Annotated in this window: 50 protein-coding genes (1 of these 50 running past the window's edge); 30 read left to right on the top strand and 20 right to left on the bottom strand. The window is 56.7% G+C overall.

Annotation, left to right across the window (positions count from 1 at the left end; all coding sequences use genetic code 11):
• Together iolB and AC1RKG_RS21980 are read right to left on the bottom strand one after the other, a co-directional pair.
• Nucleotides 1-593: the 5' portion of a 5-deoxy-glucuronate isomerase gene (gene iolB / locus AC1RKG_RS21985; RefSeq protein ID WP_187962032.1), read on the bottom strand. It extends 229 nt beyond the left edge of the window; 593 of the gene's 822 nt are visible here — the first part of the coding sequence; its start codon is at nucleotides 591-593; its stop codon lies off the left edge, out of view.
• A gap of 177 nt (nucleotides 594-770) precedes the next feature.
• Entirely contained in the window at nucleotides 771-2,276 is a 1,506-nt protein-coding gene (locus tag AC1RKG_RS21980) for a CoA-acylating methylmalonate-semialdehyde dehydrogenase (RefSeq protein WP_409325368.1), read from the bottom strand.
• Between the two features lie 553 nt (nucleotides 2,277-2,829).
• Between AC1RKG_RS21980 and AC1RKG_RS21975 the strand changes: the two genes are divergently transcribed.
• Nucleotides 2,830-4,257: a sugar porter family MFS transporter gene (locus AC1RKG_RS21975; RefSeq protein ID WP_261159400.1), complete on the top strand. Its 1,428-nt coding sequence runs from the start codon at nucleotides 2,830-2,832 to the stop codon at nucleotides 4,255-4,257.
• A 46-nt stretch (nucleotides 4,258-4,303) separates the two neighbouring features.
• Complete coding sequence (locus tag AC1RKG_RS21970) at nucleotides 4,304-5,140, top strand: TIM barrel protein (RefSeq protein ID WP_020837406.1); 837 nt, start codon at nucleotides 4,304-4,306, stop codon at nucleotides 5,138-5,140.
• A gap of 68 nt (nucleotides 5,141-5,208) precedes the next feature.
• On the opposite strand, the gene fetB is transcribed toward AC1RKG_RS21970, so the two are convergent.
• The 5 genes from fetB to AC1RKG_RS21945 form a co-directional block, all read right to left on the bottom strand.
• On the bottom strand, nucleotides 5,209-5,982 hold the full coding sequence (gene fetB / locus AC1RKG_RS21965; RefSeq protein WP_020837408.1) for an iron efflux ABC transporter permease subunit FetB: 774 nt from the start codon (nucleotides 5,980-5,982) through the stop codon (nucleotides 5,209-5,211).
• On the bottom strand, nucleotides 5,969-6,646 hold the full coding sequence (gene fetA, locus AC1RKG_RS21960; protein WP_020837409.1) for an iron efflux ABC transporter ATP-binding subunit FetA: 678 nt from the start codon (nucleotides 6,644-6,646) through the stop codon (nucleotides 5,969-5,971). Before fetA ends, fetB begins: the two co-directional genes overlap by 14 nt.
• 184 nt (nucleotides 6,647-6,830) lie before the next feature.
• Nucleotides 6,831-7,112 carry a FaeA/PapI family transcriptional regulator gene (locus AC1RKG_RS21955; RefSeq protein ID WP_041415077.1) on the bottom strand — a complete coding sequence of 94 codons (282 nt, stop codon included), beginning with the start codon at nucleotides 7,110-7,112 and terminating at the stop codon, nucleotides 6,831-6,833.
• 15 nt (nucleotides 7,113-7,127) lie between these two features.
• Complete coding sequence (locus AC1RKG_RS21950; RefSeq protein ID WP_493183718.1) at nucleotides 7,128-8,294, bottom strand: FKBP-type peptidyl-prolyl cis-trans isomerase N-terminal domain-containing protein; 1,167 nt, start codon at nucleotides 8,292-8,294, stop codon at nucleotides 7,128-7,130.
• Between the two features lie 2 nt (nucleotides 8,295-8,296).
• Nucleotides 8,297-8,710, bottom strand: a complete 414-nt coding sequence (locus AC1RKG_RS21945; protein ID WP_020837412.1) for a YuaE family lipoprotein — start codon at nucleotides 8,708-8,710, stop codon at nucleotides 8,297-8,299.
• 763 nt (nucleotides 8,711-9,473) lie between these two features.
• Here AC1RKG_RS21945 and AC1RKG_RS21940 point away from each other — a divergent pair.
• The 9 genes from AC1RKG_RS21940 (at nucleotide 9,474) to AC1RKG_RS21900 (ending at nucleotide 18,497) form a co-directional block, all read left to right on the top strand.
• Nucleotides 9,474-10,004, top strand: a complete 531-nt coding sequence (locus AC1RKG_RS21940; RefSeq protein WP_020837413.1) for a fimbrial protein — start codon at nucleotides 9,474-9,476, stop codon at nucleotides 10,002-10,004.
• Between the two features lie 88 nt (nucleotides 10,005-10,092).
• The gene (locus AC1RKG_RS21935; protein ID WP_048760457.1) at nucleotides 10,093-10,644 is read left to right on the top strand and encodes a fimbrial protein; all 552 of its coding nucleotides are present in this window, start codon (nucleotides 10,093-10,095) and stop codon (nucleotides 10,642-10,644) included.
• Between the two features lie 102 nt (nucleotides 10,645-10,746).
• Nucleotides 10,747-13,248 carry a fimbria/pilus outer membrane usher protein gene (locus AC1RKG_RS21930; RefSeq protein WP_493183717.1) on the top strand — a complete coding sequence of 834 codons (2,502 nt, stop codon included), beginning with the start codon at nucleotides 10,747-10,749 and terminating at the stop codon, nucleotides 13,246-13,248.
• Between the two features lie 19 nt (nucleotides 13,249-13,267).
• On the top strand, nucleotides 13,268-14,023 hold the full coding sequence (locus tag AC1RKG_RS21925; RefSeq protein ID WP_020837416.1) for a fimbrial biogenesis chaperone: 756 nt from the start codon (nucleotides 13,268-13,270) through the stop codon (nucleotides 14,021-14,023).
• An 11-nt stretch (nucleotides 14,024-14,034) separates the two neighbouring features.
• Nucleotides 14,035-14,649 (top strand): fimbrial protein, encoded by a 615-nt coding sequence (locus AC1RKG_RS21920; protein ID WP_116691625.1) that lies wholly within the window; start codon nucleotides 14,035-14,037, stop codon nucleotides 14,647-14,649.
• Nucleotides 14,650-14,663: 14 nt separating this feature from the next.
• Nucleotides 14,664-15,668 (top strand): fimbrial protein, encoded by a 1,005-nt coding sequence (locus tag AC1RKG_RS21915; RefSeq protein ID WP_493183726.1) that lies wholly within the window; start codon nucleotides 14,664-14,666, stop codon nucleotides 15,666-15,668.
• Nucleotides 15,669-15,686: 18 nt separating this feature from the next.
• Nucleotides 15,687-16,226: a fimbrial protein gene (locus AC1RKG_RS21910; RefSeq protein WP_122080416.1), complete on the top strand. Its 540-nt coding sequence runs from the start codon at nucleotides 15,687-15,689 to the stop codon at nucleotides 16,224-16,226.
• Between the two features lie 22 nt (nucleotides 16,227-16,248).
• Nucleotides 16,249-17,883: a PglL family O-oligosaccharyltransferase gene (locus AC1RKG_RS21905; protein ID WP_493183716.1), complete on the top strand. Its 1,635-nt coding sequence runs from the start codon at nucleotides 16,249-16,251 to the stop codon at nucleotides 17,881-17,883.
• Between the two features lie 2 nt (nucleotides 17,884-17,885).
• Nucleotides 17,886-18,497, top strand: coding sequence for a helix-turn-helix transcriptional regulator (locus AC1RKG_RS21900; RefSeq protein WP_122080418.1), 612 nt, complete (start codon nucleotides 17,886-17,888; stop codon nucleotides 18,495-18,497).
• A 13-nt stretch (nucleotides 18,498-18,510) separates the two neighbouring features.
• On the opposite strand, the gene ctlX is transcribed toward AC1RKG_RS21900, so the two are convergent.
• Nucleotides 18,511-19,437 (bottom strand): citrulline utilization hydrolase CtlX, encoded by a 927-nt coding sequence (gene ctlX / locus AC1RKG_RS21895; RefSeq protein ID WP_261287309.1) that lies wholly within the window; start codon nucleotides 19,435-19,437, stop codon nucleotides 18,511-18,513.
• A gap of 41 nt (nucleotides 19,438-19,478) precedes the next feature.
• Between ctlX and AC1RKG_RS21890 the strand changes: the two genes are divergently transcribed.
• Complete coding sequence (locus AC1RKG_RS21890) at nucleotides 19,479-19,994, top strand: Lrp/AsnC family transcriptional regulator (RefSeq protein ID WP_232103496.1); 516 nt, start codon at nucleotides 19,479-19,481, stop codon at nucleotides 19,992-19,994.
• Between the two features lies 1 nt (nucleotide 19,995).
• Here AC1RKG_RS21890 and AC1RKG_RS21885 read toward each other — a convergent pair whose 3' ends face one another.
• The gene (locus AC1RKG_RS21885) at nucleotides 19,996-20,907 is read right to left on the bottom strand and encodes an arginase family protein (protein WP_493183715.1); all 912 of its coding nucleotides are present in this window, start codon (nucleotides 20,905-20,907) and stop codon (nucleotides 19,996-19,998) included.
• Between the two features lie 240 nt (nucleotides 20,908-21,147).
• Between AC1RKG_RS21885 and AC1RKG_RS21880 the strand changes: the two genes are divergently transcribed.
• The 4 genes from AC1RKG_RS21880 (at nucleotide 21,148) to AC1RKG_RS21865 (ending at nucleotide 27,999) form a co-directional block, all read left to right on the top strand.
• Entirely contained in the window at nucleotides 21,148-22,362 is a 1,215-nt protein-coding gene (locus tag AC1RKG_RS21880) for an SrfA family protein (RefSeq protein ID WP_493183714.1), read from the top strand.
• Nucleotides 22,362-25,286 carry a virulence factor SrfB gene (locus AC1RKG_RS21875; protein ID WP_493183725.1) on the top strand — a complete coding sequence of 975 codons (2,925 nt, stop codon included), beginning with the start codon at nucleotides 22,362-22,364 and terminating at the stop codon, nucleotides 25,284-25,286. Before AC1RKG_RS21880 ends, AC1RKG_RS21875 begins: the two co-directional genes overlap by 1 nt.
• Nucleotides 25,283-27,481 carry a virulence factor SrfC family protein gene (locus tag AC1RKG_RS21870; protein ID WP_493183713.1) on the top strand — a complete coding sequence of 733 codons (2,199 nt, stop codon included), beginning with the start codon at nucleotides 25,283-25,285 and terminating at the stop codon, nucleotides 27,479-27,481. Before AC1RKG_RS21875 ends, AC1RKG_RS21870 begins: the two co-directional genes overlap by 4 nt.
• 107 nt (nucleotides 27,482-27,588) lie before the next feature.
• On the top strand, nucleotides 27,589-27,999 hold the full coding sequence (locus tag AC1RKG_RS21865; RefSeq protein ID WP_493183712.1) for a VOC family protein: 411 nt from the start codon (nucleotides 27,589-27,591) through the stop codon (nucleotides 27,997-27,999).
• 55 nt (nucleotides 28,000-28,054) lie between these two features.
• On the opposite strand, the gene AC1RKG_RS21860 is transcribed toward AC1RKG_RS21865, so the two are convergent.
• Complete coding sequence (locus tag AC1RKG_RS21860; protein WP_187962041.1) at nucleotides 28,055-28,894, bottom strand: putative oxygenase MesX; 840 nt, start codon at nucleotides 28,892-28,894, stop codon at nucleotides 28,055-28,057.
• A 313-nt stretch (nucleotides 28,895-29,207) separates the two neighbouring features.
• Nucleotides 29,208-30,407, bottom strand: coding sequence for a BaiN/RdsA family NAD(P)/FAD-dependent oxidoreductase (locus AC1RKG_RS21855; RefSeq protein WP_234529254.1), 1,200 nt, complete (start codon nucleotides 30,405-30,407; stop codon nucleotides 29,208-29,210).
• Nucleotides 30,408-30,708: 301 nt separating this feature from the next.
• On the opposite strand from AC1RKG_RS21855, the gene pitA reads away from it, so the two are divergent.
• Nucleotides 30,709-32,211 carry an inorganic phosphate transporter PitA gene (gene pitA, locus AC1RKG_RS21850; protein WP_020837436.1) on the top strand — a complete coding sequence of 501 codons (1,503 nt, stop codon included), beginning with the start codon at nucleotides 30,709-30,711 and terminating at the stop codon, nucleotides 32,209-32,211.
• Between the two features lie 74 nt (nucleotides 32,212-32,285).
• Here pitA and uspB read toward each other — a convergent pair whose 3' ends face one another.
• Nucleotides 32,286-32,621, bottom strand: coding sequence for a universal stress protein UspB (gene uspB, locus AC1RKG_RS21845; RefSeq protein WP_020837437.1), 336 nt, complete (start codon nucleotides 32,619-32,621; stop codon nucleotides 32,286-32,288).
• Nucleotides 32,622-33,234: 613 nt separating this feature from the next.
• On the opposite strand from uspB, the gene uspA reads away from it, so the two are divergent.
• The 8 genes from uspA (at nucleotide 33,235) to AC1RKG_RS21805 (ending at nucleotide 42,407) form a co-directional block, all read left to right on the top strand.
• A complete protein-coding gene (uspA, locus tag AC1RKG_RS21840; protein ID WP_012147365.1) occupies nucleotides 33,235-33,681 on the top strand; it encodes a universal stress protein UspA in 447 nt (148 codons plus the stop codon).
• 258 nt (nucleotides 33,682-33,939) lie between these two features.
• On the top strand, nucleotides 33,940-35,283 hold the full coding sequence (gene gdhA / locus AC1RKG_RS21835; protein ID WP_020837438.1) for an NADP-specific glutamate dehydrogenase: 1,344 nt from the start codon (nucleotides 33,940-33,942) through the stop codon (nucleotides 35,281-35,283).
• A gap of 338 nt (nucleotides 35,284-35,621) precedes the next feature.
• On the top strand, nucleotides 35,622-36,608 hold the full coding sequence (locus tag AC1RKG_RS21830) for an autoinducer 2 ABC transporter substrate-binding protein (protein ID WP_020837439.1): 987 nt from the start codon (nucleotides 35,622-35,624) through the stop codon (nucleotides 36,606-36,608).
• A 112-nt stretch (nucleotides 36,609-36,720) separates the two neighbouring features.
• Nucleotides 36,721-38,220 (top strand): sugar ABC transporter ATP-binding protein, encoded by a 1,500-nt coding sequence (locus AC1RKG_RS21825; RefSeq protein ID WP_493183711.1) that lies wholly within the window; start codon nucleotides 36,721-36,723, stop codon nucleotides 38,218-38,220.
• Nucleotides 38,213-39,202 (top strand): ABC transporter permease, encoded by a 990-nt coding sequence (locus AC1RKG_RS21820; RefSeq protein ID WP_046374939.1) that lies wholly within the window; start codon nucleotides 38,213-38,215, stop codon nucleotides 39,200-39,202. Before AC1RKG_RS21825 ends, AC1RKG_RS21820 begins: the two co-directional genes overlap by 8 nt.
• Before the next feature lies 1 nt (nucleotide 39,203).
• On the top strand, nucleotides 39,204-40,157 hold the full coding sequence (locus AC1RKG_RS21815; protein ID WP_020837442.1) for an ABC transporter permease: 954 nt from the start codon (nucleotides 39,204-39,206) through the stop codon (nucleotides 40,155-40,157).
• A 13-nt stretch (nucleotides 40,158-40,170) separates the two neighbouring features.
• Nucleotides 40,171-41,808, top strand: coding sequence for an FGGY-family carbohydrate kinase (locus AC1RKG_RS21810; RefSeq protein ID WP_020837444.1), 1,638 nt, complete (start codon nucleotides 40,171-40,173; stop codon nucleotides 41,806-41,808).
• Nucleotides 41,808-42,407: a KpsF/GutQ family sugar-phosphate isomerase gene (locus AC1RKG_RS21805; protein WP_020837445.1), complete on the top strand. Its 600-nt coding sequence runs from the start codon at nucleotides 41,808-41,810 to the stop codon at nucleotides 42,405-42,407. The genes AC1RKG_RS21810 and AC1RKG_RS21805 overlap by 1 nt, the downstream gene beginning before the upstream one ends.
• 55 nt (nucleotides 42,408-42,462) lie before the next feature.
• Here AC1RKG_RS21805 and AC1RKG_RS21800 read toward each other — a convergent pair whose 3' ends face one another.
• The 5 genes from AC1RKG_RS21800 to AC1RKG_RS21780 form a co-directional block, all read right to left on the bottom strand.
• Nucleotides 42,463-44,361, bottom strand: a complete 1,899-nt coding sequence (locus AC1RKG_RS21800) for a bifunctional metallophosphatase/5'-nucleotidase (protein ID WP_262259545.1) — start codon at nucleotides 44,359-44,361, stop codon at nucleotides 42,463-42,465.
• A gap of 315 nt (nucleotides 44,362-44,676) precedes the next feature.
• Nucleotides 44,677-45,435 carry a 16S rRNA (guanine(1516)-N(2))-methyltransferase RsmJ gene (gene rsmJ / locus AC1RKG_RS21795; protein ID WP_046374937.1) on the bottom strand — a complete coding sequence of 253 codons (759 nt, stop codon included), beginning with the start codon at nucleotides 45,433-45,435 and terminating at the stop codon, nucleotides 44,677-44,679.
• Between the two features lie 8 nt (nucleotides 45,436-45,443).
• The gene (gene prlC, locus AC1RKG_RS21790; protein WP_046374936.1) at nucleotides 45,444-47,486 is read right to left on the bottom strand and encodes an oligopeptidase A; all 2,043 of its coding nucleotides are present in this window, start codon (nucleotides 47,484-47,486) and stop codon (nucleotides 45,444-45,446) included.
• Nucleotides 47,487-47,606: 120 nt separating this feature from the next.
• Nucleotides 47,607-48,068, bottom strand: a complete 462-nt coding sequence (locus AC1RKG_RS21785) for an HIT family protein (RefSeq protein WP_046374935.1) — start codon at nucleotides 48,066-48,068, stop codon at nucleotides 47,607-47,609.
• Between the two features lie 85 nt (nucleotides 48,069-48,153).
• Entirely contained in the window at nucleotides 48,154-49,596 is a 1,443-nt protein-coding gene (locus AC1RKG_RS21780) for an amidase (protein WP_493183710.1), read from the bottom strand.
• 109 nt (nucleotides 49,597-49,705) lie between these two features.
• Here AC1RKG_RS21780 and AC1RKG_RS21775 point away from each other — a divergent pair, with 109 nt between their 5' ends.
• Nucleotides 49,706-50,623 carry a LysR family transcriptional regulator gene (locus tag AC1RKG_RS21775; RefSeq protein ID WP_165366311.1) on the top strand — a complete coding sequence of 306 codons (918 nt, stop codon included), beginning with the start codon at nucleotides 49,706-49,708 and terminating at the stop codon, nucleotides 50,621-50,623.
• Here the strand turns inward: AC1RKG_RS21775 and AC1RKG_RS21770 are convergent.
• Entirely contained in the window at nucleotides 50,615-51,022 is a 408-nt protein-coding gene (locus AC1RKG_RS21770) for an ASCH domain-containing protein (RefSeq protein WP_130016914.1), read from the bottom strand. The genes AC1RKG_RS21775 and AC1RKG_RS21770 overlap by 9 nt on opposite strands.
• A 135-nt stretch (nucleotides 51,023-51,157) precedes the next feature.
• Here AC1RKG_RS21770 and AC1RKG_RS21765 point away from each other — a divergent pair, with 135 nt between their 5' ends.
• The 4 genes from AC1RKG_RS21765 (at nucleotide 51,158) to AC1RKG_RS21750 (ending at nucleotide 55,917) form a co-directional block, all read left to right on the top strand.
• On the top strand, nucleotides 51,158-52,000 hold the full coding sequence (locus tag AC1RKG_RS21765) for a 23S rRNA (adenine(2030)-N(6))-methyltransferase RlmJ (protein WP_020837454.1): 843 nt from the start codon (nucleotides 51,158-51,160) through the stop codon (nucleotides 51,998-52,000).
• A gap of 129 nt (nucleotides 52,001-52,129) precedes the next feature.
• Nucleotides 52,130-53,482 carry a glutathione-disulfide reductase gene (gene gorA / locus AC1RKG_RS21760; protein WP_493183709.1) on the top strand — a complete coding sequence of 451 codons (1,353 nt, stop codon included), beginning with the start codon at nucleotides 52,130-52,132 and terminating at the stop codon, nucleotides 53,480-53,482.
• Between the two features lie 159 nt (nucleotides 53,483-53,641).
• On the top strand, nucleotides 53,642-54,136 hold the full coding sequence (locus tag AC1RKG_RS21755) for a putative pterin-binding protein (protein WP_020837458.1): 495 nt from the start codon (nucleotides 53,642-53,644) through the stop codon (nucleotides 54,134-54,136).
• Complete coding sequence (locus AC1RKG_RS21750) at nucleotides 54,133-55,917, top strand: ATP-binding response regulator (protein ID WP_020837459.1); 1,785 nt, start codon at nucleotides 54,133-54,135, stop codon at nucleotides 55,915-55,917. The genes AC1RKG_RS21755 and AC1RKG_RS21750 overlap by 4 nt, the downstream gene beginning before the upstream one ends.
• Here the strand turns inward: AC1RKG_RS21750 and AC1RKG_RS21745 are convergent.
• A complete protein-coding gene (locus AC1RKG_RS21745; RefSeq protein ID WP_044554851.1) occupies nucleotides 55,907-56,758 on the bottom strand; it encodes a helix-turn-helix domain-containing protein in 852 nt (283 codons plus the stop codon). The two genes, AC1RKG_RS21750 and AC1RKG_RS21745, sit on opposite strands and share 11 nt — an antisense overlap.
• 463 nt (nucleotides 56,759-57,221) lie before the next feature.
• Nucleotides 57,222-57,671 (bottom strand): autotransporter outer membrane beta-barrel domain-containing protein (locus AC1RKG_RS21740; RefSeq protein WP_493183708.1); only part of this gene is annotated, 450 nt, incomplete at its 5' end.

The raw sequence follows: 57,671 nt of genomic DNA, 5'->3' as shown, positions 1-57,671 counted from the left end.
CCCTGTTCAGGCTGGATCCGGTGATAGTAAGTCTCTTCCAGATAGGTTTCATCCGGCGAATCTTCCCGATCGTGTTTGTGGCTAGGGTAAGAGCTGGTATTGCCCTCATCCGTGTACACTTCCACCACCAACAGGCTGTCGGCCGGCGCGCTGTCCGGCAAGATATTGTGTACCAGACGCTGATTGCGCCCTTTACCGCGCCGCTCTACGCCCACGTCTGCCGGAGTGATCAGCCGCGATGGCAGGTGCCCGTGGCCCGGCGCGCTGCAAACCGCCAACTCCAACGCACTTTCCGCGCGCACTTCAATTCGATCGTGATGCGGCACATACACCGCATAAGGCGGGGTGCGCTCAAACGGGCTCATCCGTTTACCGATGCTCGGGTATTCCGCTCGCAGGGTAGCGACAGAAGCGATACCGGCGACCAGCACCAGGCACAGTTCTTTGTCGCCGCTTTCCAACTGCAGCGACTGACCGGCTTCGAGACGATAGACGTCAAACCCGACAAAGCGCCAGTCGGCATTCTCCGGGGTGACGTGCTGGATGCGCCCCTCGGCATTTGGCTGCTGACATTTGGCGAGCAATGAAGACATGGTAATTCTCCCAATTAAGTATGAATAGACCCCAAATAATTGGCGTTGCATCATCGTAGGGGCGCTGCATGCCGCGCCTGCATAATCGGGGCGAATTTATTCGCCCCCTACCGGGTGACTGGGCCAAATACACGCAGCCAACACAGATGCGGCTTGAAAGACGACGGGTATAGTGCCTTAACCCAGCGTCGGCATACTGTATTCAGACACCGTTTGCTGCCCGGTTGGCCAGCGGGCGGTGGCGGTTTTCATCCGGGTGTAGAAACGCACGCCGTCGGTACCGTGAACGTTTAATGCACCGAATACCGAGCGCTTCCAGCCACCAAAGCTGTGGAACGCCATCGGGACAGGCACCGGGACGTTGACTCCCACCATGCCGGCCTGCACTTCCTGCACGAACTGGCGCGCATAGTGACCGTTACTGGTAAAGATAGCGCTGCCGTTACCAAATTCATGCCCATTCACCGTATCGATGGCGGTCTGGTAGTCCGGCACGCGGACAATGCCCAACACCGGCCCGAAGATCTCTTCACGATAGATACGCATTTCCGGCGTAACGTGGTCAAACAGGGTACCGCCAACGTAGTAGCCGTCCGGGTAACCCGCCACCTGATAGTTGCGGCCATCGGCCACCAGGGTAGCGCCCTCTTGCACGCCCAGATCGATATAACCCAGGACTTTCTTCTGGTGCGCCGAGGATACCAGCGGCCCCATCTCGTTTTCTTCGCCACCCTGTTTAAGCCCTGGACCAACGCGCAGCTGAGCGATCAGCGGCTTCAGTCTGGCAATCAGTTTATCGGCCGTGTCGTCGCCGACGACCACCGCCACCGGCAACGCCATGCAACGCTCGCCAGCCGAGCCGAATGCGCCGCCCATCAGGGCATTGACCGTCGCGTCCAGATCGGCGTCAGGCATGATGATGGCCTGGTTTTTCGCCGCGCCGAAGGCTTGCACCCGCTTGCCGTGGGCACTGGCGGTAGTATAGATATGTTCCGCCACCGCAGAGGAGCCGACAAAGCTCACCGCCTGAATGTGGGGATCGGTGCACAGCTGCGCGGCTTCTTCGTTTGCGCAATGCACCACGTTGAATACGCCGTCCGGCAGCCCGGCTTCTTTCAGCAGTTCGGCCATGCGAACCGAGGCCGAAGGCACCAGCGCCGGGGGCTTGAGCACAAAGGTATTGCCGCAGGCCAGCGCGATAGGGAACATCCACATCGGCACCATCGCCGGGAAGTTGAAGGGGGTGATACCCGCGACCACGCCCAATGGCTGCATCAGCGAGAAGCTGTCAACGCCGCTGCCGACGTCCGCAGAATATTCGCCCTTGATCAGATGTGGAATGCCGCAGGCAAATTCCACCACTTCGATGCCGCGGGTCAGTTCGCCCAGCGCATCGGAATACACCTTGCCATGCTCGCTGACAATCAGCGCCGCCAGCTCGTCGCGATGCTGTTCCAGCAGCGCCTTAAAATTGAACATGATGCGCGCACGGCGCAGCGGTGTGGTGCGCGACCAGTCGGCAAATGCCTGGTGAGCCACGTCAATGGCCTGCTTCACCTCGGCGGCAGTGCTCTGCGTCACGCGGCGTTCAACCTGCCCGGAAGCCGGATTATGCACGTCGACGGTTTGATTGCTGCTGCTCAGGCACACCTGCCCGCCAATAAAGTTACCCACGGTTTTCATGTCTCACCCTCTTTTAAGTCCGCTGTCGCCTGACCGTCTGCGGCCGTAGCGTTTTCATCACACCGCTTGCCGGAGACTGCCCGCAAGCAGGCTAAATCCTGACCGGATGAAGCAAACTCTATTTCATTGAAAAAAAAGTTTCAAATAAATTATTTTAGAAAATTTGTTTTTAGTGCGGAAGGTCGCAGTTTTGCCACGTCACCGTGCAAGGCCATTACATGAAGGAAAAAAAGCGGTCCCTGTGTTCACGTGCCAACGGCAGGGAATTAGCCCTGACTTTTATACAGAAACAGGCAGCCCACGGGGAAAGACGACCCGGCCAGACGCTAAAGGATCGCGCGGTAACGCTTGAGGGGCATTTGCGGTTTTTTTTGAACTGGATCTAAAAATCAATATTTCATTATTCACTAATTATGAAATAAATGTTCTTGTTTACCGAAGCGTTAATTCGACTATCACCGCCTTAATGACAGGCAGGGTCCAACCCCTTCCGCCTCCTCTTCCCTACAACCAACAGCGCGGGTGGAAGCCAGGAAAAAAATCGGAGCAACACATGTCATCTCAGCGTAAGCATAATACCGGGTACATACTGCGAATATGCGGCATTGCGGCACTTGGCGGCATTTTGTTCGGCTACGACACCGCCGTAATCTCCGGCGCGATCGAATCCCTGAAAACCTATTTTAATCTCAGCCCCGCCGAAACCGGCTGGGCCGTTTCCAACGTGGTGATCGGCTGCGTGGTCGGTGCCTTTGCCGCCGGGCCACTGGCCGGGCGATACGGTCGTAAGAAGGCCCTGATGCTGGCGGCAGTGCTGTTCACCATTTCGGCGGTGGGTTCTTCACTGGCGCCCACTTTCACCTGGTTTGTGATTTACCGCATTATCGGCGGTTTGGCGGTGGGTATCGCCGCGACCGTTTCGCCGATGTACATGTCGGAAGTCTCACCCAAAGACATGCGTGGCCGTGCGCTCAGCATGCAGCAATTCGCCATCGTGTTCGGCCAAATCGTGATCTTCTACGTTAACTTCAAAATCGCCAGCATCGCCAGTGAAGCCTGGCTGGTGGAGATGGGCTGGCGCTGGATGTTCGCCTCCGGCGTGCTGCCCTGCATCCTGTTTTGCATTTTGGTATTTATCATTCCAGAGTCGCCACGCTGGAGCGTGATGGTCGGCCGGGACGATCAGGCGCTGGCGATGCTGACCAAAGTGTCCAACGCCGAACATGCGAAAAAAGTGCTGCAGGAAATCAAAGACTCGATAAAACAGGATCAACAAGCCAGCCAGAAAAAACTCAGCTATGCCGATAAACGGGTACGCTTCATTCTGTTCGTTGGCTGCATGATCGCCATGCTGCAGCAGGTCACCGGGGTTAACGTAATGATGTATTACGCGCCGGTGGTGCTGAAAACCGTCACCGTAAACGCGCAGGAAGCGCTGTTCCAAACCATCTGGATCGGCGTGATGCAGCTGGTCGGTTCCGTCATCGGTGCCATGTTGATGGATCGCATGGGCCGCATCCCGCTGATGCGTTGGGGTACGCTGGGCGTCATCGCCGGCCTGCTGATCACCTCCTATGCGCTCTATACCGAGGCCACCGGCTACTTCGCGCTGTTTGGCATGCTGTTCTTTATGGTGTTCTATGCGCTCTCGTGGGGCGTGGGCGCCTGGGTCCTGGTGTCAGAAATCTTCCCCAATCGCATGCGCGCTCAGGGCATGAGCATCGCCGTCGGCTGCATGTGGCTGGCCAACTTTGTCGTGTCTCAGACCTTCCCGATGATCAACGATAACCCTTATCTGTTCTCCAGCTTCCACGGTGCGTTCCCGATGTGGGTGTTCGCCGTCTGCTGCCTGTTCAGTTACTGGTTTATCGGCCGCTATATTCCTGAAACGCGAGGGGTATCGCTGGAAAAAATGGAGGACGTGGTCATGGCAAAACGCTATCGCCAACCTCAACCCGAAATACAACGCACGCCGCTGTAGCTCGGCAAATATCAGGCTTTATCAACTCATTCAGGAGTAATGCATCATGACCATTGCGCCAGACCGTTTTTGCATCAACCGCAAGATCGCGCCAAACCTCGATTTGGAACAGTTTTTCAGCCTGGTGAAAAAGTGCGGGCTCAACAAAGTAGAGCTGCGCAACGATATGCCGAGCGGCAAGGTGACCGATAACCTGAGCAACGATCAATTAAATGCGTTGGCAGAAAAATACGGTATCGAAATCGTCACCATTAACGCGCTCGGCATGTTTAACCTGCTGGACGATCAAGCCGCGTTGCTGAAAAACGCCGAGGCGCTGTTGTCACAAGCTCAGGCAATCCGCAGCAAGGCGCTGGTGCTGTGCCCGCATTGCAGCGCGGGCGATAACCGCAGCGAAGAGCAGAAAAAAACCGACACGCTGGCGGCCCTTAAGCTGCTGGCTCCGCTGTTCAGGCAATACGGTGTACAGGGCTATGTGGAGCCGTTGGGGTTCGGTATCAGTTCACTGCGCTCATCGCTGCTGACGCAGTCCCTGATCCGGGATTCTGGCGCGCCGTACAAAATCGTGCTGGATACCTTCCACCACTATTTAAGCGACGTAACGCAGCCTGAATTTGATGCGCAAATTCAGATCGACGGCATTGGGCTGGTGCACCTTTCCGGGGTGGAAGATCTGCGTGCTAAAAGCGCATTAAGCGACGAAGAACGCATCATGCTGAGCGATAAAGATCGGCTGGAGAGCAAAAAGCAGGTGCAGGATCTGGAGCGCCTGGGCTACACCGGCATTTACGCCTTCGAGCCGTTTTCGTCGCAACTGGACAGTTGGACGGCAGCGGATATAGAACGTGAAATCCGTCAGAGCATCGCTCTGCTGCAAGGGTAGCGGCCGCAAAGGGGCGAGCATGCTCGCCCCTGATTTAACCGGGCGCCCCTACCCTTATTTTCTCCAGATTATTTCAACGTGCTGACCACCAGCTGATGGCGCTCGTTGTAGAACTTCCGGTAGGCCAGGTAGCAGGCGATGATGGTCGACAGACTGGCGGTCGACAACAGCATGAAAGTCACCATAATCTGGTACTTAATCGCCTTGACCGGATCGATACCGGCGAAGATCAGACCCGACATCATGCCCGGCAGGCTGACCAACCCCACGGTTTTGGCAGAGTCCACCGTAGGGATCAACGAAGCACGGATACTGTCGCGGATCAGCGCCGCCGAAGCGAACTTCGGCGAGGCGCCCAGGCTCAGCATCTCCTGAATCTTCTGCTGATCGCTTTTGAAACGCTGCCCCAGGTTGTTGTAACACAGGCCAACTGCCACCATCGCATTGCCGGCCACCATGCCGGAAATCGGGATCACCTGCATTGGGGTAAACTCAATCGAACCGGTCAGTACCAGCACCGCCAACGTTAATACCGCGCCGGTGGTTATGGCAATAAACGACGTCATAAATGCGTGATCGATATATTTACTGCGCTTTTGCGCGTTGTAGGCAGCGTTAAAGCAGATAAACAGCACCATCAGCACCGTCAGAATGGCGTTATTTACATCAAAAATGTATTTCAGCACGTAGCCGACAATGATCAGTTGCACCACCGCCCGGCAAATACTCCAGATAATGTCTTTTTCCAGCGCCAGCTTTTCTTTATGGCTGATTAAAATAGCAATAATCACCAATACCATCGACAAAGCCAAAGATTCATTGCTGATGTTATGCTGGTTCATTGGTCGTCTCCTGCGCCCGAGCGCCATGCGCACTCAAAGTAATCACATCATCCGCATGTTTGATTTCATCTTTATCATGCGTAACCCACAACACCGCGACGCCATGCTGCGCGACCAGTTGATGAATAATTTCATTAACGTTGCGTTTATTATCTTCATCCAGCGCACTGGTGATCTCATCCAATAACAGAACCTTGGGCATAAACTGCAGGTTACGGATCAACGAAATTCGCTGCTTCTCGCCGCCCGATAATTCGTTAACGCTTTTATCCAGCATATTTTCCGCTAGCCCAAAGCGCACCAGGTCGGCCTGCATCTTTTTCCTGTCCGGTTTTTGTTTGCGAATCTGGTAGGGCAACGCGATATTGTCATACACGCTGTCGCCAAACAGCGAAGGGGTTTGAAAACAGTACGACACCTGTTGACGGTACTCTTCCGGCGGTATATCGGTAATGGCCTTACCGGCAAAAATAATTTTTCCACGGGTCGGGTCGATCAAGGAAGATACGATTTTTAGCAGGGTGCTTTTTCCGCAGCCAGACGGGCCGGTAATCAGTTTAAATTCGCCCTGATTCAGACCGAAAGACACGGAATCTAAAATAACCTGCTCGTCTATTTGATAATGAATATCATCCAATAACAGTATTTCTTTGCTTTCCTTCATTATAAGCACGCATCCATCATGAAAATATTTGCACCCAGGCCCTCAGTATACGGCCTCAAAAATTGCACTGCCAATGGCTGGTCATTAGTCGTAACAAAGGAGTCGGGCTGAGGCGCTTTTCGCTCCGTCAGCCCTGTGTTGATCCGCTGTGAAGGGTAGTCAAAATGACGAAACAGGAAAGGAATTACATTTTTTTGGGTGATGCACAAATATACCAGCGTAACGAATTATTGATGCTGCGATGAGTACAACGAACTTTACCCTCTTTTTCCAATGCCAATAACAGCGTGCGCGTGGTGTAAATATTTTCGCCGCATTTGTCCGCCAGCTCCCTGGTTTTAGGCCAGTGTTCCGGTGCCGGAGGGTGATGTTCCCCTGCCCCCGACGCGCGCTCCATACAGAGTTTTCGTAACACGTTTAGCATATGTGACTTCCTGATTTCATATGTTATCGGCGCCTTGGCCATCGCGTACTCCTTGGGTTACTTTTGCCTGCTCCTGTCCTGCGGCAGCACGTCGGCCACGCGCAAGGTGTAAATCATCGTGGCGCCCGGGGGGATTGCGGGCGGGCTTCCTTTGTCGCCGTATGCCAGAACTGGCGGCACCACCAGCGTCATGGACCCATGCTTGTTCAATTTGCCGATGGCGGCGCGAAACAGCGGTGGATATTGCGACAAAGGCAAAGAGATAGTGGTGCCGGCCAAGTCCATATCCTTGATCACTTGCCCATCGGGCAGGCTCTCGCGTACCACGATATCGACGTTATCATTAGCGTTTATCTGCCCGCTGCCGGCATAGTCCACACGGTAATAAAAACCGAGCGCATCTTTTTGCACGCCAGGCTGCTTGGCGAAATCGGCGAGGTAGGTTTTACCCTCCCCCCGTATCGCCTGCTGTCGCTGCTGTTGGGCCTGCTGCAAGGCAGCGTCTGCGGCCTTTAGCGCGCGGTCGATGGCGGCATCATCCAACCGTTGCTGCCCCGCCAGCGTATCGGCAATGCCCGCCAGCAAGCGCGGGCGATCGGCTTCAATTCCCAAGCGGCGGTTCTCTTCCTGTAAATGCAGAATGTCACGCCCCAGCGAAACCCCGGCGGCGTAGGCCTGCTTATCGGCATCGCTGGCCAGCTCCGGCGGTTGTCGCTGCGCGGCTAGCTGACGGTTGAGCTGCAGCAACTGCTGCTCTTGCTGCGTGACGATCCGCTGCTGCCGTGCCAGAGCCGCCGCCATGGCGATCAAGTCTGGCGGCGTGGCGATAGCCTTACGGATCCCTTTTAACGCGGCCACCAGCGGCCGGATATCAATCGGGTCTGGTTTGGGTGTTGCCTTGAGGGCTGGCGCCGCCGGTTGAGCCTGAGCCGCCAGTTGCTGTTCCAATTGGCGGATGGTTTCGGCTTGCCGTTGCAGGGCCTGATTCAGCGCAGTCAGACGGGCGTTGTCTCCGCGCGTAACAGCGGCGGGTTTGGGCTTGGCAGTCACCGGCTGAGGCGCTGCAGGTGCACTTTCCACCACCGGCACCGCCTGCTGTTGCTCGGCAAATTTCAGCAATGCGGGAATGCCGTCATCCTTGCCAGGTGCAGTCTCTGCCGCCGATGCAGCGCCCCATACCAACAACAGCAGCAAAGCAGCGGCTCCTTCCGCATACCTTCTCATGATTACAGGCTCTCCACCCGGCTCGACAGATCGGACATCAGCTCATGCTCAACGTCGGCGCAGAATTTCTCGGTTTTATATTTATAAAGCGCATCTATGGCTTTACGGGTGCTTTCATCGACATTACTGCGAATGCCGGCATATCCCGAGGCGTTGGACAACAGCCCGTTAAAATAAGCAATCCGTTTCTGATAGCTTTGCGGATTAATATTCTTAAGTGAGTTGACCCGTTGCTGACAAAGCGCGATCCGTTGCTCATCAGTGTTTTCCTTAGGATTACTCTGTGAAACTTTTTTCATGGCAACCGTGCCGGTGCCATTTTTTCCTACGCAACCGGACAGCAGTAAACAGGACATTATCATCAGCGCCGTAGCGACGGCGGAACGGCGAGTTGAATCATTAATTATGGTAATCATTCCGTTTATCATCCCTTAATTATCACTTAGGTCATTATTATGTCGTGAAGCCCTGCTTTATCTGACTGCTTCTGATTAATCCTAACGAGTTAAATAACAAAAACGCACAATAACAGTCGGGTATTGGTAATAATCCGATACACATCTGTATTGTTATTTTTTTGTTAAAACTCAAAAAGAAATTATCGTAGCCACAATGAATGAAAGTCACATCCCAGGCCAGTATTACTGGCGCATTCACTCATAAAAACAAAGAGTTAACTTTTTACCCGCGATTAACGCGCAGAATTCATCATCTGCTGTCTGAGGGCGATATTATCAAAACAATATTGCTAATTGTAGTGCGAACACTAATTCTGGCGATCTAATATCTCGCATATTGCTATTTATATAGTCATTTATTCTGGATAATATTTGTATACGATCTATTGATTTTCAATTATATATATTTCTTTTTCCTTTTGGTTTTATATTCTGTATTTGACTTAACTTAATAAAAGCTATTTCCAACCGCACCTATTATTTGCAAGAATAATCCCAGCAAGACGCTATGGTGATATACCTATTTTTCTTTTATGGATTTCGCTTGTACGACTTCCAAAATATTTCGTTATTCACTCATGAATAACGGAGGGTGGCGTATTGCCCAGAGCAAAAGGATCTGGCTCCAACTACGGCGTCGGCGACATGACGTTGCCGCTGTTGTGGGGGATTTAGATGTGCTGTTCTTTTTATTTAAATACTCTCTACAGGAACTTGAGAAATGAAACTGAATAAATTAATGCTGGCAACCGTGATTGCTTTCGCTTCTGCATCTGTTGCTCACGCCGCATCTAACCAGGGCAGCGGTAAAGTCACTTTTACCGGTGAAATTATTGATGCGCCATGCAGCGTAGCACCGGAATCTGTTGATCAAACTGTCCCTATGGGCCAAATCAGCAGCCGTCTGCTGGCTAAAGAAGGCAAATCCAGCTCTGAGCCATTCAGCATCGAACTGAAAGATTGCTCTATTGCGACCATGAAGAACGTCCAGGTGACCTTCACCGGTACGCCGGATCCAGATAACAGCAAACTGCTGGCACTGAGTGGCACCGCAACCGGCGCTGGCATCAGAATCTATGACAACCTGCATTCCAAAGACGTTGAACTGGGCACCGCAACCGATGGTCAGGGTCTGACCGAAGGTAATAACTCCCTGAAATTCGCCGCTTATCTGCAAGGCAGCAGCGCTTCTGGCGCCGTGGTCCCAGGCGAATTCACCAGCGTTGCAAACTTCACACTGGCTTACCTGTAATCCCCCCTTGGGGACGCCACTTTGGTGTCCCCGTTTTACCTGCACGGACATTGGGTAACGGGACCAACGGCTACAGGGAGACGCCAGCATGACAAACCGGATTTCGGGCGTACTGCTTATCGCGCTCAGCCTTTGCAGCGCAGAGGCGACGGCGAAAAATCAGGGCCACGGCACACTCAACCTGGGTGGCGAGATCGTCGAAACCCCCTGCGGGATTGCCAGCGAAAGCCTGGACCAGACCGTTGATTTCGGCCTGATCTCGATGACCGATGCGGCATTGGATACGCAACCGGTACTGATCGGCAGCCGCCGCAACTTTGAGATCAAGCTGGTGAACTGCGAATTGGCCAGCATCGTGAAACCCGACTTTATCTACCGCGCGGCCACCGTCACTTTCAACGGCATCGCCGACAGCCGAGATCCCGATCTCTTGGGGGTTTATGGCGAAGCCCAGGGCGTGGCTATTGAGCTACTGACCGCCAACGGCGTTCAGATACCGCTGGGCAGTACCACCGCGGATTACCAGATTGTCGCCGGCGACAACACGCTGCGCTTTGGCGCTCAGTTACGCATTCATCCCGACAGGGCCAGGGCCGGCGGATTCAGCTCACTGGCGAAATTCACCCTGTCTTATCTGTAAGTAACGCCTCGTTAGGCGGGTGCCGCCGTCAGGCACTGAATGACATCACGTATTACGTATTCAGGTCGTACAGGATGACCTGCTATTGGGCGCGGATTTGCCATGAGTGATTATTCTATGACGTCATTACTGACACGGAAAAAAATACCCCTTACCGTCATTCTATCTTTCCTCTGGGTGCATTCGGCTTTTTCCGCCACGGAATTCAATACCGACGTATTGGATATTGGCGATCGCAGCAAAGTGGATTTATCGCGTTTTTCAGACGCCGATTACGTCATGCCCGGCGCCTATTTGCTGGATATCAAAATCAACCAGAAAACCTTGCCGCAGCGCAGCATTCAATATTATCCGTCGCCGGATAAAAAGGATCGCTCTCGCGTCTGTCTGCCGCCGGATCTGGTCGAAAAAATGGCGCTGAAAGAAGACGTCCTCAAAAAAATCACTCTGTGGCACGACAACAGCTGCGCCGATATCAGCGGCATCAAAGGGGCGACAATCTCCGACCGCATCGGCGGCGGCGTCTTGGCCATCACCATCCCGCAGGCCTGGATGAAATATTCCGATCCGGACTGGACACCGCCGGAGCAGTGGGACGACGGCATTCCCGGACTGCTGCTGGACTACAGCATCAGCGGCCAGGTCGGCAAGCAGAGCCACAATAACAACACCGCCGAAAATCTCAGCAGCTACGGGACGGTGGGGGCCAACCTGGGCGCCTGGCGCCTGCGCGCCGACTATCAGGCCAATTACAATCAGCAGGCCGGCGAGCGAGACAACAACTTCGACTGGAACCAGATCTACGCCTACCGCGCGCTGCCGATGCAGGCTGCCAAGCTGACGCTCGGTGAAATCTTTCTCGACTCGGGGGTCTTTGATTCTTACCGCTTTACCGGTCTGAATCTGGCCAGCGACGAGCGCATGCTGCCGCCAAACCTGCAGGGTTATGCGCCGGAAGTACGCGGCATTGCCAAGAGCAACGCCAAGATCACCGTCTCGCAAGAAGGCCGTACGCTGTACGAAACCACCGTGCCCGCCGGGCCGTTTGCCATTCAGGATCTCAACAGTTCGGTACGTGGCCGGTTAGACGTGAAGGTGGAAGAACAAGACGGCACCGTCTCCACTTTCCAGGTCGACACCGCCACCATCCCTTACCTGACGCGCCCCGGCTATGTCCGCTACAACGTCGCGGTGGGTAAACCTTCGGCATACGATCACCGCACGCAAGGGCCACTGTTTTCCGCCAGCGACTTCTCCTGGGGGCTGACCAGCGCCTGGTCGCTGTACGGCGGCGCCCTGCTCGGCGGCGATTACAACGCCTGGGCGCTCGGCCTGGGTCGCGATCTTAACGTGTTCGGCGCCATGTCGGTGGACGTGACGCAGTCCATCGCCCGCTTGCCCAATGAGCCTACCGCCAGCGGCATGTCGTTCAAGGTCAACTACGCCAAGCGCTTCGATGAGCTGAACAGCCAGATCACCTTCGCCGGCTACCGCTTCTCACAGCGCAAGTTCATGAACATGTCGCAGTATCTGCAAGAGCGCTACAACGACTATGACGAACGCTACAACGGCCGCCAAAAAGAGCTGTACACCATTACCGCCAGCAAAACCTTTATGGCGGAAGACAGCGCCAAGGCGATCACCGCTTACCTGACCTATTCGCACCAAACCTATTGGGATGCCAGGGCGCAGGATCGCTACGGGTTATCCGCCAGCAAGCTGTTCAACGTCGGCAATGTCAGCAACGTGACCGCATCGCTGTCGGCCTACCGTACCACCTATCACGGCCGCACCGATGACAGCGTGATGCTGAACTTCAGCGTGCCGATCGGCGATCGCCGCCGGCTCGGTTACTCACTGCAAACCAGCAACAGCGACGTAACGCAGATGGCGTCTTACAACGACTATACCGACCCGAACAACACCTGGCAGGTCAGCGGCGGCTTTAACCAGTCCGGCAAATCGCTGGCCCGCGGCTACTACAGCCATAACGCCTCGTTCGGATCGCTCAACGCCAGCGCCTCTTACCAGCAGGACAGCTATTCGTCGATCGGCGGGACCTTCCGCAGCGGCATTACCGCTACCCGACACGGCATTGCCGCCCACCAGAACTCCAGCAGCGGTGGCAGCCGGATGATGCTGGACACCGACGGCATCGCCGGGGTGCCGATCAACAACGGCCGCGCCTACAGCAACCGCTTCGGCCTGGCGGTGATCTCCGATATCACCAGCTACTACAACACCGACACCCGCATCGACGTCAATACCCTGGCGGACGACGTGGAGGCCACCCGAGCGGTGGTGCAAGGCACGCTGACCGAGGGCGCCATCGGCTACCGCCACTTTGAGGTGGTGAAAGGCAGCAAGCTGCTGGCCACCATCAAGCTTGCCGACGGCAGCGAACCGCCGTTCGGCGCCACGGTGCTGAGCGAAAAAGGCCGTGAGGTGGCGGTCGTGAACGACGGCGGCTCGGTCTACCTGACCGGCGTGCAGCCGCAAGAGCAGCTGGACGTCGCCTGGGAAGGCCAACGCCAGTGCCGCATTGTTATACCGGGCGCCGCCAAGCCGCTGGACCAGCTACTGCTGCCGTGCGCCAAACTGTAATCCGTAACGCAGAGAATTGATGATTATGAACAACGTTCCGTTAGCAAAAATGGCCGCGCTGGGCCTGGCTTTGACCGCAGCAGTACCGGCCGCCAACGCAGCGATATCGCTGGATCGTACTCGCGCCGTTTACCTCAGCGACGCGAAATCAATCAGCCTGAATATCGTCAACGAAAACAAGGAACTGCCTTTCCTGGCACAGTCCTGGCTGGAAAACGAGCAGCACCAGAAAATCACTTCGCCGCTGGTGGTGTTACCGCCGTTGCAGCGGGTTGAAGCCAATGAACGCAGCGTGGTGCGCATCACCAAGACGCCGGAGGCCGATCGTCTGCCGCAAGATCGCGAGTCGGTGTTCTATTTCAACCTGCGTGAAATTCCGCCGAAAAGCAGTAAAACCAACGTGATGCAGTTGGCACTGCAAACCCAGATCAAACTGTTTTATCGGCCAAAGGCCATCGTCGCGCCAAAAGGCGAAGTGTGGCAGGAGAAGCTGGTATTTCGCAAAAGCACCGGCGGTTTCACCGTTGAAAACCCTACGCCGTTTTACATCACCCTGACCGGCATGACCCGCCAAACGCAGAAACAGGGCGGCGGCGCGCTGGGCGACTTCCAGCCGGTGATGCTGAAACCGAAATCGAGCGAAACCATTAAGGTGCGCGACAACGGCCTCAACAGCTTTGTCATCACCTATATCAATGACTACGGCGGTCACCCGGAGCTGCGCTTCGCCTGTAACGGCAGCGTGTGCAACGCCGTGCCCGAGACCAAAAAATAAGGAGATTCCGCATGGCTGAATTCACCGGCGGCCGCCTGCGGCCCCTGCTGATCGCCGCGCTGCTGGTTAGCGGCAGCGCGACGGCGGCAACGCCACTGGGCGTGATCCAAGGCACCACCGGCACCGTCAGCTTTCATGGCGGCCTGCTCAGCTCCCCGTGCAGCCTGACGCCGGACAGCCAGGATCAGTCGATTGATTTGGGTGATGTTAACGCACGCGATTTTCAAAACGCCGGCGATCAGAGTGCGCCGGTACGTTTTCGCCTCTCGTTCCGCAACTGCCTGCTGGGGGCCAAAGCCTTGGCGGATAACCCGGCAGGGCAACGTAACGGCGATGCCGGGCAGCTCTATTTGCAGGGTGAACAGGCCGCCACGCTGGTGTTTCTCGGCGAAAGCGATATCAACAACCCCGATCTGCTGAAACTGAACGGCGGCGTACAGGGCATCGGCCTGCGTTTGAAGGATCAGCAGGGCCATGCACTATCGCTCAACCAGCAGAGCCGGCCTTACATTCTGCAGCCCGGCAGCAATACGCTGTGGTTCAGCGCCAGCGTGGAATCCACGCAGCGAGCGGTGATGGCGGCCGGTTTTTCCGGCGTGGCGCACATTCAGGTGATTTACCTGTGAGGTTCACAAACGTGATGAAAAAAACCTACCTTAACTCCTGCCTGCCGCTGGCACTGGCGCTGACGGCTCCAGCCGTGTGGGCCAACGGCTACGTCACGCCGGACGGCGGGGCAAAGCCGTTTTATATCGACCTGAATGAAAGCAATATCACCAACAAGGTCGGTTTTACCAAAGAGTTTCCCTATTCGTTAGGTGGCCAATATACCGGCAAGGCCTATTGCGATACGCCGATCCCTCGTAGCCCGCACTTTTATAAGTCGGATTCGGCATTGCCCGCCTCCGACTACGGCAACGGCTATTTGAAACTGAATGACTATCTGGACCTAAAAGCCGAGGTTTGGATCGCCGGCAATAAAAAAGCCTATGTCACCGTGCCGTTTTATAACGTCTCAAATGAATACACCAACCACTCTTGCAATCCGCCATATGCACAAATCAATAACTACGAAAGTGGATCCAAAGGTCGGGTCACCTTCCGGGTACGCAAAAAAATTATTAACGGCGTACAGATCAATGACCGGCAGATCATCGAGATGTATGGCCGTTTGGGGTCAACCGACGCAGGTTTCGGCCCCAATCCGATGGCGCAGGTGTTTATTCAGTCCGCCATTCTCTACGTGCCGGATAAATGCGTGGTGAACGAAGGCCAACTGATCAACGTCGAGTTCGGTGAAATCGGCGGCAGCAATCTGAACGGCGCCAGCTACCCACAAAGTATCCCGGTGCGCTTCCAATGCGAAGGCGGCAGCTTCGAAGACGGTACGCTGAACATCAAACTGGCGGTCTCCGGCACCCCGGCGCCCTTCACCAATAACGCATTTAAAACCGATAAAACCGACCTCGGTATCGAGATCAAACATAACGGCCAGTTGGTGATCCCGAATGAGTTTTACCCGGTGCCAAATATCGGTAACGGCGGTAGCTGGAACCTGGTTGCCGCACCATTGGCCAACGACGGTAAAGAAATCGCGGAAGGGGAATTCAACGCCTCTGCCACCATTGTGGCGGCCTTCGAGTAATTCAGGGAGAAACAGACGATGCGTTTACGCGCTTTAGCGATGCTCAGTTGCACGCCGCTACTCTTTTCGGCACTGCCGACGCTGGCGGATACCGAGCTGGTCGGCTCACCGCTGCAGTTCCACGGCACCGTGGTGAGTCGCCCCTGCAATATCGAACCGCAATCGGCCGATCAGGTGGTGGAAATGGACACGGTGATCGTCAAAACCCTGTACCGCTACGGCCATAGCAACCCGGTGCCGTTCAACATCAAGTTGACCGACTGTAAAACGGCGGTGTTTAAAACCGTCAATATCACCTTCAGCGGGAACGAGGACAGCGAACTGCCGGGCAAGCTGGCGATCAATAACGGCGCCAACGGTGCCGCGATCGCCCTGTTTGACAGCAAGGGCGCGGACATTGATTTGAACCAGGCCACCAGCGCGGTGACGTTGCAGGACGGTGCCAATATTCTGAATTTCACCGCCTATGTGCAGGGCCATCCCAGCGCGATACAGAATAAAACCATTACCGAGGGTGAGTTCAGCTCGGTAGCCAATTTCGTACTGGCTTATCAGTAAGTCGGCGCCGCAGGAACACGTCATGATGTCCAAATCTAAAGCGGCCTGGTTATTCGGGCTGGCGGCATTTTATTGCCTGATCGCCATGCACATTTACTGGCCCAATCGCGGCGGCAGCGGATTCTATCTACCGTGGAATCTGGTCGGCGGGATCTTCATCGCCCTGTTGATCATAGGTGCGATGCTGTTCAGCCGTCCGCCGCTGGCCACCTCCGGCTTCTTTAACCTGCTGGCGTCCGGCAGCCTGATTTTGCTCCTGCCGCTATTGTGGGCTCAACAGCCCTGGTTAAGCGAAGCCTTGCCGCGCCTGATGGGATTGGTGCTGGGTGTTCTGGCCTACTTTGCGCTGCTGCAAATCCCGCTCGATCGCCGGTGGCGGCGCAGGCTATTGATGCTGCTGCTGGCAGCGACGGTTATCGAAGCCTTGCTGGGCCTGGTGCAATACAGTTTGCTGCAGCCGGGCAACTGGATGGGCTACAACACCCTGAAAAACCGCCCTTACGGCATCTTCCAGCAGTGGAACCTGATGGCCAGCTTTATGGCCACCGGCCTGGCGTTGGCGCTGTATCTGCTGAGCGCCCGTCGCCCTTTGTCGCGCAGTTTGCAATGGCTGGCCGCCGCCATGCTGCTGCTGGCACCGCTGTTGTTGATCGTTATCGCCTCCCGCGTCGGACTGCTGGCGGCCCTGCTACTGTCTCCGTTCCAACTGTGGATGCTGTACCGCCTTAACCGCCGCCGCGCCGGCATCGCCCTGCTGTTGTTGATGGCCGGGGTAAGCGCCGGGCTGTTGCTGGTGATGCTAAATGGCGCTACGCGGGCGCTTATGCTGCCGGAACCGATTTTTTACCGACTTACCTACTGGCAAGAGGCGCTAGACATGATCGCCGAGCGTCCCTGGTTAGGTTGGGGTTACGGCCATTTTCAGTACGATTTTCTGCATCATTTTTACACCACTCACAGCAGCGGTATGGAAAGCGTTGCCATCAGCCACCCGCACAACGAGATATTGCTGTGGGGCGTCGAAGGCGGTCTGCTGAGCCTGAGCGGTATCGCCCTGATCGTCTGGGGACTCTGGCGTTTGCTGCGGCACAGCCGCCCCGTTCCGCTACGGCCCGCGCCCTGGCTGGCGGCGTTGCCGATCCTGCTGCACATGATGGTGGAATACCCGCTTTATCTCTCCGCCGCCCACGCGGTGCTGCTGCTGGTGATTCTGCGCGTTAGCGACCTCCGACGCCGTTTGCGGCTGCCCTCCCATTCGCAGCTCCCGCTGCGGCTGACCACTGCGGGCATCGCTGCATTGATGGTGCCGTATCTGCTTAACGGCCTGCACAGCGCGCTGATCATTACCGCTGTAGAAAAAAGCGGCCTGCGGCAATTCGGCCCCATGAGCCAGGTCATCACACCGACGCCCTGGCAGGTTCGTTACGACTATGACATGCAGTTGCGACAGCTGCTGCAATACCCGCAAACCCGCGATATGGCTACGTTGCTGAGCTACCAGCAATGGGCTGAAAACGAAATCCGCGTGCGGCCAGACGCCAATATTTACATCAATTTGATGGCGGTCAGCCGGCTACTGCAACAGCCCCAGCGAGCCGCCGATCTGCAACGCCAGGCCAAGCGACTGTTTCCGCACGATGCGCGCTTTGAGGAGTAACTATGCTTAATATCCGGTTCACCCTGTTGGGCAGCGATAACTTTTATCAGCTCGGACTGCGCCTGCTGGTAGAGGATTACCTCCATAACCTGAATGCAAGCAGCCGCGGCGCCTCGGCCGATTTGCTAAATATGGAGCCGATAGAAATCGTCTTCCGCACGCTGGAAGACAGCTGCGGCTGTGCCCGCTGCTACCAGAGCCCTTATCAGACGCCGCGCCATCGGCAAATGACCGTGCTGATCCTCAACGACCGAGATGCTCACTACGAGCACAAGCATCCGGCGCTGTTTAGCATTAATCGGCGCGATGATGATGCCGTCGTTCGCGCAAAACTGCAGCTGGCGCTGGAGCGCTTCTGCCAGCAGCCCTGGGTCGCCCTGCACGCCAGCGGCATCTGGAAATGCCGACAGTGCCGTATTGCCGCCCTGAGCAGCTGCGAAAAGAAGGTGCTGAAGCTGATGAGCTCCGGCATGTCCGCCTGTACCATCGCCGGTATGCTGCAGCGCAGCCAGAAGACCATCAGCGCCCATAAGCGTTCGGCGATGCGCAAGCTGAACGTCCACAAAAGCATCGAATTGAACAAGATGCTGCTGAATCAATTGGGATTGAACTGAGTGGCCGGCGCAGTCAGGCCTGTGCGAATTTACGCTGCAGGAAAATTTCTGCCAGCATGCACCGCGCCCCGCCGCCGCCCAGATCCTCAATGATATCAATAGGTCCAAGCGCCAGGCGCGCATAGCTGCCGATCAGCGTTTGCTGCTTCGGGGTGAAATGAGCCCAGGCCCGGGTGGACATGGCGTAAACCGGGTGGCCGTCTTTGGCGCGCAGCTCCAGCACGTTGCACGCAAAGGCCTCCATCTGGGCAAAACTGACATCGATAATGGTTTTTCCGCTGCGTGTGAGCGAGGCGATCAGCGCACTTTTTTGCGTTTCGTTGCGAATGCTTTCAAGGCAAACAATGGCATATTCAGCACCGACGCTCAGCATCACGTTGGTGTGATAGATGGGCCGATTATGGCGGTCCGCAGCCTCGAACCAGACAATCTGGTAGCCGGAGTGTCGTTCAAATTCGCGGCCTACCTCCGGCGAACTGCGTGAAGACCGGCAGGCGTAAGCCAGCTTATGCCGGTGATCCAGGATCAGCGATCCGGTACCCTCCAGAAAGCGCCCCGCCAGTTCGTGGGCGGAAAGATCAATTTGCCGTTCAACCACAAAGTCATTGGCGAGCTGCGCGATAATGTCCAGGCGGCGCTCCCGTCGTCGGTTCTTCGCTTCCATCGGAAAGGTGAACAGGCTGCCGTCCCCCAGCAGAGCAATCCAGTTATTGGGAAATAACGCATCCGGCGTTTCCTGCCCGCCAGTATCCTCTATCACCGTAACGTCGATACCGGCTTGCGTCAGTGCATCGACGTAAGCATTGAAGGCTGTTAATGCCAACGTTGCCTGATTTTCATTATGTTCCGTGATTTTTTGAAAGAAGTTGCTGTGCCGGGTTTCTTGATTGGCGGCGAAGCCGAATGGCCGCACCATAAAAACGGATTGGGTGGTTTGCATGATGTTTCTCACAGGGTTCGGGATAGCGACGCCGCCCTATTATGGAAAATCAATTTGACGCCAAACAGTGTGATAACTGGCTAAATTGCTCTATATTTTTACAAATCGCCACTTCAAACCGACACTTTGCCACCATGAACGATACCGACCGCCAAATCCTCGCGCTGCTGCGCGAAAATGCCCGTAGCTCGGTGACCGAACTGGCCAATAAGGTCCGGGTATCACGCGCTACGGTGCAAAAAAGAATTGAGGCGCTGGAGGCGCAAGGGATCATTACCGGCTACACCATCCGTGTAAAACCGGGGGTGGAACATAACCGCATCCGCGCCTGGATGTCCGTGGCGGTCGAAGGCACCAAGGCGCAAAGCGTGTTGCAACAGCTGCGCGGCGAGCCCGCGGTGTTTACCCTGCACACCACCAACGGCAAGTGGGATATTTTGGTGGAGATCCGCACCGACAGCCTGGAGAACTTCGACAAAATCCTGGGGCGAATTCGGCGCATTGCCGGCATTTCCAGCACCGAAACCAGCATCCTGCTGTCGACACACAAGGCCTGACTTAAGGTTTGTGCCGATGGAACATCGCCGCGAGCATTTCCACGATCAATGCCGCGTAGCGGTTATCGGGATCCAGATCCGGGTCGAATACCGATACCGTCATGCCGCAGCACAGCGGATTTTGCAGCAGCTTAGCCCCGATATTTTCCAGCCAAAGACGATCGATACCGGGGCTGCCGGGGGAATCCACCGCCGGCATCACGGCCTGATCCAGCACGTCCACATCAAGGTGCAACCAAAATCGCCACGCTGGCTCGGCGGCCAGCATCTGGTCGATATGCCGTATAATTTCCGTCCTGCCCATCAGGTTGGCGGCAAAAACATCGATACGCGTGATGGCAGTCTGATTGATATCCGGCCAGGCGAAGTCCGCGTCCCGGCACTCTCGCTCACCCAATTGTAAAACCTGGCGATCCGGTACCAGCGGCCCTGCCACACCGGGCCATTCGGTCAACAATGCCTCCCCGCGGCCGGTTGCCAATGCCAGATCCATCCCCGCCACCGCGCCCAACATCTGCTGAGGGTCGTAGTTGCCGGGATGACGAAAGTCGCTGTGCCCATCAATGTGCACCAGCGAAAGCGGCCCTGCGCGGCGCCCGCCCGCCAGCGCGCCCAACAAAATTGAGCAGTCACCGCCAATCACCAGCGGGAAGTCACCACGCGCTTGCACCGCGGCCACCTCTGCAGCCAGCTCTAAATTGAAAGCGCGAATGGCATGGCCATTCCGTATGCGGGTGCCCGAGGGGGCCAGCGGCGAATAGGTCGGCGACACTAACTCATGGATGGCCTCCGCCGCAAGCCGTTGAGCCAACCCCTGTGCCATCAGCGCCTGTGGCGCTCGCCAGGTACCGGGGATATGGCCAGGCCGCAGAGGGCGCAGCCCCAGATTGGTCGGGGCCAGAATGATCTGCATGCGGGTCACCTAATGAAAAACTCTCTTCAAGCCAGCTTAGCCTATGAGTCGGTTTTCGCCTCACGGCGTCAGGAAACAGGCTGCGGTATTGCCACGATAAACAGGCTCTATGCGTTTTCTGCCTCGCCCATTAAAGCAAGAGGTGCCTTTTTACGCCTGTCCTTGGCCGTTTGCCGCTTTAGTTCGCGGGTTACCATGACCGTTTATGCGTTTATCGGTAACAGGACAAGGTGCTTGGCAGTGGGAAAACCCTTTTTACGCAGTGGCCGTTTGGATGATGTGCTTGCATTGGGCGAGAATGGACAGCCGGTTTACGCCTGCGCGTTGCAGCTGCGGGAAACTCTGCGCATTCGTCAACAGCAGCCGGCCGCTGATTGTCTGGCTATCCCGCAGCCGAACGAGGCGGGCACTCACATTGACTGGTACTCGCCTTTCCCTGGAAAAGTCACCTCCTGGCTGGCAGCGAACGAGGCCCAACGCGCTCAGGCCGTGCACCTGTTGGAGCGTAGCCTGGCAACCTTCAACGCCCTGATCGCCGAGACACAGACGACCGACCATCCCAGCCAACGCCTTTTCGGCGCCTTGTTAAGCAAGGCAATGCAAATACCCGATCCCAACCATGTTTATCTGGTCGACGATAAACCGGTGCTGACCTTTTGGGGCTTTATCAGGCCACAGGCACAGTGTCAGGACGATCCGCTGGCCTGCCTGCGCCCAGCCGAAGAGCCGGCAGAAAAACCGACGCCAATCGCCGCCACTCCGCGCGTAGCGGCGGCCCCCGAGCCTCAACCTGCTGCGGAACCCGCAGCCCTGACGCCAGAAATTATCCTCGCGCCGGTGCGCCGGCCGTGGCGCCGCTATGTGTGGATGGCGCCAGTGATAGCGATCATGGCCTTGCTGGCGGGTTGGCTGAGCCAAACGAATCCCCCACCAGCCACATCTCCGGCGGTGCTGGCACCACCACCTTCGCCTGTCGGTGTCGCCAAGCCGATCCCCAAGCTGCATCTGCCATTGGCGCACGCCACGCTAATGCCGCCGCCGCCCGTCCCGGTGGTGTTGCCGCCGGCGGACAAAAATTCGCTGGTACTGCCAGCCGAAGCGGTCAAGGCCGGCTCCACCCGTTTTCTCAACGGCAGATGGCGCGCGACGGTGGCGTTGAAAGATCCGCTGACCGGCAAACGGCCCAGCCTGCAATACCGTCTCAATAACGGCAAAGGCACCGCCAGCATCACCTACGGCGACGCCATCACCTGCCGGGCGCCGATAGAGGCCGGGCTGATGCAGTCAGGCAATCTGGTGATCAACAGCCGCACCAAAGCGCGTTGCAGCGACGGCAGCCGCTACCCACTGCCGGAAATCGTCTGCAGGCAAAATGAGACCGGCCCGGCGGAATGCACCGGCCGTTACGCTGCGGACACGGTTTATCCCATGACGTTAAAGCGCGAGAGTAAATGATGCTGGCCCCCCTTACGGACTATAAAAACGCCATTACGCTGATTCAGGACAGCGGCATCCAATTTCTGGACTTTGCCCTGACGCCGGTTTTGGATGCCGATTTTCCGGGCAAGTTTGTCCGCCAGACGGCGAGTGGCCCACTTTTACGCCTGCAGTGGCATGCCGACAGCGGCAAATACCTGTTGCCCGCGCAGCCGGGGCAGGTCGATGAAGTGGTGCGCCCTGAATTCAGTTATCCCCTGCAGCAATCTTTGCGGCTGTTGGATAAGACCTGGCTGCCACTGCCGTTCTTTCGCTACACCCCTTCCGGGGCGTTTCTGGCCGGGCCGGACAACTGGGCACGCATGCAGATCCTTCAGTTGGACACCCCCGATCAGGACGGCAACTCGCTGCGGGTGGTGCTGGCATTCGATACCCGTATCGCGACGCCAGGCCTGGAGGCGTTAGCCCCGAGCGAAAGCGATCTCGACACCGGACTAAGCTTCGCGCTGGCCCACCGCAATCACGATCTGGGCGAGTTTCTCGATCTGACCTGGGTGGACGGCTGGCTGCGCGAAGTCTTTACCGAAGGCGCCACCACGTTGGAACAACGTGCCGAAGCTCAGATCTACAGCGGGTTGAAAACTTTCGAATATCAGGCGCACTACCTTAACGTGTTGAACATGCTCGGCGACCAACTGGCGGTGCCGCAGATAAAGATCATCGCGGCTACGCTGCAGCAGCCCGCGGTCAACGTGGACGTGATTCTGGACGTCGGCAACTCCCACACCTGTGGCGTGCTGGTCGAAGACCATCCGGAAGAAAGCAACGGCCTGAAGCAGACCTATGAACTGCAGCTACGCTCGCTCAGCGCGCCGCACTGCGTGTACAACGAACTGTTCGAAAGCCGGGTCGAGTTTTCTCAGGTCTCGTTCGGCAAACCCGGCCTCTCGTTCCAGAGTGGGCGCGACGACGCCTTTGTCTGGCCTTCCATCACCCGCGTGGGCCGCGAGGCCGCACAGCTGGCGCAACAACGGCAGGGCAGTGAAGGCACCACCGGTATTTCCAGCCCCCGCCGCTACCTGTGGGACGAAGAACGCTATGCGCCTGGCTGGCGTTTTAACGGCAAGCAGGAGCCGATGGCCACCGCCGCTCCCTTGACCACCCTGTTAAACGATGAAGGCGTTCCGCTTTCTGCGCTGCCGTTAGCGGAACGGCTACCGGTATTCGCCGCCCATTACAGCCGCAGCGCGGTTATGACGCTGATGCTGACCGAGTTGCTGGCGCAGGCGCTGATGCAAATCAACAGCGTCGCCCAACGGGCAAAAATGCCGAATGCCACCGCCCCGCGCCGCCTGCGAACTCTCATCCTGACATTGCCTTCGGCGATGCCGAAACCGGAACGGGAAATTTTCCGCCGCCGTATGCAGGAGGCGATTGGCCTGGTGTGGAAAGCCATGGGCTGGCACCCGCTGGACGCACCGTTCGACGGCAAGCAAACCCGCTTCCCCGTTCCGCAGGTGCACATGGAATGGGACGAGGCGACCTGCGGCCAGATGGTTTATCTGTACAACGAAACCCAGGTGAACTTCGCCGGCCGTACCGACGCCTTTTTTGCCAGCATGGCCCGGCCGGATCGCCCTTTGGCAGCCGATGAACCGGCAGGAAAAACGCTGCGTATCGCCTCCATCGATATCGGCGGCGGCACCACCGATCTGGCAATCACCCAGTACAGGCTGGACGATGGCGTAGGCAATAACATCAAGATCAACCCTCGCCTGCTGTTCCGCGAAGGCTTTAAAGTCGCCGGTGACGATATTTTGCTGGACGTGATCCAGCTGTTTATCTTGCCCGCCGTGCAGCAGGCTATCGAGGACGCTGGGGTCGCGGCCCCGGTGGCCGTGATGGATAAGCTTTTCGGCAATGAAGGCCGCATGGACGGATTTTCCACCCTGCGCCAACAGGCCGCGCTACAGATTTTCATGCCTGTCGGGCGTGCGTTGTTGGCAGCCTATAAGGATTACGACCCGCTGGATGCCCAGGCCGAAGTGGCCGCCAGCCTGGGCGATCTGTTGCCTCAAGCCCCAACCCCGCAAGTGCTGGCGTTTATCAACGGCGAGATCCAGCGCGAAACCGGCACTTCTTCTTTCGATATTTTGCACACGCCGCTGGTCGTCCGCCTGGGTGACTTGCACAGCGCCTTCTTGTCTGACCGGATCGGCATTGGCCGCTGCCTGCGGCTGCTGTGTGAAGTGGTGGCGCTATACGCCTGCGATGTGTTGCTGCTGACCGGCCGCCCGGCACGTTTCCCCGGCGTCCAGGCTCTGCTGCGCCATCTGCAGCCGCTGCCCGCCAGCCGCATCTTGCCGCTCGAGGGCTATCACACCCGCAGTTGGTATCCGTTTAACAAGCGTGGGCGTATCGATAACCCCAAATCCACCGCCGCCGTGGGAGCGATGCTGTGCCTGCTGGCCATCGACCTGCGCCTCGAGAGTTTTTACTTCAACGTTGGGGATTTCCAGCCCTATTCCACCGTTCGCCATCTGGGCATGCTGGACGGCAATAACATGCTGGCGGACGATAACGTCTACTATCGCGATATCGATCTGGATCCCGCCGGCTACTTCCAGTTGCGCGGTCCTTTGCGCCTTGGGTTCCGTCAGTTGGACAACCCGCGCTGGCCGGCATCGCCGTTATATACGCTGACCATCACCGATCCCCTGTTGGCACGCAAGCTGGCTGGCGATGCGGTCATCAGCCTGCGGTTGGCCATTACCGGCAGTGAAGCGCAAGGTGCCGAGGGCGTTAAAATTGCCCAGGCCATGCTGGCCGACGGCAGCCCGGTTCACGCACATCAGCTACAGCTTAAACTCAATACCCTGGCTGCCAGCGCCTCTGGTGCAACCCATTACTGGATCGACAGCGGGAGCATTTATCAACGATGAAACCTATCACTTCAGACCCGATAAACCGCCTCAGCGACGGAATTATCCAGGCCATTGACTGGGTCGCCGGCGCACGGCAACAGTCGGCTCGCCTGGACCGGGAAGCCGATAACCTGACGATCCGTTTGCGCCGCAGCTACAATCAGGCGCGGAAGTTGGACACCGCCACACCTCACCGCGTCGCCATCGGCCTTTATGGTCATAACGCGGCTGCCAAAGCCCACCTCTTGGCGGCATTGGCCCCCGGCGCCGCGCTGCTATCAGAGGATTGCCCGCTGGCAGTACGCTACTGCGCGCCCGCCGTCGTAACATCCCCAGCTTATCCGGTGACCATCACCTTGCTGGATAACGCGCAGTTGCTCGCCATGACGGCCAGTGCAGCGTTGATGAACGGCTTTCGCCCGGATGGAGACGCACGAGCTATTGCCGCACACCTGAATACATTGGAACGCCATCGCCAGCCCATGGCGATTGACGGCATGGACAGCAATGCCATCGTGGCGCTGTGGGACACTCTTCGTCACCACGGCGGCAAATGGCAACAGGCGCTGGACCGCCACTTCTGGCCGCAGGCCGTCTCATTGGCCCCCTATCTGAGCATTGACGACCGGGCCCGCCTGTTCGCACCGCTGTGGGGTGAAGACCCGGCGCTGACCATGCTCTATCGTCAGTTGGCGCATAGCCTCCAGACGCTGGGCTGCAGTGAACGCGTACAGGCCGCCCTGCAAGCTTTGGATCCCGATACGGGTATTCAGCATGCCCACGCGGTCACCGCGCCAGCCGAGGTGAAACTTTCCGTACTGACAGAAAACGGCGCCGTCGTGGATGTCGCGCAGGCCGATCTGGCGTGGTTAGCTGCCGAAGTGGCAACACTTCTGCCCGCTGGGCTGCCCGTCGACGCTGAGCTTCTCGACATTCCAGCCAGCCTCCGTCGTTCAGAAGGCGATCTGACATGGCGTATGCAACAGGCCAAACGCGCCAATCTGCTGACCCACTACGCCGATAATCTGCAGGCCAGTCTGTTGCTGGTCAGCGATGCCGCCGGCACGCCACAGGAGGCCAGTCGAACCGGCCATGCGCTGGCCTACTGGGTTAAACGCACCCAGGGGGAAAGTGCTGCGGTACGCAGCCGTCGTAAGCCCGGTTTAATCTGGGCAATCACGCCGTTCGACGCGTCGCGTGAAGGGAAAGCCCGCCCCGACGACGCCGTTCAGCGCTACGTCGGTGAGCCCGGCGACAGTTGGGCCACCCTGCTGGCCATGGATGAACGCGACTGCCGCCGCATGACGGACTATTTGATGGCGCAGGCGCGCCCGGCATTGAAACAAGCGCGCATTCAGGAACTGCAACAAGAATTGCGGCGTGAGCTGAGTGAAAGCCTGCTCGGCAACTGGCTTGCCCCAGCGGATCCGCAGCGTGTGCAACAGCGCAGCCAACAACTGCTGCGAGCCTTGCAGGCGCAGGCTGGGGCGCATGGTGAATTGCTGGAATGGTTGTTACCGCAGCGCGACAGGCTGCGCCAACTCTTCGTGCAGCAACAGCATGCTTCACCGGCACCGACTGTCGCCGCACCGCCGTTCGACGTGGAGATCGACCTGTTTGGTGAGGAAGATAGCGCCGCGACCGGCTCGGTGGAACATGGGCGTTCTTCCTTTGCCCAAAAGGTATTTGCCGACTGGGTTAACCATCTGCGTTGCTTGCCGGACAATGCCCAACTGCTGATCCTGTTGGGCGTCGATAAACCGCAGCTGGAACTGCTGGTCGATGCGCTGATTAGCGCCGCCTGCCGTCTGGAGATTGACGCAACGCTGGAGCGCGCATTGGCCGCAGGCACCCTGCCGGAACAGGGGGAGGATCGTCAGGTCAGCCAGGCGCTGACGGTATTGAGCGATTTCGTTGCCTGGCTGGGCTTCCAGCAGCGCGAGGCGGCTTTACGCCCCGCCAGCCGCATCAATCCCGGCCAGCCAATCTTTACCCCACCACCGCAGCCCGCGGTCGACTGGGGCAATCAGCAGCGCTTGACCAAACTGGCGCCCACGCCGGCGAAAAATGCCGCCTTCTATATCTACGACTGGCTGGTCGGGCTGCAGCGGCTGCTGGCGGAAAATGCGCAGGCGGGCTCTACACTCGCAGCCGCGCCGCATGCCGCGCTGGAAGCCATAGTGGCAACCCTTGCCGGCAATGACGGGCACTGACAAATTCAGGTAGGGCCACGTAACTTAGTGCAGGTAACGACGCTGCAACGTGAAAGGCGACGGGTATATTATACTGATTAATTATCCGTCGATCTGAGGACATCAGCGTGCGCCCATTCAGCCTGAAGAAAATCGATCACCTGGTACTGCGCGTCACCGACCTGGAAAAAAGCCTTCAATTTTATACCCAGATACTGGGGTGTGAAATCGCCAGACGGCGTCCCGATCTGGGGCTGGTGCATCTGCACGTCGGCGTTTCCATGCTTGATCTGGTCGACGTCGACGGCGTGCTGGGGAAAAAAGGCGGCCAGCATCCCGATGCTCGCCAGCAGAATGTCGATCATTTCTGTTTGCGCATCGAACCTTTCAACGAGGGCGAACTGTTAGCGTATTTGCGATCGCAGGGGATCAGCGTTGATCCCCCCGAATGCCGATTTGGCGCAGAGGGCGACGGGCCGTCTCTCTATTTCACCGATCCAGACGGCAATCGCGTGGAGCTGAAAGGCCCTGCGGCGTAGCGTCGCAAGGATATTCCGCAGAGTTGAATGATTGGCTCCCGTCGCCGGCTTAACCCTAGTGCCTGATACCGTGCAGCGCCATCAGCGCCTCGACGCAGGGCTGATGCTCAGCCACCCACCTGCGCGCCGTATTGTGCTGCTCCCACTTGATGTCCGTCAGGTGCGCCATGTCAAAACGCGGCATATCCTGCTGATCCAACGGATAAAGGTGCGGGCGTACGATTTCAAACATCGCCTGCCCGCAGGCTGAGATTGCCGCGATGACTTCGGGATCCTGCGTGGCAAGATCCTGTTTGAAGTAAAACCGGAAAGGATAAGCCGATGCAGGCGGCTGGACATGCCGGGAATCCAGCCCCAGGCTGCTGAGATAGGTATGCGTAAGCGAAGGAGCTTGCTCATTTGCGCTACGGGGGATCATGATCACCGGATAACTTTCCAGTACGCCGGTCTTGGGCGAATCTTGCTTGAAAATAGAGTTGAAGAACGCCTGATCGACCGGAATTTCCGACGTATCCATGCCATTTTCAAGCCGATCGCGATAATACTCGCGCATCTGCGAAGAGAACATCACGCCGTAGCCGCTTTTTCCTGTGGGTTGAATATCGATTTTGAGGAAATCGTAAACAGGTAATGCCTGGCTATCCGCTTCATGTTCCGCACGGCAAAAAACCGACAAATACGACAATTGCAATGAGGCAGTGGGCAGCGCAGAAGGATAATTGCTTTTAAACAGCGTATTGGCGCGGTTCAGGAACCAGGTCAGGGCTTCTGGACCACTGTGTGCCAGATCGTTGATATTGTTATAGCGCAGGAAACCATTGGCGTGGTTTTTTAATTCTGTAACCTGAAGTTCTGGGGTAATAGGTATTTGCCGAACAAAGAAAACGCCATTCATAATAATTTCTCACTCGAAAACATGAAAAATAATTATAGATGAGGTTTTTTCACTCGCTGTAAATAATAAAAATCAGGTTACCCACCATTAATTAAATCAATTTAGATAGAATAATTAAACTAAAAATAATACCAAAAAACTTGATTTACAAATAATTTAAATACCGCTAAATACAATAAATTGAATATCGACGAATTACTCTGTTTCGTACGGTGCGCATGATTTATTTATCGGTCTTACACCATAATTTTATTTGCTGCGTCGGTTCCGCCCGACGCAGCAAATGCCGGCTTTTACATCACCCCGGCAGAAATTATTGCTTTTGAGCCGCCAGCGCCTGAGCGCAAGCCCAGGCAGAACTCCAGGCCCACTGGAAGTTATATCCCCCCAGCCACCCTGTCACATCCACCACTTCGCCAATAAAGTACAGGCCCGGCACCTTGGCGGCCTCCATGGTCTTGGAGGACAGCTCTTTGGTGTCGACACCGCCGAGCGTCACTTCCGCCGTGCGGTAGCCTTCGGTACCGTTGGGTTGTACGCGCCAATTCTGCAAGATTTCCACCAACGCTGTCTGCTGCGTCGGGTTCAGTTGCTTTAATGTCGCTTCCGGCAGTTGGCCCAAGGTCTGCAAACATTCCACCAACCGCTTCGGCAGGTGCAGCGCCAGGGTGTTTTTCAGGCTTTGATTAGGGTGTGCCTGACGTTGCTCATTGAGGAAGCCCGCCAGATCAAGCGTAGGAAGTAAGTTAACACTCACAAACTCACCGGGTTGCCAGTAGCTGGAAAGTTGCAATACCGCCGGCCCGGACAGGCCACGATGGGTAAACAATATGCTTTCGCGGAAGCTGACGCCGTTTTCTGCGGTGATCACTGCCGGCACAGAGACGCCAGACAGGGTCTGCAAATGCTCCAACAGCGGTTTATGCAGCGTAAAAGGCACCAGCGCGGCGCGCGTCGGCAATACCTTCAGGCCAAACTGCTCCGCCAGCTTATAGCCGAACGGCGTCGCGCCCAGGCCCGGCATCGACAATCCACCGCTGGCCACCACAAGTGAGCGAGCGCTCACTTTCTCACCATTCAGCGCCAGTTCGAAGCCTTCTGCGGTTTTTTCTACGCCCAGCACTTCGCTGCGCAGGCGTGTCGTCACCTGACCCTGCTCACACTCTTTCACCAGGAGTTCGACCACCTGCTGCGCCGAGTCGTCGCAAAACAGTTGCCCCAGGGTCTTCTCGTGGTAGGCGATGCCATGACGGTTGATCAGATCGATAAAGTCCCACTGGGTGTAGCGTGCCAGCGCAGATTTGCAGAAATGCGGGTTATTCGACAGGTAAGCGGCAGGCTCCGTGTACATGTTGGTAAAGTTACAGCGTCCGCCGCCGGACATCAGGATTTTGCGCCCCGGTTTTTTGCCGTTGTCGAGCAGCAGCACCCGGCAGCCGAGTTGCCCTGCCTGCGCCGCGCAAAACATGCCCGCTGCGCCCGCACCTATTACCACGACATCAAACTGTTCCACCTGCGCCTCTCTGAATAAAAACCACAATCGCGACAAAAGGCCGCTATTTTACGCCGTATCGCTACCGGTAACCGACAACTTTACGGCGGCAGATTGTAAAGCCATGCCGCCCTCAACGCCATAGTAAGAAAATATTACAGCGAGACATTCAGCATAACGCGCTGATATTTCATGTATTTGTCATACCAACGCCATCATTTCGTCATATCGAAATCAAAAAAACGTCATATTTTCCTTTTCCCCGGCCCCGGTTGTCACTGATAATGCGCGGCGTTCATGTCCACAAACTGGCGTAACGCTTATGCTGCATTTGTTCGCTGGCCTGGATTTCCATACCGGCCTGATGTTAATTCTCGCATTGTTGTTCGTGTTGTTTTATGAAGCCATTAACGGTTTTCATGACACGGCCAATGCGGTTGCTACTGTAATTTATACCCGTGCCATGCGTTCGCAACTTGCGGTTGTGATGGCTGGCTTGTTCAACTTTCTTGGCGTTATGCTCGGCGGTTTGAGTGTTGCTTACGCCATTGTTCATCTGCTGCCAACCGATCTGTTGTTGAACGTCAGTTCAGCGCACGGATTAGCCATGGTGTTCTCCATGCTGCTGGCGGCTATCATCTGGAACCTCGGCACCTGGTATTTCGGTCTGCCGGCCTCCAGCTCTCATACGCTGATTGGCGCAATTATCGGTGTGGGTTTAACCAACGCACTGATGACCCACACTTCGGTAGTGGATGCGCTTAACGTCCCGAAAATGATCGGTATTTTCCTGTCATTGCTCATCTCGCCGCTGGTCGGCATGATGGTCGCCGGGTTGATGGTGTTTGCCTTGCGCCGCTATTGGAGTGGCACCAAGAAACGCCAGCGTATGCACATGACCCCTGCGGAACGTGAAAAGGTCGACGGCAAACGCAAGCCGCCGTTCTGGACCCGTATCGCACTGATCCTGTCTGCTATCGGCGTTAGCTTCTCGCACGGCGCCAACGATGGTCAGAAAGGCATCGGCTTGATCATGCTGGTGCTGATCGGCGTTGCGCCGGCCGGCTTCGTGGTCAATATGAATGCAACCGGCTATGACATCACCCGTACGCGTGATGCCGTGACCCACCTGCAGCAATATTACCAGCAGCACAGCGACGCCTTGGCGCACGTGGTCACTCTGACCCCACTGGTGCCAAGCCCGGATGAGGACGTCTCGCCGGATAAACCTATCGAGTTCCACTGTGACAGCGCGCGCGCCATGCCGGCGATTGAGCTGACCCAGGGCTTGCTGAACAATCTGCAAAGTTACGATCAACTGACGGTAGAACAGCGTAGTCATCTGCGCCGCCTGCTGATGTGCGTAACGGATACCGCAGACAAGATCGCCAAGCTGCCGGAAACCTCGGCCCAGGACCAACGTTTCCTGAAAAACCTGCGTCAGGATCTGCTGCAAACCGTTGAGTATGCACCGATCTGGATTATCGTCTCGGTTGCTCTGGCGTTGTCACTCGGCACCATGGTCGGCTGGCGTCGCGTCGCCACCACCATCGGCGAGAAAATCGGTAAGAAGGGCATGACCTACTCTCAGGGCGTGTCGGCTCAGATGACCGCAGCCTTGTCGATTGGCGTTGCCAGCTATACCGGCATGCCGGTTTCCACCACCCACGTACTCTCTTCGGCGGTAGCCGGGACGATGATCGTGGACGGCGGCGGTGTGCAAAGCAAAACCGTGAAGAACATCCTGTTGGCCTGGTTGTTAACCCTGCCAATCTCGATTCTGCTTTCCGGTTCGCTGTACTGGTTGGCGCTTAAGGTGATCTAAGCAGTTTGCCTGGTGAGAAAGGCGGCCCTGGTGGCCGCCTTTTCTTTGTCTGTTGCAGAAAGAATCGGCCGGATTCAATACCAAATCATCAGCGCAACCAGGCTGATCACCACCAGTCCGCACAGGGCTGAGGTCAGCATAAACTGCCCGCGCACACGCTCACAGCGGCGAATAAACTCCGGATCATGGTGCTCGACATAACGCTGCGAGAAGATATAGCGCACCAGCCGTATCTGCTTGCTCGGCTGGCCATGAGCGGTAAAGAAACCACCGCCGTCGACATATTGATACAGCAGCGGGTCACAGCCGCGCAGAACCACCAACAGCGCGCGCAGAGAAGAGTAATACCGCACCATGTTTAACACACACACCACACACAGAGCCCAAAACAGCGCGACGGTACTGATCATGATTGCCTCCTCAAGGCGTTGTTATCCACGGCGCTCCGCCGGGTCCAACTGCCCTACCTCTATCACCCATTACTGCTGGAGCTTACCGCTCCGATCCCCTTTGCACAGCACAGGCCGCGCATAACCCACCGCCTCTGGAAACACCCCATCGCCATGCAGATGCACACGCGCAGGTTTGATACAGAGGAGAAATGATAAGGCCTATAGTCATTATTGTAGGTTAATGAAACGCAAACTGGCCTGAGCAGTAGATAAAATTTACCGCAAGCCATCCATTTGTCATCCATCTATTGGTTATAACTGATAACCGCCCTGCCTGAGGCCGCCGGAGTTTTCCACTGCCCTAAAGGGCATTTGGGGCTATACTCTGTTTAAGAATGCTTATATTTCAATCGGTCAACCCAGCAACCGCATCATGGGCGATAGGCTTTTCTGCCCAGCGGGTGTAAAACTGACGGTAGGAAGATAAAGAGAGTTTTTTGATGCGGTGCAGTGTGATCGCCTCAACATATCATTGTGTTATCTGAATGATAAAATGAAACCTGAAGCGCCAGGCTGGTACGCTAAATGCCTGCTAACCTTTTAATCGGCATTATATGGAAGGAGTATTCTCATGGCTTACAAACACATTTTGATTGCGGTAGACCTATCCCCGGAAAGTAAAATCCTGGTGGAGAAAGCCGTATCTATGGCGCGTCCGTACAACGCCAAAGTTTCCCTGATCCACGTAGATGTTAACTATTCCGACCTGTATACCGGCCTGATCGACGTTAATCTCGGCGATATGCAAAAACGCATTTCCGAAGAAACTCACCACGCATTGACCGAACTGTCGCAGAATGCCGGCTATCCGATCACCGAAACCCTGAGCGGCAGCGGCGATTTGGCGCAGGTATTGGTTGATGCCATCAAGAAATACGATATGGACCTGGTCCTGTGCGGCCACCATCAGGATTTCTGGAGCAAGCTGATGTCCTCCGCACGTCAGTTGATCAACACCGTGCACATCGACATGCTGATTGTGCCGCTGCGTGACGAAGACGAAAAAGCCGAAGATTAAGTCGGCGCCGCTAAACAGACTTGCCCAACGCCCGCGATTGCGGGCGTTTTTCATTCCGCCGACATCAATAATCGCTTGATAATCAACCGCCCTCCAGTGATATAGTCGCTAAAGACACAACATCCTCCCCCAGGTTTTATCCATACCAATATTTATAAAAATAATGGGGGAAATTAATAGTATTACCCTATGAATTTCGGGCTGTAGCCGGGCAACAACGCGGCAGCTTGAAAGGAAACGGGTATAAAGGAGTTATCCATGGAAAATACCGTATCGGTAGAGTCTTTCTTGTCCTCGCTTCAACAACATAATCCCCACCAGCCGGAATTTTTACAGGCGGTCAGGGAAGTCTTCACTTCGCTGTGGCCTTTTATCGAGCGTAATCCGCGCTATCGCGAATATGCGCTGCTGGAGCGTTTGGTAGAGCCCGAGCGTACCATCCAGTTCCGCGTCAGTTGGGTCGACGATCGCGGCCAGGTGCAGGTCAACCGCGCCTGGCGCGTGCAGTTCAACTCCGCCATCGGGCCTTATAAAGGCGGCATGCGCTTTCATCCTTCGGTCAATTTGTCGATTCTGAAGTTCCTCGGCTTCGAACAGACGTTTAAAAACGCCCTGACCACCCTGCCGATGGGCGGCGGAAAAGGCGGTTCGGACTTTGATCCCAAGGGGAAAAGCCAGGCGGAGATCATGCGTTTCTGCCAGGCGCTGATGACTGAACTGTACCGTCACCTCGGGCCGGATACCGACGTGCCCGCCGGCGATATCGGCGTTGGCGGTCGTGAGGTCGGCTTTATGAGCGGCATGATGAAAAAGCTGTCCAACAACACCGCCTGCGTGTTCACCGGCAAGGGGCTTTCATTCGGCGGTAGCCTGATCCGTCCAGAGGCCACCGGCTATGGGCTGGTCTATTTCACCGACGCCATGCTGCAACGTCACGGGCTGGGTTTTGAAGGCATGCGGGTTGCGGTTTCTGGTTCAGGTAACGTGGCGCAATACACCATTGAGAAGGCACTGGAGCTGGATGCACGTGTGATCACCGTATCAGACTCCGGCGGTACTCTGGTCGATGAAGCCGGCTTTACCACCGAAAAACTGGCCCATTTGGTGGAGATCAAGAATCAGCGCTATGGTCGCGTGGAAGATTATGCCCGCGAACGTGGCCTGACCTATCTGGCCGGCCAGCAGCCCTGGAACGTGCCGGTGGATATCGCCCTGCCGTGCGCCACCCAAAACGAGCTGGATTTGGCTGCCGCACAGACGCTGATCCGCAACGGGGTCAAAGCTGTGGCGGAAGGCGCAAATATGCCGACCACCATTCAGGCGACCGATGCATTCCTGGACGCCGGGGTGCTGTTTGCGCCGGGCAAGGCGGCCAACGCCGGTGGGGTTGCTACCTCCGGGCTGGAGATGGCGCAGAACGCCGCGCGCATCGGCTGGCGCGCCGAGAAAGTGGATGTACGTTTACAACATATCATGGCGGATATTCATCACGCCTGCGTGGAATACGGCGGCGAGGGTAAGCAAACCCACTACGTACACGGCGCCAATATCGCCGGATTCGTCAAGGTAGCCGACGCCATGCTGGCGCAGGGCGTGTTGTAACAGGTTCATAAGGTGATCTTGTTCACACATTGCTAAAATGCTTCAATGCCGGCGCTCAGTCCGGCATTTTTACCCCTGCAAAACCCGATTGCCCTGCCTCATTTGTTTTATATATGTAAATAATTATGGTTTTTATTGTTAATTTTATGATGATTTTTCGTGGTAAAATTACTACCACTGAATTATTAAACAATTAATTAACATTAAAACCGTCATATTTTTACTCCAATGTGCACAGATCACAATTTCCCAACTCTCGTTACGTCCCCTCTTCCATTCCTTTGTAATCTGCTCAGGTGGAAAAACAGCCACCCCTACAGATAAAAAAGGTACAGCGAATGAAATTTAACCTCGCATTATTAAATGCATGTGTGGTTTCTGCGTGCATGTTATCGACAACACCTGCCTTTGCTGCTGAAAAGTACGAGATTGCCGTGGTTGCCAAAGTGACCGGCATTCCCTGGTTCAACCGTATGGAAGTCGGCGTTAACGACGCGGCCAAAAAGCTCGACGTCAATGCCTACCAGACCGGGCCGTCCACCCCAGACCCAGCCGCACAGGTGAAAGTGATTGAAGACCTGATCGCCAAGAACGTCAACGCCATCATCGTGGTGCCTAACGACGCCAAGGTGCTGGAGCCGGTGCTGAAGAAGGCGCGCGAGAAAGGCATCGTGGTGCTGACGCATGAATCCCCGGACCAGCAGATTGGCCAGTGGGACATTGAAACCATCGACAGCGAGAAGTATGCGCAGGCCAACGTCGATGAGCTGGCGAAAGACATGGGCGGCAAAGGCGGCTATGCCATTTATGTCGGCTCGCTGACCGTGCCGTTGCACAACGCCTGGGCGGATTCCGCCATCAAGTACCAGAAAGCCAAATACCCGGACATGTTCGAAGTCACTTCGCGCCTGCCGGTGGCGGAAAGCATCGATAAGTCCTACGCCACCACGCTGGATTTGATGAAAACCTATCCGCAGATGAAAGGCATTATCGGCTTCGGCTCCCTCGGCCCGATCGGTGCCGGCCAGGCAGTCGCCAAGAAGCGCGCCAAGGACAAGATCGCCGTAGTCGGTATTGCCATGCCGGCACAGGCCGCGCCTTACCTGGCACGCGGTGACATCAAGAAAGCCCTGTTGTGGGACCCGAAAGACGCCGGTTATGCCCTGGTGACGGTGGCCGATCAACTCTTGCAGGGCAAAGAAGTGACCAAAGATTTGTCGATCGAAGGTTTGGGTAAAGCCGACGTCGACATGGATAAAAAAGTGATTCGGTTTAATAAAATTCTTGAAGTCACCAAAGATAATGCCAAATCGCTAGGATTTTAATTTTCAGTAATATTACGCCACACCGGGAAAGTCATGAAACAACGAAGGGCGCAATATAGTGCGCCCCGAGTTTCAGTCACTACCATAATAAAAACCTGCACAGGTTAACGCTATGACCACATCCACCGCATTTATCACCCTGGAAAATATCAGTAAGAGATTCCCAGGCGTGCTGGCCTTGGACCAGATCAACCTGACGCTAAATATTGGCGAAGTGCATTGCCTGGCCGGGCAAAATGGCTGCGGAAAAAGCACCATCATTAAAATTATTTCCGGCGTTTATCAGCCGGAAAAAGGCGCCAATATTTCGCTTGAGGGTAAACTTTTTCATTCTCTGACGCCGCAGCTGTCCGGCTATTACGGTATTCAGGTAATTTATCAGGATCTGTCGTTATTCCCCAACCTGACCGTGGCGGAAAATATCGCCATTCACCGCTACCTGCCCGGCGGCCATTTCTGGGTGCGCAAGCAGGTGATGCGCCAGACGGCGCTGGATGCCATGGCGCGCGTCGGCGTGCATATCGATCCCGACAAGAAAGTCGAAAAACTGTCGATTGCCGATCGCCAACTGGTGGCCATATGCCGCGCCATTGCCGCCGACGCACGGCTGGTGATCATGGATGAGCCAACCGCTTCGCTGACGCGGCAAGAGGTCGACGGCCTGCTTCGGGTGGTCAACGAACTGAAAGCGGCGGGCATCTGCGTGGTGTTCGTCAGCCACCGACTGGATGAAGTGATGGAGGTCGCCGACCGCATCAGCGTGATGCGTGACGGCAAGCTGGTCGGCACTTATCCCGCCAGCCAGTTGGACAGCCATGAGCTGGCGTTCCTGATGACCGGCCAACGCTTCCATTACAGCCAACTGCCAGCGCTGGCGTCCACCGACAGCGCACCGCTGCTCGAGGTTCGCAATCTCAGCCGGCGCGGAAAATACCAGGACATCAATCTTTCACTGCACGGTGGCGAGATCGTCTCGATCGTCGGGCTGCTCGGCGCGGGCCGTACCGAGCTGTGCCTCAGCCTGTTCGGCATGACCCGTCCCGACAGCGGAGAAATTCGTATCGACGGCCATCCGGTCCAACTGCACAACAACCGTGAAGCGGTGCGCCAGGGTATCGGCTATGTGTCGGAGGATCGTCTTACGCAAGGGCTGATCATGGAGCAGTCGATCTACGACAACACCATCGTCACGGTCTTCAATCAACTGCACACCTCGCTCGGGCTGCTGGACCATGCCAAAGCGACCGAGCTGGTTAACCGGCTGATTCGCGATCTGAACATCAAGGTTTCCGACAGCGCGCTGCCGGTAAAAACCCTGTCGGGCGGCAATGCGCAACGTATCGCCATCGCCAAGTGGGTGGCAACGCAGCCGAAGATCCTGATCCTTGATTCGCCTACCGTCGGAGTGGACATCGCCAACAAAGAGGGGATCTACCAGATCGCCAAAGATCTGGCCGCGCTCGGCATGGCGGTGCTGATGATCTGCGACGAAATCCCGGAAGCCTATTACAACAGCCATCGGGTGATGGTGATGCGCAAGGGCGAGCTGATCGCCGAGTTTTCGCCGCACCACAGCACCGAACAACAGATCGCCGAGGTGGTGAATGGATAAGTCATTATTGGCCCGCCTGGCCGGCCGGCACGAGTTTTACCTGGGCCTGCTGGTGTTGTTGCTGGCAATAGGCCTGAGCGTCAGCACCAGCGAGTTTCTGACGCTGGGTAACCTGACGGATGTCGCCACCAGCTACGCCATTCTCGGCATTCTCGCCTGCGGCCTGTTCGTGGTGCTGATTGCCGGCGGCATCGACATTTCATTCCCGGCGATCACCGCCATCGCGCAGTACGTGATGGCCAGTTGGGTCATTCAACACGGCGGCGGCTTCCCGCTGGCGTTCGCACTGGCAATGGGCGTCGGCCTGCTGCTCGGGCTGGTGAACGGTTTTCTGGTCTACTGGCTGAAGGTGCCGGCGATCATCATCACCATCGCCACGCTGAACCTGTTCTACGGCTTACTGGTTTACGCCACCAACGGCACCTGGCTGTACGGTTTCCCCGACTGGTTTATGGATGGCATCAGCTGGTTCTCATTCCAGGGGGCCGACGGTTATGACTACGGCCTGACGCTGCCGCTGCTGTGCCTGCTGGCGGTGATTATCGTCACCGGCGTGCTGATGAACTTTACCCGCCTCGGCCGCCAAATTTTCGCCATGGGCGGCAACCGCGATGCGGCGTCGCGCCTGGGGCTGAACCTGCTGCGGCTGCACTTCTACGTTTACGGCTACATGGGCATTCTGGCGGGTATCGCCGCGGTGGTGCAGGCGCAGATAACCCAGTCGGTAGCCCCCAACTCCCTGCTCGGTTTTGAGCTGACGGTGCTGGCTGCGGTGGTGCTGGGCGGCACCAGCATGACCGGTGGGCGCGGCTCCTTGACCGGCACGCTGCTGGGCGTGGTGCTGTTGGCCTTCCTGCAAAACGGCCTGACACTGCTCAGCGTGTCGGCCTATTGGCACCAGGTGTTCAGCGGCGCGATCATTTTGATCAGCATCAGCAGCACCGCCTGGAATGAAAAACGCAAGCTGGCCAAGGAGCTATGACATGATCCAGTTAACCCGTCTGATCCCCAACGATCGGATCATCCGCCTGCAGAGCGCGATCATTATCGCCGTGGCGCTGCTGTTCGCCGGGCTGCTCGGATCGCGCTTCTTCAGCCTCGGCAATTTCCAGTCGATCGCCTCGCAGCTTCCGATCCTCGGCATGCTGGCGCTCGGTATGGGCATTACCATGCTGACCGGCGGCATCAATCTGTCGATTATCGCCGGTGCCAACGCCTGCTCGCTGGTGATGGCAGCCATTATCGTCAGCCACCCGGACCAACCGCTGTTTCTGGCGCTGGCACTGCTGGCCGGGCTGCTGGTCGCCGTCGCCATTGGCGCGCTAAACGGCGTGCTGGTCGCCTGGATTGGCGTTTCGCCCATCCTCGCTTCGCTCGGCACCATGACGCTGATCACCGGCCTGAATATTCTGCTGTCCAACGGCGCGGTGATCTCCGGCTTCCCGGCGGCGATTCAGTATCTCGGCAACGGTAGTCTGCTCGGCATTCCGGTAGCGCTGCTGCTGTTCCTGCTGGTATCCGTTGGCCTGTGGCTATTGCTGGAGCACACCACGCTCGGGCGCAGCCTGTATCTGATTGGCTCCAACGAGCAAGCCACCCGTTTTAGCGGCGTGAACACCGCCCGGGTACAGATTGCGGTCTATATTTTGTCCGCCCTGCTCGGCTGGGGTGCGGCGCTGCTGATGATGGCCAAATTCAACTCGGCCAAGGCCGGTTACGGCGAATCCTATCTGCTGGTGACCATTTTGGCCTCGGTGCTGGGCGGCATTAACCCGGACGGTGGGTTTGGCCGGGTGCTGGGTCTGGTGCTAGCGCTGATTGTGCTGCAAATGCTGGAAAGCGGCCTCAACCTGCTGGGCGTCAGCAGCTATCTGACTATGGCCCTGTGGGGCGGTGTGCTGATCCTGTTTATCGCATTACAGAATCGAAAAGCCTGACTGGAGAAAAACAATGGCGAGCTATTTTATTGGCGTAGATGTAGGCACCGGAAGTGCGCGCGCAGGGGTATTCGATCTCAACGGTCACATGGTCGGGCAGGCCAGCCGAACCATCGACCTGTATCGTCCGAAAGCGGACTTCGTTGAGCAGTCTTCGGACAATATCTGGCAGGCGGTGTGCAACGCGGTGCGCGATGCGGTCAACCAGGCCGACATCAACCCGATTCAGGTTAAAGGACTGGGTTTTGACGCCACCTGTTCTCTGGTGGTGTTGGACAAAGAGGGCCAACCGCTGACCGTCAGCCCGTCCGGCCGCACCGAGCAGAACATCATCGTGTGGATGGATCACCGGGCCATCACCCAGGCCGAACGCATCAACGCCACCAAACACCGGGTGCTGGATTTCGTCGGCGGCATCATTTCGCCGGAAATGCAGACCCCTAAAATGCTGTGGTTGAAACAGCATATGCCGACCACCTGGGCCAATGCCGGTTACCTGTTTGACCTGCCGGACTTCCTCACCTGGCGGGCCACCCAGGACGCCACCCGTTCACTGTGTTCGACGGTGTGCAAATGGACCTATCTCGGCCATGAACAGCGCTGGGACAAAAGCTATTTCAAACAGATTGGATTGGAAGACGTGCTGGAGCACGATGCCGCCAAGATCGGCAGCGACGTCAAAATGATGGGCGAACCGCTCGGCCACGGCCTCACCCAGCGTGCCGCCAGTGAAATGGGCCTGATTGCCGGCACGGCGGTCAGCGTCTCGATCATTGACGCCCACGCCGGGACGCTCGGCACGCTTGGCGCTACCGGGGTTTCCGGTGAAGTGGCAGATTTTAACCGCCGCGTTGCACTGATTGGCGGTACTTCCACCGGCCATATGGCGATGTCCCGTACCGCACGTTTTATTGGCGGCGTATGGGGGCCATATTACTCGGCGATCCTGCCGGAATACTGGCTGAACGAGGGCGGCCAGTCCGCCACCGGTGCGCTGATTGACCACGTGATCCAGTCGCACCCTTGTTACCCGGAGCTGCTGGCACAGGCAAAAACCCAGGGACAGACGATTTATGAAGTGCTGAATGCCCTGCTGCGCCGCATGGCAGGTGAGCCGGAGGAGATTGCCTTCCTCACCCAGGATATTCATATGTTGCCGTATTTCCACGGCAACCGTTCACCACGTGCCAACCCGACGCTGACCGGTACTCTGACCGGGCTGAAGCTGTCGCGTACCCCGGAAGATATGGCCTTGCATTATCTGGCAACCATCCAGGCGATTGCGCTGGGTACCCGCCATATTATTGAAACCATGAACCAAAGTGGCTACAGCATCGACACCATCATGGCCAGCGGCGGCGGTACCAAAAACCCGATTTTCGTGCAGGAACATGCCAATGCCACCGGCTGCGCCATGCTGTTACCGGAAGAGAGCGAGGCGATGCTGTTGGGGGGAGCGATGATGGGCACGGTGGCGGCCGGGGTATACGACACGCTGCCGGAAGCCATGAGCGCCATGAGTCGCATCGGTAAAACCGTGACGCCACAGACCAACAAAATCAAACGCTATTACGACCGTAAATACCGCGTGTTCCATGAGCTGTATAACGACCACATGAAATACCGCCAACTGATGCAGGAGGAAGCCTGATGCAGCAGGAATGGCAGCGGGCCACTGAAGCCTGGGCAATCTACAGCCGGGAACTGGCACAGCTGAGCCAGCGCATCGACGCACAAAGCTGGCAACGGTTGCTGACGGCATTGGCCGAGTGCCGGGGGAAAATCGTGGTCACCGGCGTCGGGACTTCCGGTATTGCGGCACGCAAGATAGCCCATATGCTGGCCTGCGTGGAACGGCCAGCCATCTACCTGAACGCCACCGATGCAGCACACGGCGATCTGGGCTTTTTGCGCAGCGATGATTTGATGATTCTGATTTCGCGCGGTGGAAATTCCGACGAATTGACCCGCCTGCTGCCAACGCTGCAGGCCAAGGGTGTGCCGCTGATCGGCGTGACGGAAAATCCGGATTCGGCGATCGCCAAAGCAGCACGGTTGGTGATCCGCACCGGGGTAGAAAATGAGATAGATCCACTGAATATGCTGGCAACGACGTCTATCGTGCTGGTATTGGCAATCTTCGACGCGGCCTGTGCCTGCCTGATGGAACGCAGTGGCTACGACAAAGAAACGTTGCTGGCGGTACACCCAGGCGGTGACGTCGGCAAGCGCTTGCTGCAGGGGAAGTAATCCACGGGTGTTGTTGGTAGGGCTCAGCATACCTACGCCGAGCCCATTATCTCTATCAGGCTTTGTTAATCGCCTCGAGAATCACTAACCGATCGCTCAGGCGTTTTTTCGCCACCGGATCGCTGGCGGCGGCCAATTCTGCCTTCAATGCCGCCTGTTGCTGCTGACGGGCCTTCGGCTCGCCGATCAGCAGTGGCTTCACGTTGAACGACGCGACATTGCCGTAACGCCCATCTTCACTGGTAGGTACGCTGATTTTGCCGTCGTTCAGCAGTTTTTCGACGATTTTACGCTCACGTTCGTAGCCTTCCAACCCAACCAACTGCCAGCGCTGCACCGCCTGTCCCTGATACTGGCCTTTTTTCACTTCGGTCAGATAACGGATAGTCAGGTTGCGGATGGTTCCGGCCTCTTCGCCATATTCAGCCTTGCTGTCCGACAATACCGGGAACTGCATGCCTTCCAGCGCGCCGCCTTTTTGCGTCAGGTGCCCCATGCGATAGCTGTTCATGCCCAGACGGATCGGCGTGCTGTCAGTCACCGGCGTGCCGTCGGCCATGCGCAAATCACGGATGCGCTGCCCGACCGGTTGGCGCAGGTCGATTTTATAGGTCACGCCATCGAAGAAATCATTGGTGGAATACTTGGACGCGCGGCGCTGCGGGTTGAAGCTGTAGGTCACATCGCCGTCCTGCAGCTGATTGAAGTAGCCCGCCGACCATTCCATGTACTTCTTCAGCTCTTTGCCACTGAGTTGGTACACGGTGATCTCGCCGCCGGCATATTGATAATTGAAGGCGATATCTTTGGCCGTGATGGTGCCGACGTTTAATTTCGGCCGGTCATTATCAATCTGCAGCGCGATCACCTGCGCCTGTGGCGCATAGTAACGGCTGGCTTCCTGATACAGTTTGCTGATGCCGGTATCCTGCACGTGTACCTGCGGGATCCCCTTCACCGCATCCGGCGGCACCAGATCCTGGCCGCTGAGCTGGGCAATAGGCCGGTTGGCGTTGGCGCGCAAAATCTTGTGATAAGGCTGATAAATCTCTTCCAGCTTTTTATCCGACGCAATGCCTTTGATTGGATAGGTATAGCTGTCTTTGTTGATCAGCACGTACTTGCCGTTGTGCTGCTCAAACTGCAAATCGATGCGCGACAGCGCACGGCCATATTTGTCCGGTTCGGTAACGATCACGCCGTTAATCACTTCTTTATCGACTTTTACGTGCATGTGCCCGGCGACGATCGCCGCCAGTTCCGGGTTCGCACGAGCGATATCGCCAACGCCGGTACCAGGGCGCTGGTTCTCGTTGTCGATGCCCATGTGCGCCACCAGCACGATAGCGTCCACTTCACCCTGAATTTGCTGAATGACCTGCTTCACCGCCTGTACCGGATCGGTAAAATTCAGCCCTTTCACCCGGTCGGTGCCTTTGGCGAACTCTGCGGTCATCGGCGTATCCATGCCAATAATGCCGATTTTCACTCCCTGACGTTCAATGATTTTATACGCCGGCAGGTAGGGTTTGCCGCTCTCCCACAGAATATTGCCGGCCAATGCCGTGCCCTTGAACTGGTTCAGTGAGGTGGAAAGCGGTTTGAGGCCGAAATCGAATTCATGGTTACCCATCACCCAGACGTCATAGTCCAGCGCGTTAAACCCGAGGATCATCGGGCTGGTTTTGTCGTTTTTAAAAGTCTCGACAAAGTTGCCCTGGATGGTGTCGCCGGCATCGACCAGGATCACGTTGGGCTGCTTCGCGCGTACCTGTTGCACCTGAGTGGCGATTTGGCTCAGGCTGCCGGCCAGGTTTTCGGTGTCGGTCGAATAATCCCAGGGCACAAAGGTACCGTGCAGATCGGACGTGCCGAGGATGGTGATATTGACTGGTTCAGAAGCCATTGCAGAGGTACCCAGGCAAAGCAAAACAGCAAGGAGTGTTTTCTTCATTATCATCTAATTATAGGGAGGGGAACGAACAGGAATCATGCGATCTGGAACACAAGCTTGCCAGTATCTTTGCAAGGTAAAAAATAAAATTGGGAGGTGGATCAATGAATACCTCCCTATTTCGCCCTCTATGCCCTAAATAATTGGCGTTGTATCAAGGCGGCAAGTTTGTCAGTCCCCAGGAGCTTACTCAAGTAAGTGACTGGGGCGCACAACAAATCTGTCGGGAACAGATTTGAACAACGTTTGCGTTGGCCCCGTTACGGGGCGAGGCCCATGGACGGGCCGAGTAATGCAGCCAACACAGATACAGCCTCAAGTATGAAGGGGATAGGGCATATAAATATCGAAACGGTGACTTTTGGTGGTCGAGGCCGCATGCGCGGGCACGTTAGCCAATGGTGGAGCATAATCCGGCCGTTTAACCACCACGCGCTTGGTCGCCAGACGGCGTGCCGGCTCCAGCAGACCATCGGCATCGTCGTCGCTGCCCACCAGCGACTGGAACACCCGCATCTCTTTCTTCACCAGCGCGCTTTTCTGCTTGTGCGGGTACATGGGATCCAGGTACACCACCTCGGGGGGTGAATCGAGCTCGGCTAACGCCGTCAGACTGGAGGCATGCAGCAGAGTCATGCGCTCGCGCAGCCATGGGCCGATTTCCGCATCCTGATAGCCGCGTTGCAGTCCATCGTCCAGCAAGGCAGCCACCACCGGATTACGCTCCAGCATCCTTACCCGGCAGCCCAGCGAGGCCAGTACAAAGGCATCGCGCCCCAGCCCTGCCGTAGCATCCACCACGTTTGGCCGATAGCTGCCCTTGATGCCGACTGCTTTCGCCACCGCTTCGCCACGCCCGCCGCCAAAGCGGCGTCGGTGCGCCATAGTGCCGGAAATGAAATCGACGTAGATCGCCCCCAGCTTGGGTTCGTCACGCTTACGCAACTCCAGACGTTCCGGCGTCAGCACCAGCGCCATCGTCGCGTCGTCGTCCGAAACCAACTGCCAGCGTTCCGCCAGAATAGACAAGGCGCCGGGATCGGCGCCTTCTTCACACAATAAACACACGCTCACCGGTGGGGTTATCCTTTAATGCCGTAATGGCGCAGCATAGCATCCAGCTGCGGCTCACGGCCACGGAAGCGTTTGAACAGTTCCATCGGCTCTTCGGAACCGCCACGCGACAGGATGTTGTCGAGGAAGGATTTACCGGTTTCGGCGTTGAAAATCCCCTCTTCTTCAAAGCGCGAATAGGCATCTGCCGACAACACTTCTGCCCACAGGTAGCTGTAGTAACCCGCCGCGTAACCGCCGGCAAAGATGTGGCTGAAAGCGTGCGGGAAACGGCCCCAGCTTGGAGAAGGCACAACCGCCACCATTTTTTTCACTTCTGCCAACGTCGGCAGGATCTGCGCACCTTTCTCAGGGCTGTATTCGGCGTGCATGCGGAAGTCGAACAGGCCAAACTCCAACTGACGCAGGATGAACAGCGCAGCCTGGTAGTTTTTGGCGGCCAGCAACTTGTCCAGCATCTCCTTCGGCAGCGGCTCACCGCTTTGATAATGGCCGGAGATAAACGCCAGCGCTTCCGGCTCCCAGCACCAGTTTTCCATAAACTGGCTCGGCAGTTCGACCGCATCCCATGGCACACCGCTAATACCGGAAACACCGGCGGTGTCGATTTGGGTCAGCATATGGTGCAGACCGTGGCCGAACTCGTGGAACAGCGTGGTCACTTCGTTATGGGTGAACAGCGCCGGCTTGTCGCCCAGCGGACGGTTGAAGTTACAGGTCAGATAGGCAACCGGTTTTTGCAGCTCGCCGTTGGCCTTGCGCAGGCTACCGACACAGTCATCCATCCAGGCCCCGCCGCGCTTGTTTTCGCGGGCATACAGGTCGAGGTAGAAGCTGCCGCGCAGCTCACCGTTAGCGTCGAACAGATCAAAGAAGCGCACTTCTGGATGCCAGGTATCCACATCCTTACGCTCTTTGGCAGTGATGCCATAAATGCGTTTCACCACTTCGAACAGGCCTTGTACCACACGTTGTTCCGGGAAGTAGGGGCGCAGTTGCTCGTCGCTGATCGAGAACAGGTGCTGTTTTTGTTTTTCGCCGTAATAGGTGATGTCCCAGGCTTCCAGCTCATCCACACCGTAATGCTGTTTGGCAAAGGCACGCAGCTGCGCCAGTTCCTGCTCGGCCTGCGGACGGGCGCGTTTGGCCAAATCACTCAGGAAACCCAGTACCTGCTCCGGGTTTTCCGCCATTTTGGTCGCCAGCGACTTGTCGGCGTAGCTGTCAAAGCCCAGCAACTGGGCCAGTTCGTGACGCAACGCCAGCGTTTCCGCCATCACTTCACTGTTGTCCCATTTGCCGGCATTTGGCCCCTGATCGGAGGCGCGGGTAGCGAAGGCACGATACATTTCTTCACGCAGCGCGCGGTTATCGCCATAGGTCAGCACCGGCAGATAGCTTGGCATATCCAGCGTCAGCAACCAGCCTTCCTGCTCTTTGGCCTGTGCCATCGCCTGAGCCTGAGCCAGCGCGCTTTCCGGCAGGCCGCTCAGTTCGGCTTGATCGGTGATCAACTTGCTCCAGCCCATGGTGGCGTCGAGCACGTTGTTGCTGTAAGTGGAACCCAGTTCGGAAAGGCGTGCGACGATCTCGCCGTAACGACGCTGTTTTTCCGGCGACAGGCCAATGCCCGACAGTTCGAAATCACGCAGCGCGTTTTCTACCGACTTGCGCTGCGGTACCGTCAGTTGATTGAAGGCTTCGCCTTCTTTCAGGCTACGATAAGCCTGGTATAGCCCTTCGTGTTGCCCTACCCAGGTACCGTACTCAGACAGCAACGGCAGCGCCTGCTCATAGGCAGCACGCAGTTCCGGGCTGTTTTTCACCGAGTTCAGATGGCCGACCGGTGACCAGATGCGCGACAGGCGATCGTCAGACTCCGCCAGCGGCTGACACAGGTTATCCCAGGTAAATGGCCCCGGTTGCGCGACAACGCGCTCTACCGCAGCGCGACAGTCGTCCAAGGCGGATTGCACCGCAGGCACGATATCTTCTGGGCGAATGGCGGAAAACGGCGGCAGGGAAAACGGAGTCAGCAACGGATTTGTCATAGGGCAGTCCTGATTAGCGTTGGGGCCCGCCACGACGGGCAGGCCTTAAAATGCGTATGAATATCTAACATGGTGCCAAGCGGCAGGAAAATCAATGGCCCGGCGTTGATAGATAGTGCCTTAAACCGCACTCTGACGGATCTTCGCGGCCAGCACGGCCAGATGCTCGTCGTCAGCGCGCGCCGCGTCGTGGGACGAAAGGTAACCCTCATAGCGGTCGAAGAATTTCGCCGAGGTCGATTCGATAGGCTGCCACTGTTCCAGCGCAGCGGTACCGTGCATCGGGATCAGCTTGGCATGCACATGGTCGACGCCAAAACCTTCGAACACCATGCCGCAGCGGCCCACGTCGTCAAACGCCCGGTCGAGCAACTGCGCTACCCGCTTGGTCGCCAACATCAGCTCGCTGAGTACCTCGTCCGGCAACGCAAAGGCATAGCTCTCATAGTGCGCCTTGGGGATCACTACGCTGAAACCCTCGGTATTCGGATAAATGGAAAGGAACGCCATATGACTCTCGTCTTCCCAAATTTTATGGCACGGCACTCTGCCCGCCACCATTTCGCAAAAGATGCAGCTCATCGTCTCCTCCTGAATGGGATGGCGAGCCAAGAGCCCGCCGCAAAAAGCCTTTCAGCAACATAGCGGATATTTTGCCTTTTGACTGCTATTCCCCTGCATTTCCCGCCCAAACGGCCGGACGCCGTTGATGCCACGGCGCTGCCCGTTCCAGCTGCCCTGCCAACCGCAGCAGTTGATCTTCGCGGCCAAAACCGGCAACAAATTGCATGCCTATCGGCAGATTGTGCTGCGCATCATGCGCCAGCGGCACCGACATCGCCGGCACGCCTGCCACATTAAACACCGGCGTGAACGGTGAATGATCGAATAAATGCGCGGTCCACTCCAGGCCACTCATATCCGCCGTTCCGGTACCGTAGCGACCAATGCGCCAGGGCAAGTCAGGCATGGTCGGGGTCAACAACAGATCGTACTGCTGGAAATAGGTGCCCACGGCACGAGTCACCCGGTTACGCACCTCAAGCGCCGCAACCATATCCACCGCCCTGGCGGCCAACCCGTAGCGGTAACAGGCCAGCGTTTCCGGCTCCAGCATGTCGGTTGAAATCGCGCGTCCGGTGGTTTGGCTCAACCCCTCAACCCAACCGACCAGATTGGCGCACCAGATCTGCGCATTGGCGAATACCAGTTCCTGCCAGCTGACGCCGATCGGCATCTCCGCCTCAGTGACCTGATGGCCCAGCTCGCTCAGCAGCACTGCGGTGTCGTTGGTGGCCTGAACGATTTGCGGTGCAGTTTTCCCGCCATTCCACGCCTGAGTCATCATGCCAATACGCAACCGACCAGGCTCGCGGGTGACCTGTGACAGCCAGCTTTCTGGCTGCGGTGCCGTGTAATAAGGTTCGCCGGGATGGGGATGTTGTAGCGCATCCAGTAAAGCGGCACTGTCGCGTACCGTGCGACTCAGCCCCAATTGAACGCCAAAGCCGTTGAACACTTCATCCATCGCCGGACCATGTGATACCCGGCCGCGCGTCGGTTTAAGGCCGAACAACCCATTGGACGAAGCAGGCACGCGAATAGAGCCTGCAGCATCAGTGGCATGCGCCATAGGCACGACCCCGGCAGCAACCGCCGCGCCAGCACCGCCGCTGGAACCGCCCGCGCTGAAATCAAGGTTCCAGGGATTGCGCGTAGCACCGTAAAGCACCGCTTCGGTGGTGGTACTGAACGCCATCTCCGGCGTGGTGGTTCGGCCAAAGGTCACCAGCCCCGCGCGATGGATATTGCGCATCAGATAACTGTCTTCCGCGGCAATCTGCCCCTGCGCCAACCGGCTCCCCAATTCAAGACGCTTGCCGGCCATGCTGATGGCGATATCCTTGATCAGAAAGGGAACGCCTGACAGCGGGCCGCGCCTCTCCCACTGAGGTTGTGGCCAATGCTCCACCACCGCGTTGATCGCCGGGTTTACCGCCTCAACCGCAGCCCTCGCCGTTTGCTGCAGCTCTTGCGCACTGACTTCACCCGCCTGTACCAATGCTGCCAACCCCAGCGCGTCGTAGCTAACGTACTCGCTCAGTTTCATCGTCTCTTCCTTCATCCGTTATGGTTTCGCCGGCTTTTCCGACGTCCGTTCCACGGTAGGAGGATTGGCGCTATAGTTGAAATTGATAGATTTAATACGAGGAATAGTTATCAACAATTTAAAGCGGGTCGATCTCAACTTGCTGGTCACGCTGGAAGCGCTGCTCAGCGAACGCAACGTGACGCGGGCGGCGGCACGCCTCAATCTGAGTCAGCCGTCGGTCAGCATTCAACTGGCCAAACTGCGCGAGATTTACCATGATCCCCTGCTGCTGCCCGGCCCGCGAGGGATGTTGCCCACGGCGCGCGCGCTAAGCCTGTTGACGCCTCTGCGCCAGACGCTGGCCGACCTCGGCCGCCTGCTGGCGCCGGAACACCCCTTTGATCCGCTGCTGGCTGAAATGACCTGGCAACTGGCCGCCGCCGACGCCGCCGAATATGCCATCCTGCTGCCGATGCTGCCCAAACTGCGGCAGGCAGCACCCCAATCCCGCCTGGCGATCCGCGAAGCATCGCCGAAACACATGAGTCGCGATCTGGCGGATGGCGTGATCGACCTCGGTTTTTTGTCCCGGGAAGAAGCCCCCGCCGAGCTGCGCCACCGGCAGTTGTTTCGCGAGGAGTACCTGCTGGTAGGCCGCCGTGACCATCCGTTGTTGCAAAGCCCCCCTTCGCTGGAGCAGTTTTGTCAGTTGGAGTTCGTGATGGTTTCGCAAGACGGCGGCGGTTTTCGCACCCTGATTGACACGCTGTTGGAAGCGCAGGGATTAGCGCGGCGTGTAGTGATGTCACTGCCGCACTTCCTGTTCATCCCCGCACTGCTGGCGAGATCCGATATGGTCGCGATGCTGCCTTCACGCATGCTGGGCGAACTGCTTGGCGACCTGCGCACCTGGCCGGCCCCCTTGGCAATACCCGGCTATGACATGGTAATGGTGTGGCATGAACGCTCGCACCTGGATCCGGCCCATGGCTGGTTACGTGAGCAGGTGGTCAACGCCCTGGAGTCCCCGTCGATATCACTGTAAAACTTCAACCAGCTCAAACTGTTGAAACACCAGCCACATCTGGGGCGAGAACGTGCCTTCACGCGTAAAAAAATCCTGGTGCCCCTGCCGCCAGAACGCCAGGCTCTTATCCCCCTCACCTTCCTGTGCCGCCATCTCGGCCGTAACGTCACAATAGCGAATCAGCTTCAATGACAGGATCCTGATGACGCAGGCCGGTTCGCCGCGGCCGTCAAGCACGACGTTGTAATCCCCGAGCATCGGCTGTTGCTCTTGCCGATATGCAAGATAAGAACAGCAGGTGGCGGTTTTTTGCTCCTCAAGCACCCGTTGCAACAGCTCGTCCGCCAGCATGGGGCTGTCGCCGAACGCCCAGCGAGACGCGCCAGGGTATTTAGCCAAAATGGCCGCTTTAGTCATCGCCTTTCTCCTTGATTGAAGGGCTGAGGTCACGCATTTCACTTTTTCCCGCCCAGACAGTTTATACTGTGCAGAATATAAGCCTTTATTCTGTTCAGCAGGCTCCGTCGGGAGCACAAGGAATTACCACAAGCCATGTTAAGTTACCGCCACAGTTTCCACGCCGGCAACCACGCCGACGTGCTTAAGCACACCGTTCAAAGCCTGATCATCGAATCGCTGAAAGAAAAAGAGAAGCCGTTCCTGTACCTGGATACCCACTCCGGCGCAGGTCGCTATCAGCTGAGCGGTGAACACGCCGAGCGCACCGGGGAATACCTGGAAGGCATCGGTCTGCTGTGGCAACGTGATGACCTGCCGCAAGAGCTGGCAGCCTACATGAGCGTAGTGCACAACTTTAACCGCACCGAAAGGCTGCGTTACTACCCTGGCTCGCCACTGATTGCCCGTCAGCTGCTGCGTCCGCAGGATAAAATTCACCTGACCGAACTGCACCCGAGCGACTTCCCGTTGCTGCGCAGTGAGTTCCAGAAGGACGAGCGTGCCAAGGTGCAACGCGCCGATGGCTACCAGCAGTTGAAATCCCAACTGCCGCCGCTGTCGCGCCGCGGGCTGATCCTGATGGACCCGCCGTACGAAATGAAAACCGATTACCAGGACGTGGTTAAAGGCCTGCAGGAAGGCTACAAGCGCTTTGCCACCGGCACCTACGCGCTGTGGTACCCGGTGGTGATGCGCCAGCAAATCAAGCGCATGCTGAAAGACCTGGAAGCCACCGGCATCCGCAATATTCTGCAGATCGAACTGGCGGTAAGACCCGACAGCGACCAGCGCGGCATGACCGCCTCAGGCATGATTGTGATTAACCCGCCGTGGAAGCTGGAACAGCAGATGAAAAACGTGCTGCCATGGCTGCACAAAACCCTGGTGCCGTCAGGCAATGGCCACCATTTGGTGAACTGGGTAGTGCCGGAATAAGCTTCCGGGGCGCGGCCTGCCGCGCCTTTACCCCACCTATCACAGCCATTGACGCAATCTTTGCGACAAACCTGCATCAGGCGTTAAACTCTTACGCTCTTCGATTCACACAATTCATGGAAATCCCAGATGACCAAACATTACGATTATCTAGCAATTGGCGGCGGCAGCGGCGGCATCGCATCGATCAACCGGGCAGCCATGTACGGCCAGAAATGCGCACTGATTGAAGCCAAAGAACTGGGCGGCACCTGCGTAAACGTGGGTTGTGTACCGAAAAAAGTTATGTGGCATGCGGCGCAAATCGCCGAGGCCATCCACCTGTACGGCCCGGATTACGGTTTCGATACCACCGTCAACGCGTTTGACTGGAAGAAGCTGGTCGCCAACCGCACCGCTTATATCGACCGCATCCATAATTCCTACGACAACGTGCTGGGTAAAAACAAAGTCGACGTGATCAAAGGCTTCGCGCGCTTTGTCGACGCCCACACGGTGGAAGTGAACGGTGAAAAAATCACTGCCGACCATATCCTGATCGCCACCGGCGGCCGTCCAAGCCACCCTGACATTCCGGGTGCAGAATACGGCATCGATTCAGACGGTTTCTTCGATCTGGACGCCATGCCAAAACGCGTTGCGGTGGTGGGTGCTGGTTATATCGCAGTAGAAATCGCCGGCGTGCTTAACGCGCTGGGGGCTGAAACCCACCTGTTCGTGCGTAAACACGCGCCACTGCGGAATTTCGACCCGATGGTTGTCGAGACCCTGGTGGAAGTGATGAACACCGAAGGGCCAAGCCTGCACACGGAATCCGTGCCAAAAGCCATCGTCAAAAACGCCGACGGCAGCCTGACGTTGCAGTTGGAAAACGGCAAGGAATTCACCGTCGACAGCCTGGTGTGGGCGATTGGCCGCGAACCGGCAACCGATAACCTGAACCTGGCCGTTACCGGGGTGAAAACCAACGAAAAAGGCTACATCGACGTCGATAAATATCAAAACACCAACGTAAAAGGGATTTACGCCGTGGGCGACAACACCGGCGCCGTCGAACTGACTCCGGTTGCCGTAGCCGCAGGCCGTCGCCTGTCCGAACGCCTGTTCAACAACAAGCCGGAAGAGCACCTGGATTACAGCAACATCGCCACCGTGGTGTTCAGCCACCCGCCGATCGGCACCATTGGCCTGACCGAACCGGAAGCGATTGAGAAATTCGGTGCGGACAACGTGAAAGTGTACAAATCTTCCTTCACCGCCATGTACAGCGCCGTAACGCAGCACCGCCAACCGTGCCGCATGAAGCTGGTCTGCGTGGGCAAGGAAGAGAAAATCGTCGGCCTGCACGGCATCGGTTTCGGCATGGACGAGATCCTGCAGGGCTTTGCCGTAGCCATTAAAATGGGCGCGACCAAGAAAGACTTCGACAACACCGTGGCGATCCACCCGACCGCCGCAGAAGAGTTTGTGACCATGCGCTAAGCTTGGGCACCCGCTAAAACTCAGGCCAGGTTAACCCCCTGGCCTTTTCTTTTGGTCCTCTTTACCCTTTACTTCGACACAAACCTTCATTTTCTGCCATTATTTTGCCTGATATATGGGCAAGGCTCATGCAAGCATCCGCGACTCTGGAGAACATTGATGCTGTTCAATCTGTTTAAAAACACGCTGTGGGCATTTTTTGCGCTGGCCATCCTTCAAACCAGCGCGCTAAGTTTCACCCTGGAAGTCGCGGGAAACATCGAAAACACCACCGATCCGGTAAAGAAAAGCTATCTGTTTACCGATAAACAACTGTTGGCAATGCCGGTGCGCAGCATCACCACCTCTACCTCCTGGACGCCGCAAAGAAAGTTCGAAGGGATTGGCGTGGCGGACATTTTGGCGCGCGTCGGCGCCAAAGGCAGCACGCTGACATTTTATGCGCTGAACGATTATTACATCGACGTGCCGCTGTCAGATGTCGAAAAATACAACATGATTTTGGCTTACAAAATGGACGGCGTCATGCTGAAGATCAGAAACTTCGGCCCGCTGTTTTTGGTTTACCCGAGGGATGCCGCCGGGCCTGAGTTAAATTCTCCGCTCTACAACTCGCGCTTCATCTGGCAAGTGGACAGGATCGTAATCAAATGAAGCTCACAGGGTTTAAAAGCGGCAGCAGGCTGGCGATCCCGGCTATCTTTGCCGCACTGTTTCTGGTTGCCTCTACGGTGACGCTGTATTACTACAGCGCGACCCTGTCGAAAAAAGGGTTGTATGCTATCGCCGGCACGCAGGAAAATTACTCCTGGTCGATCGCCAAATTCTCGATCAAGCTGGCGGAATTCGACACGCTGGTCGAACAGTTGAAAAACGCACCGCAGGTGGATAGCGAAGACCTTCGGCTCAAATTTGAAATCCTTTATTCGCGTTTTTACGTGCTGGAAACGGTCTCCGAATCCACCCAGCCGCTGTATGCCGAACCGGGTTATCCCGAAGTGGTCACGCACATGCGCGAGAAAATGGATCAGATTGATAATTTGCTAAACAGCCCGAAAATTGATTTCTCTCTGATTTCGCAGGCGATGAAGCAAATCAAGCCCTATGCGATTGAGATGGCTAACCTGACCGATCATGCCGAAGTGAAGCAGCGCACCGCTGCCTACGAAGACTATATCGAGAAACGACACATCATTTTCTATGGTCTGGTGATCGTGATGTTTTCAGTGATCGCGCTGATCGCCATCACGCTGATTGTGCTGCGTCAGCAGCGCCTGACTATCCGCCAGCAGGCCAAGGCCATTGAGGCGGAAAAAGCCACCCGCACCAAAAATGCCTTTCTGGGCGCCATCGGCCACGAGCTACGCACCTCGCTACAGAGCATCATGTCCGCCATTGATGTGCTGGTGAATACCCAGGTATCGGCCGAGCACGCGGACACTTTCCAAAGGCTGGAAACCGCCGCACAGCAAATTGAAAGTCAGATGAAAGACCTGACCGATTACGCCCATCTCGACAGCGGTATGATGGAACTGCGTATCGCTCCCTTCGATGCCCAGCGGCTGGTTGAAGAAACGGCGAATGAAATCAAAACGCTGCGCCAGAAAGATCAGGTCACTTTGCTGTGTGAAGTGGAATGCGGCCATCTGCAGATACATTCCGATCCGCTGCGTATTCGGCAAATTATCGTCAATCTGCTGACCAATGCGTTCAAATACACCGAAAGCGGCACCATCACGCTGCATAGTTGCTTGCGCAGCCAGGCTACCGGCAGTTCGCTGATTATTGAGGTCACCGACACCGGGATTGGCATCGAAAAGGGAATGCTGGATCAGATATTCCGGCCCTTCACCCAGCTTGATCAATCACATACCCGCCAGTATGGCGGCGTCGGCATGGGGTTGGCGATTGTGCACGGGCTGGTGACGCTGCTCAACGGCACCATTACCGTCTACAGCGAGATCAAAAAAGGCAGCACCTTTATCGTCAGCATTCCGGTAGAAGTCAGTCACGAGGAGGAGTTGGGTGAAACACCGCTCCACCAGCAAAGTTTGCCGCAGAAACAGCAGCATATTTTGGTCGTCGATGACAATAAATCGGTGAGTGACGCCTTCTCGGCGCTGCTGGACAAGCTCGGCTATCAGCATGAGTTGTGCAACTCGTCTGAAAGAGCGCTGCAAAAACTGCTGCGGCGTCCTTACGACGCGTTGCTGCTGGATCTGCAAATGCCGGGAATCGATGGGGCCGCACTGGCTAAAAAACTGCGTGACCAACGTGGCCCCAACCGCCATATCCCGATTATCGGCATCAGCGCCTACACCCCTGAGCAACTGTCTGTCGAACAGCGGGCGCTGTTCGACAACTATTTAATGAAACCGGTTCGGCTGGACGCCTTGTCTTCCGCACTGGCTTCACTGCTCGCCGCTAAAGGTTGAAGCACCGCAACAATGCGGCTTCGATAACGTGGAGCCGCACGGGTTTCTCATAGGGACCAAGCACGTCATAGTCACGCATCGCCCTGGCGATTTCAGACTCCCTCTGGTCGGTACCCAACTGACCGGTCAGCACTAAAACCGGCGCGTCTGGGTTATCCGACGCGCGGATGGTTTCAATACAGCGATCTGCCGTTTCCTGACCGATCAACCAGTCGACCACGTAACCATCGAACAGGCTTTGCTGCAGTGCCTGACAAAAGCTGCTGACGTCGTAGAATGCCACGGCATGGAAACCGCGCCCGTTTAGGTATTTGGTCAACTCATCGGCCGCCAGATGCGAATCATCGAGCACCGCAATGCTCAAACGCTCGTCTTCGACGGCGGCGGGGCGAACCTCTATCAGTTCCACACAATAGCGTTGCCCTTGCGGTGCATCATCCGCGCGATAAATGCCCCATTGCCCAGCCTGCTGCAGTGCGACATATTCCGCAGTCCGCCCGCCAATCAGCTCATGGCCGATATAACCGACGCAGGCTAATTCCACCCCGCCCACGTAAAAGATGGCATCACGTGCAATAGTTTGCGCGGAGACGTCATGTTCAGCACCGGTATCTACGATCGCAGCCGGCGTTTCCCCTAATGCCGCCGCGACGTCGTTAATCTGCTCCAGAGTCCAGGGACTTTGCCCTTTCAGCTTGCGATGCGCATGCGAAAAACTCAGATCCAGAATACGGCTGAGTTCCTTGGCATGCTGCCGCTTACCAATCCCATAATGTACAAACAGTTCCCTGACCCGGTTTGCAATCGACTGTGAATCGAATTTCTGATGATTGTTATCCATTTTTTCCTTCGATTTTTTTTGCTGTTTTTTCAGTCGTTTTCATACTTGCCGTGCAAAAAAGCGATCTAAAACTGGTATATGGTACAATGTATTATCTAAACATTGCTTGACATACCACATTATATAGTCAAACATGGTATCAGAAGAGACACACAGCAACACCACAATAAAAATATAACAATAGTGAAATCGCATCACCAATAATCACAATAACACCAGGGAAAGCTCATTTCGGTTGCTGTACTGAGAGAATGTATGCAACAGACCCTCACCGAAACTTGAGCCGTAGCGCTAATCTGTTTTACCCGCATTTGAACCGAGATCCGCAAGGGTCTCGGTTTTTTCTTGCCTTATTTTTACCTTAACCCTCCCGCTCCACGCCGCCTGCGGGGAAACCATGCAAAAAAATAGGGCCAGCAAGCTGGCCCTGTGGGTTTAAATCCCGAAAGTGAAATGTGTTGGATCAGAACTTCCAGGTAAAACCGGCGTTGACGCTGTTGTCCTGATAGTTTTGCGACAGCAGCCCGCCATAACCCAGCGACAGCGTGGCGTTCTTGTTCACCGCCACTTCCGCACTGGCTTTCAGCACCGCACCGTCACGCGACGCCGACACGCTGTTCACCACGAACGGTGAGCTGCCGCCGTTGAACTTCAGCCCGGTACCGCGATCCAGATCGCCGTACTGATGCTGCCAACCCAGCTCGCTGCGCAGCGCCACCGCAGTGGTTTTGCTCGCCTGCCACTCGGTGTCCGCACGCAGCCCCAGCGTCGAGACCGTCGCGTCGGTGTGTTGCTTGTCACCGTGCAGCGCCGCCGCCCCACCGTCTTCCGCGATGCCGTTGTTCTGGAAGTTGATGTACGCCAGGTTGGCGAACGGCTCCAGATTCACCCAGGCCGCTTTTATGCTGTATCC

The organism is Serratia sp. GW822-FHT06D09 (assembly GCF_058799515.1).
Note: the sequence above shows the minus strand (reverse complement) of the source record. Positions and strands in the feature narration are given on the sequence as shown.

Bases quoted from the DNA above. Each gene is read 5' to 3' on its own strand.
- AC1RKG_RS21915 (WP_493183726.1), top strand. From the start codon at position 14,664: ATGAAAAAAACCTACCTTAACTCCTGCCTGCCGCTGGCACTGGCGCTG.
- AC1RKG_RS21875 (WP_493183725.1), top strand. From the start codon at position 22,362: ATGCTGGCCCCCCTTACGGACTATAAAAACGCCATTACGCTGATTCAG.
- AC1RKG_RS21885 (WP_493183715.1), bottom strand. From the start codon at position 20,907: ATGCAGATCATTCTGGCCCCGACCAATCTGGGGCTGCGCCCTCTGCGG.
- AC1RKG_RS21950 (WP_493183718.1), bottom strand. From the start codon at position 8,294: ATGAGAAGGTATGCGGAAGGAGCCGCTGCTTTGCTGCTGTTGTTGGTA.
- pitA (WP_020837436.1), top strand. From the start codon at position 30,709: ATGCTGCATTTGTTCGCTGGCCTGGATTTCCATACCGGCCTGATGTTA.
- AC1RKG_RS21765 (WP_020837454.1), top strand. From the start codon at position 51,158: ATGTTAAGTTACCGCCACAGTTTCCACGCCGGCAACCACGCCGACGTG.
- AC1RKG_RS21815 (WP_020837442.1), top strand. From the start codon at position 39,204: ATGATCCAGTTAACCCGTCTGATCCCCAACGATCGGATCATCCGCCTG.
- AC1RKG_RS21900 (WP_122080418.1), top strand. From the start codon at position 17,886: ATGCTTAATATCCGGTTCACCCTGTTGGGCAGCGATAACTTTTATCAG.
- AC1RKG_RS21930 (WP_493183717.1), top strand. From the start codon at position 10,747: ATGAGTGATTATTCTATGACGTCATTACTGACACGGAAAAAAATACCC.
- AC1RKG_RS21860 (WP_187962041.1), bottom strand. From the start codon at position 28,894: ATGAATGGCGTTTTCTTTGTTCGGCAAATACCTATTACCCCAGAACTT.
- AC1RKG_RS21820 (WP_046374939.1), top strand. From the start codon at position 38,213: ATGGATAAGTCATTATTGGCCCGCCTGGCCGGCCGGCACGAGTTTTAC.
- AC1RKG_RS21755 (WP_020837458.1), top strand. From the start codon at position 53,642: ATGCTGTTCAATCTGTTTAAAAACACGCTGTGGGCATTTTTTGCGCTG.
- AC1RKG_RS21945 (WP_020837412.1), bottom strand. From the start codon at position 8,710: ATGATTACCATAATTAATGATTCAACTCGCCGTTCCGCCGTCGCTACG.
- AC1RKG_RS21925 (WP_020837416.1), top strand. From the start codon at position 13,268: ATGATTATGAACAACGTTCCGTTAGCAAAAATGGCCGCGCTGGGCCTG.
- uspB (WP_020837437.1), bottom strand. From the start codon at position 32,621: ATGATCAGTACCGTCGCGCTGTTTTGGGCTCTGTGTGTGGTGTGTGTG.
- AC1RKG_RS21750 (WP_020837459.1), top strand. From the start codon at position 54,133: ATGAAGCTCACAGGGTTTAAAAGCGGCAGCAGGCTGGCGATCCCGGCT.
- fetB (WP_020837408.1), bottom strand. From the start codon at position 5,982: ATGAACCAGCATAACATCAGCAATGAATCTTTGGCTTTGTCGATGGTA.
- AC1RKG_RS21805 (WP_020837445.1), top strand. From the start codon at position 41,808: ATGCAGCAGGAATGGCAGCGGGCCACTGAAGCCTGGGCAATCTACAGC.
- AC1RKG_RS21810 (WP_020837444.1), top strand. From the start codon at position 40,171: ATGGCGAGCTATTTTATTGGCGTAGATGTAGGCACCGGAAGTGCGCGC.
- ctlX (WP_261287309.1), bottom strand. From the start codon at position 19,437: ATGCAAACCACCCAATCCGTTTTTATGGTGCGGCCATTCGGCTTCGCC.
- AC1RKG_RS21970 (WP_020837406.1), top strand. From the start codon at position 4,304: ATGACCATTGCGCCAGACCGTTTTTGCATCAACCGCAAGATCGCGCCA.
- AC1RKG_RS21910 (WP_122080416.1), top strand. From the start codon at position 15,687: ATGCGTTTACGCGCTTTAGCGATGCTCAGTTGCACGCCGCTACTCTTT.
- prlC (WP_046374936.1), bottom strand. From the start codon at position 47,486: ATGACAAATCCGTTGCTGACTCCGTTTTCCCTGCCGCCGTTTTCCGCC.
- AC1RKG_RS21785 (WP_046374935.1), bottom strand. From the start codon at position 48,068: ATGAGCTGCATCTTTTGCGAAATGGTGGCGGGCAGAGTGCCGTGCCAT.
- uspA (WP_012147365.1), top strand. From the start codon at position 33,235: ATGGCTTACAAACACATTTTGATTGCGGTAGACCTATCCCCGGAAAGT.
- AC1RKG_RS21770 (WP_130016914.1), bottom strand. From the start codon at position 51,022: ATGACTAAAGCGGCCATTTTGGCTAAATACCCTGGCGCGTCTCGCTGG.
- AC1RKG_RS21975 (WP_261159400.1), top strand. From the start codon at position 2,830: ATGTCATCTCAGCGTAAGCATAATACCGGGTACATACTGCGAATATGC.
- AC1RKG_RS21745 (WP_044554851.1), bottom strand. From the start codon at position 56,758: ATGGATAACAATCATCAGAAATTCGATTCACAGTCGATTGCAAACCGG.
- AC1RKG_RS21935 (WP_048760457.1), top strand. From the start codon at position 10,093: ATGACAAACCGGATTTCGGGCGTACTGCTTATCGCGCTCAGCCTTTGC.
- AC1RKG_RS21920 (WP_116691625.1), top strand. From the start codon at position 14,035: ATGGCTGAATTCACCGGCGGCCGCCTGCGGCCCCTGCTGATCGCCGCG.
- AC1RKG_RS21870 (WP_493183713.1), top strand. From the start codon at position 25,283: ATGAAACCTATCACTTCAGACCCGATAAACCGCCTCAGCGACGGAATT.
- AC1RKG_RS21955 (WP_041415077.1), bottom strand. From the start codon at position 7,112: ATGGCCAAGGCGCCGATAACATATGAAATCAGGAAGTCACATATGCTA.
- AC1RKG_RS21890 (WP_232103496.1), top strand. From the start codon at position 19,479: ATGGAAAATCAATTTGACGCCAAACAGTGTGATAACTGGCTAAATTGC.
- AC1RKG_RS21825 (WP_493183711.1), top strand. From the start codon at position 36,721: ATGACCACATCCACCGCATTTATCACCCTGGAAAATATCAGTAAGAGA.
- AC1RKG_RS21780 (WP_493183710.1), bottom strand. From the start codon at position 49,596: ATGAAACTGAGCGAGTACGTTAGCTACGACGCGCTGGGGTTGGCAGCA.
- fetA (WP_020837409.1), bottom strand. From the start codon at position 6,646: ATGAAGGAAAGCAAAGAAATACTGTTATTGGATGATATTCATTATCAA.
- AC1RKG_RS21905 (WP_493183716.1), top strand. From the start codon at position 16,249: ATGATGTCCAAATCTAAAGCGGCCTGGTTATTCGGGCTGGCGGCATTT.
- AC1RKG_RS21980 (WP_409325368.1), bottom strand. From the start codon at position 2,276: ATGAAAACCGTGGGTAACTTTATTGGCGGGCAGGTGTGCCTGAGCAGC.
- AC1RKG_RS21940 (WP_020837413.1), top strand. From the start codon at position 9,474: ATGAAACTGAATAAATTAATGCTGGCAACCGTGATTGCTTTCGCTTCT.
- gorA (WP_493183709.1), top strand. From the start codon at position 52,130: ATGACCAAACATTACGATTATCTAGCAATTGGCGGCGGCAGCGGCGGC.
- AC1RKG_RS21830 (WP_020837439.1), top strand. From the start codon at position 35,622: ATGAAATTTAACCTCGCATTATTAAATGCATGTGTGGTTTCTGCGTGC.
- AC1RKG_RS21800 (WP_262259545.1), bottom strand. From the start codon at position 44,361: ATGAAGAAAACACTCCTTGCTGTTTTGCTTTGCCTGGGTACCTCTGCA.
- gdhA (WP_020837438.1), top strand. From the start codon at position 33,940: ATGGAAAATACCGTATCGGTAGAGTCTTTCTTGTCCTCGCTTCAACAA.